Annotated in this window: 57 protein-coding genes (1 of these 57 only partly in view); 23 read left to right on the top strand and 34 right to left on the bottom strand. The window is 67.3% G+C overall.

Annotated elements, in window-relative coordinates:
- Positions 1–28, bottom strand: partial view of a hypothetical protein gene (locus tag Q0Q48_RS20805; protein ID WP_295141975.1) — the start only. 1,538 nt of this gene lie to the left of the window's left edge; the window shows 28 of its 1,566 coding nt (coding positions 1–28); its start codon is at positions 26–28; its stop codon lies beyond the left edge, outside the window.
- A gap of 158 nt (positions 29–186) precedes the next feature.
- On the opposite strand from Q0Q48_RS20805, the gene Q0Q48_RS20800 reads away from it, so the two are divergent.
- From Q0Q48_RS20800 to Q0Q48_RS20790, 3 genes are read left to right on the top strand one after another with little or no spacing between them, the layout of a single operon-like run.
- On the top strand, positions 187–2,340 hold the full coding sequence (locus tag Q0Q48_RS20800) for a TonB-dependent receptor (RefSeq protein ID WP_295141972.1): 2,154 nt from the start codon (positions 187–189) through the stop codon (positions 2,338–2,340).
- A 47-nt stretch (positions 2,341–2,387) separates the two neighbouring features.
- Positions 2,388–3,143 carry a tyrosine-protein phosphatase gene (locus tag Q0Q48_RS20795; RefSeq protein WP_295141969.1) on the top strand — a complete coding sequence of 252 codons (756 nt, stop codon included), beginning with the start codon at positions 2,388–2,390 and terminating at the stop codon, positions 3,141–3,143.
- A gap of 22 nt (positions 3,144–3,165) precedes the next feature.
- Positions 3,166–4,401, top strand: a complete 1,236-nt coding sequence (locus Q0Q48_RS20790; RefSeq protein ID WP_295141967.1) for an epoxide hydrolase family protein — start codon at positions 3,166–3,168, stop codon at positions 4,399–4,401.
- 8 nt (positions 4,402–4,409) lie between these two features.
- Here Q0Q48_RS20790 and Q0Q48_RS20785 read toward each other — a convergent pair whose 3' ends face one another.
- The 7 genes from Q0Q48_RS20785 to Q0Q48_RS20755 all read right to left on the bottom strand — a co-directional run bounded on the left by Q0Q48_RS20785 (position 4,410) and on the right by Q0Q48_RS20755 (position 12,322).
- Positions 4,410–5,294: an ABC transporter permease gene (locus tag Q0Q48_RS20785; RefSeq protein WP_295141964.1), complete on the bottom strand. Its 885-nt coding sequence runs from the start codon at positions 5,292–5,294 to the stop codon at positions 4,410–4,412.
- A gap of 10 nt (positions 5,295–5,304) precedes the next feature.
- Positions 5,305–6,273, bottom strand: coding sequence for an ABC transporter permease (locus Q0Q48_RS20780; protein WP_295141962.1), 969 nt, complete (start codon positions 6,271–6,273; stop codon positions 5,305–5,307).
- Between the two features lie 31 nt (positions 6,274–6,304).
- Positions 6,305–7,915 (bottom strand): ABC transporter substrate-binding protein, encoded by a 1,611-nt coding sequence (locus Q0Q48_RS20775; protein ID WP_295141958.1) that lies wholly within the window; start codon positions 7,913–7,915, stop codon positions 6,305–6,307.
- A gap of 57 nt (positions 7,916–7,972) precedes the next feature.
- The gene (locus Q0Q48_RS20770) at positions 7,973–8,968 is read right to left on the bottom strand and encodes an ABC transporter ATP-binding protein (protein WP_295141955.1); all 996 of its coding nucleotides are present in this window, start codon (positions 8,966–8,968) and stop codon (positions 7,973–7,975) included.
- Between the two features lie 11 nt (positions 8,969–8,979).
- Entirely contained in the window at positions 8,980–9,978 is a 999-nt protein-coding gene (locus Q0Q48_RS20765) for an ABC transporter ATP-binding protein (RefSeq protein WP_295141953.1), read from the bottom strand.
- A 226-nt stretch (positions 9,979–10,204) separates the two neighbouring features.
- On the bottom strand, positions 10,205–11,455 hold the full coding sequence (locus Q0Q48_RS20760) for an MFS transporter (RefSeq protein WP_295141950.1): 1,251 nt from the start codon (positions 11,453–11,455) through the stop codon (positions 10,205–10,207).
- Positions 11,456–11,461: 6 nt separating this feature from the next.
- A complete protein-coding gene (locus Q0Q48_RS20755) occupies positions 11,462–12,322 on the bottom strand; it encodes a MaoC family dehydratase N-terminal domain-containing protein (RefSeq protein ID WP_295141948.1) in 861 nt (286 codons plus the stop codon).
- Positions 12,323–12,367: 45 nt separating this feature from the next.
- Between Q0Q48_RS20755 and Q0Q48_RS20750 the strand changes: the two genes are divergently transcribed.
- Positions 12,368–12,874 carry a GNAT family N-acetyltransferase gene (locus Q0Q48_RS20750; protein ID WP_295141945.1) on the top strand — a complete coding sequence of 169 codons (507 nt, stop codon included), beginning with the start codon at positions 12,368–12,370 and terminating at the stop codon, positions 12,872–12,874.
- Positions 12,875–12,950: 76 nt separating this feature from the next.
- Here Q0Q48_RS20750 and Q0Q48_RS20745 read toward each other — a convergent pair whose 3' ends face one another.
- Both Q0Q48_RS20745 and Q0Q48_RS20740 read right to left on the bottom strand, forming a co-directional pair.
- A complete protein-coding gene (locus tag Q0Q48_RS20745; protein WP_295141943.1) occupies positions 12,951–13,208 on the bottom strand; it encodes a hypothetical protein in 258 nt (85 codons plus the stop codon).
- Between the two features lie 10 nt (positions 13,209–13,218).
- Positions 13,219–13,635, bottom strand: coding sequence for a hypothetical protein (locus Q0Q48_RS20740; RefSeq protein ID WP_295141941.1), 417 nt, complete (start codon positions 13,633–13,635; stop codon positions 13,219–13,221).
- On the opposite strand from Q0Q48_RS20740, the gene Q0Q48_RS20735 reads away from it, so the two are divergent.
- A complete protein-coding gene (locus Q0Q48_RS20735; protein WP_295141938.1) occupies positions 13,634–14,020 on the top strand; it encodes a hypothetical protein in 387 nt (128 codons plus the stop codon). The two genes, Q0Q48_RS20740 and Q0Q48_RS20735, sit on opposite strands and share 2 nt — an antisense overlap.
- A gap of 44 nt (positions 14,021–14,064) precedes the next feature.
- Here Q0Q48_RS20735 and Q0Q48_RS20730 read toward each other — a convergent pair whose 3' ends face one another.
- Positions 14,065–14,961: a TauD/TfdA family dioxygenase gene (locus Q0Q48_RS20730; protein WP_295141937.1), complete on the bottom strand. Its 897-nt coding sequence runs from the start codon at positions 14,959–14,961 to the stop codon at positions 14,065–14,067.
- 82 nt (positions 14,962–15,043) lie between these two features.
- Here Q0Q48_RS20730 and Q0Q48_RS20725 point away from each other — a divergent pair, with 82 nt between their 5' ends.
- Together Q0Q48_RS20725 and Q0Q48_RS20720 are read left to right on the top strand one after the other, a co-directional pair.
- Entirely contained in the window at positions 15,044–15,694 is a 651-nt protein-coding gene (locus Q0Q48_RS20725; RefSeq protein WP_295141935.1) for a TIGR02466 family protein, read from the top strand.
- Positions 15,691–16,977 (top strand): tetratricopeptide repeat protein, encoded by a 1,287-nt coding sequence (locus Q0Q48_RS20720; RefSeq protein ID WP_295141933.1) that lies wholly within the window; start codon positions 15,691–15,693, stop codon positions 16,975–16,977. Before Q0Q48_RS20725 ends, Q0Q48_RS20720 begins: the two co-directional genes overlap by 4 nt.
- Before the next feature lie 73 nt (positions 16,978–17,050).
- Here the strand turns inward: Q0Q48_RS20720 and Q0Q48_RS20715 are convergent, their stop codons facing one another.
- From Q0Q48_RS20715 to Q0Q48_RS20700, 4 genes are read right to left on the bottom strand one after another with little or no spacing between them, the layout of a single operon-like run.
- Entirely contained in the window at positions 17,051–18,067 is a 1,017-nt protein-coding gene (locus tag Q0Q48_RS20715; RefSeq protein WP_295141929.1) for an LLM class flavin-dependent oxidoreductase, read from the bottom strand.
- 5 nt (positions 18,068–18,072) lie between these two features.
- Entirely contained in the window at positions 18,073–19,026 is a 954-nt protein-coding gene (locus tag Q0Q48_RS20710; RefSeq protein WP_295141926.1) for an acetyl-CoA carboxylase carboxyltransferase subunit alpha, read from the bottom strand.
- A 33-nt stretch (positions 19,027–19,059) separates the two neighbouring features.
- Positions 19,060–20,001: a site-specific tyrosine recombinase XerD gene (locus tag Q0Q48_RS20705; RefSeq protein WP_295141924.1), complete on the bottom strand. Its 942-nt coding sequence runs from the start codon at positions 19,999–20,001 to the stop codon at positions 19,060–19,062.
- A 30-nt stretch (positions 20,002–20,031) separates the two neighbouring features.
- Positions 20,032–20,178 carry a hypothetical protein gene (locus tag Q0Q48_RS20700; protein WP_295141921.1) on the bottom strand — a complete coding sequence of 49 codons (147 nt, stop codon included), beginning with the start codon at positions 20,176–20,178 and terminating at the stop codon, positions 20,032–20,034.
- A 156-nt stretch (positions 20,179–20,334) separates the two neighbouring features.
- Between Q0Q48_RS20700 and Q0Q48_RS20695 the strand changes: the two genes are divergently transcribed.
- The 4 genes from Q0Q48_RS20695 to Q0Q48_RS20680 are packed head-to-tail and all read left to right on the top strand — an operon-like array spanning position 20,335 to position 24,017.
- Positions 20,335–20,898, top strand: coding sequence for a shikimate kinase (locus Q0Q48_RS20695; protein WP_295141918.1), 564 nt, complete (start codon positions 20,335–20,337; stop codon positions 20,896–20,898).
- The gene (gene aroB / locus Q0Q48_RS20690) at positions 20,895–22,022 is read left to right on the top strand and encodes a 3-dehydroquinate synthase (protein ID WP_295141916.1); all 1,128 of its coding nucleotides are present in this window, start codon (positions 20,895–20,897) and stop codon (positions 22,020–22,022) included. Before Q0Q48_RS20695 ends, aroB begins: the two co-directional genes overlap by 4 nt.
- 8 nt (positions 22,023–22,030) lie before the next feature.
- Positions 22,031–23,335, top strand: a complete 1,305-nt coding sequence (locus Q0Q48_RS20685; RefSeq protein WP_295141913.1) for an HlyC/CorC family transporter — start codon at positions 22,031–22,033, stop codon at positions 23,333–23,335.
- 28 nt (positions 23,336–23,363) lie between these two features.
- On the top strand, positions 23,364–24,017 hold the full coding sequence (locus tag Q0Q48_RS20680) for a DUF2889 domain-containing protein (protein WP_295141910.1): 654 nt from the start codon (positions 23,364–23,366) through the stop codon (positions 24,015–24,017).
- On the opposite strand, the gene Q0Q48_RS20675 is transcribed toward Q0Q48_RS20680, so the two are convergent.
- Positions 24,014–24,295, bottom strand: coding sequence for a BolA family protein (locus Q0Q48_RS20675; RefSeq protein ID WP_295142054.1), 282 nt, complete (start codon positions 24,293–24,295; stop codon positions 24,014–24,016). The two genes, Q0Q48_RS20680 and Q0Q48_RS20675, sit on opposite strands and share 4 nt — an antisense overlap.
- A gap of 52 nt (positions 24,296–24,347) precedes the next feature.
- On the opposite strand from Q0Q48_RS20675, the gene Q0Q48_RS20670 reads away from it, so the two are divergent.
- The 4 genes from Q0Q48_RS20670 to Q0Q48_RS20655 all read left to right on the top strand — a co-directional run bounded on the left by Q0Q48_RS20670 (position 24,348) and on the right by Q0Q48_RS20655 (position 28,988).
- A complete protein-coding gene (locus Q0Q48_RS20670; protein WP_295141907.1) occupies positions 24,348–24,929 on the top strand; it encodes a J domain-containing protein in 582 nt (193 codons plus the stop codon).
- Positions 24,930–25,040: 111 nt separating this feature from the next.
- Positions 25,041–26,045 carry a cobaltochelatase subunit CobS gene (cobS, locus tag Q0Q48_RS20665; protein ID WP_295141905.1) on the top strand — a complete coding sequence of 335 codons (1,005 nt, stop codon included), beginning with the start codon at positions 25,041–25,043 and terminating at the stop codon, positions 26,043–26,045.
- 13 nt (positions 26,046–26,058) lie between these two features.
- On the top strand, positions 26,059–27,975 hold the full coding sequence (gene cobT / locus Q0Q48_RS20660) for a cobaltochelatase subunit CobT (protein WP_295141902.1): 1,917 nt from the start codon (positions 26,059–26,061) through the stop codon (positions 27,973–27,975).
- A gap of 17 nt (positions 27,976–27,992) precedes the next feature.
- A complete protein-coding gene (locus Q0Q48_RS20655; protein WP_295141899.1) occupies positions 27,993–28,988 on the top strand; it encodes an esterase-like activity of phytase family protein in 996 nt (331 codons plus the stop codon).
- A gap of 343 nt (positions 28,989–29,331) precedes the next feature.
- On the opposite strand, the gene rpmB is transcribed toward Q0Q48_RS20655, so the two are convergent.
- The 5 genes from rpmB to Q0Q48_RS20630 all read right to left on the bottom strand — a co-directional run bounded on the left by rpmB (position 29,332) and on the right by Q0Q48_RS20630 (position 34,222).
- The gene (rpmB, locus tag Q0Q48_RS20650) at positions 29,332–29,637 is read right to left on the bottom strand and encodes a 50S ribosomal protein L28 (protein WP_295141896.1); all 306 of its coding nucleotides are present in this window, start codon (positions 29,635–29,637) and stop codon (positions 29,332–29,334) included.
- Between the two features lie 74 nt (positions 29,638–29,711).
- Positions 29,712–30,194: a YcgN family cysteine cluster protein gene (locus Q0Q48_RS20645; RefSeq protein ID WP_295141893.1), complete on the bottom strand. Its 483-nt coding sequence runs from the start codon at positions 30,192–30,194 to the stop codon at positions 29,712–29,714.
- Positions 30,184–31,182, bottom strand: a complete 999-nt coding sequence (gene meaB, locus Q0Q48_RS20640; protein ID WP_295141890.1) for a methylmalonyl Co-A mutase-associated GTPase MeaB — start codon at positions 31,180–31,182, stop codon at positions 30,184–30,186. The genes Q0Q48_RS20645 and meaB overlap by 11 nt, the downstream gene beginning before the upstream one ends.
- Before the next feature lie 15 nt (positions 31,183–31,197).
- On the bottom strand, positions 31,198–32,367 hold the full coding sequence (locus tag Q0Q48_RS20635; protein WP_295141886.1) for an MFS transporter: 1,170 nt from the start codon (positions 32,365–32,367) through the stop codon (positions 31,198–31,200).
- Positions 32,354–34,222, bottom strand: coding sequence for an ABC transporter ATP-binding protein/permease (locus Q0Q48_RS20630; protein ID WP_295141883.1), 1,869 nt, complete (start codon positions 34,220–34,222; stop codon positions 32,354–32,356). The genes Q0Q48_RS20635 and Q0Q48_RS20630 overlap by 14 nt, the downstream gene beginning before the upstream one ends.
- A gap of 145 nt (positions 34,223–34,367) precedes the next feature.
- On the opposite strand from Q0Q48_RS20630, the gene Q0Q48_RS20625 reads away from it, so the two are divergent.
- The gene (locus Q0Q48_RS20625) at positions 34,368–35,150 is read left to right on the top strand and encodes a DUF3108 domain-containing protein (protein ID WP_295141880.1); all 783 of its coding nucleotides are present in this window, start codon (positions 34,368–34,370) and stop codon (positions 35,148–35,150) included.
- Between the two features lie 51 nt (positions 35,151–35,201).
- Here Q0Q48_RS20625 and scpA read toward each other — a convergent pair whose 3' ends face one another.
- Both scpA and phaZ read right to left on the bottom strand, forming a co-directional pair.
- Positions 35,202–37,358, bottom strand: a complete 2,157-nt coding sequence (gene scpA, locus Q0Q48_RS20620; RefSeq protein WP_295141877.1) for a methylmalonyl-CoA mutase — start codon at positions 37,356–37,358, stop codon at positions 35,202–35,204.
- A gap of 42 nt (positions 37,359–37,400) precedes the next feature.
- Complete coding sequence (gene phaZ, locus Q0Q48_RS20615) at positions 37,401–38,612, bottom strand: polyhydroxyalkanoate depolymerase (RefSeq protein ID WP_295141874.1); 1,212 nt, start codon at positions 38,610–38,612, stop codon at positions 37,401–37,403.
- A 79-nt stretch (positions 38,613–38,691) separates the two neighbouring features.
- Here phaZ and Q0Q48_RS20610 point away from each other — a divergent pair, with 79 nt between their 5' ends.
- Positions 38,692–39,348 carry a glutathione S-transferase family protein gene (locus tag Q0Q48_RS20610; RefSeq protein WP_295141870.1) on the top strand — a complete coding sequence of 219 codons (657 nt, stop codon included), beginning with the start codon at positions 38,692–38,694 and terminating at the stop codon, positions 39,346–39,348.
- Positions 39,349–39,512: 164 nt separating this feature from the next.
- Here Q0Q48_RS20610 and Q0Q48_RS20605 read toward each other — a convergent pair whose 3' ends face one another.
- Complete coding sequence (locus Q0Q48_RS20605) at positions 39,513–40,049, bottom strand: DUF3833 family protein (RefSeq protein ID WP_295141868.1); 537 nt, start codon at positions 40,047–40,049, stop codon at positions 39,513–39,515.
- 94 nt (positions 40,050–40,143) lie between these two features.
- On the opposite strand from Q0Q48_RS20605, the gene Q0Q48_RS20600 reads away from it, so the two are divergent.
- Complete coding sequence (locus Q0Q48_RS20600; protein ID WP_295141865.1) at positions 40,144–41,103, top strand: alpha/beta hydrolase; 960 nt, start codon at positions 40,144–40,146, stop codon at positions 41,101–41,103.
- A 114-nt stretch (positions 41,104–41,217) separates the two neighbouring features.
- Here Q0Q48_RS20600 and Q0Q48_RS20595 read toward each other — a convergent pair whose 3' ends face one another.
- The 3 genes from Q0Q48_RS20595 to Q0Q48_RS20585 all read right to left on the bottom strand — a co-directional run bounded on the left by Q0Q48_RS20595 (position 41,218) and on the right by Q0Q48_RS20585 (position 44,261).
- On the bottom strand, positions 41,218–43,032 hold the full coding sequence (locus Q0Q48_RS20595; RefSeq protein ID WP_295141862.1) for an adenylate/guanylate cyclase domain-containing protein: 1,815 nt from the start codon (positions 43,030–43,032) through the stop codon (positions 41,218–41,220).
- Positions 43,033–43,412: 380 nt separating this feature from the next.
- Positions 43,413–43,679, bottom strand: coding sequence for a hypothetical protein (locus Q0Q48_RS20590; RefSeq protein ID WP_295141859.1), 267 nt, complete (start codon positions 43,677–43,679; stop codon positions 43,413–43,415).
- Between the two features lie 54 nt (positions 43,680–43,733).
- Positions 43,734–44,261, bottom strand: coding sequence for a hypothetical protein (locus Q0Q48_RS20585; protein WP_295141856.1), 528 nt, complete (start codon positions 44,259–44,261; stop codon positions 43,734–43,736).
- Between the two features lie 600 nt (positions 44,262–44,861).
- Between Q0Q48_RS20585 and Q0Q48_RS20580 the strand changes: the two genes are divergently transcribed.
- Positions 44,862–45,728: an amidohydrolase family protein gene (locus Q0Q48_RS20580; RefSeq protein WP_295141852.1), complete on the top strand. Its 867-nt coding sequence runs from the start codon at positions 44,862–44,864 to the stop codon at positions 45,726–45,728.
- On the opposite strand, the gene Q0Q48_RS20575 is transcribed toward Q0Q48_RS20580, so the two are convergent.
- Positions 45,716–46,513: a class II glutamine amidotransferase gene (locus tag Q0Q48_RS20575; protein WP_295141849.1), complete on the bottom strand. Its 798-nt coding sequence runs from the start codon at positions 46,511–46,513 to the stop codon at positions 45,716–45,718. The two genes, Q0Q48_RS20580 and Q0Q48_RS20575, sit on opposite strands and share 13 nt — an antisense overlap.
- An 86-nt stretch (positions 46,514–46,599) precedes the next feature.
- Here Q0Q48_RS20575 and Q0Q48_RS20570 point away from each other — a divergent pair, with 86 nt between their 5' ends.
- Positions 46,600–47,403, top strand: coding sequence for a hypothetical protein (locus Q0Q48_RS20570; RefSeq protein WP_295141847.1), 804 nt, complete (start codon positions 46,600–46,602; stop codon positions 47,401–47,403).
- A 64-nt stretch (positions 47,404–47,467) separates the two neighbouring features.
- On the opposite strand, the gene Q0Q48_RS20565 is transcribed toward Q0Q48_RS20570, so the two are convergent.
- A complete protein-coding gene (locus tag Q0Q48_RS20565; protein WP_295141845.1) occupies positions 47,468–48,454 on the bottom strand; it encodes a TIM44-like domain-containing protein in 987 nt (328 codons plus the stop codon).
- A 115-nt stretch (positions 48,455–48,569) separates the two neighbouring features.
- Between Q0Q48_RS20565 and Q0Q48_RS20560 the strand changes: the two genes are divergently transcribed.
- On the top strand, positions 48,570–48,983 hold the full coding sequence (locus Q0Q48_RS20560; RefSeq protein ID WP_295141842.1) for a hypothetical protein: 414 nt from the start codon (positions 48,570–48,572) through the stop codon (positions 48,981–48,983).
- Here the strand turns inward: Q0Q48_RS20560 and Q0Q48_RS20555 are convergent.
- Together Q0Q48_RS20555 and Q0Q48_RS20550 are read right to left on the bottom strand one after the other, a co-directional pair.
- Positions 48,876–49,514: a hypothetical protein gene (locus Q0Q48_RS20555; RefSeq protein WP_295141840.1), complete on the bottom strand. Its 639-nt coding sequence runs from the start codon at positions 49,512–49,514 to the stop codon at positions 48,876–48,878. The two genes, Q0Q48_RS20560 and Q0Q48_RS20555, sit on opposite strands and share 108 nt — an antisense overlap.
- Before the next feature lie 24 nt (positions 49,515–49,538).
- The gene (locus Q0Q48_RS20550) at positions 49,539–50,174 is read right to left on the bottom strand and encodes a hemolysin III family protein (RefSeq protein ID WP_295141837.1); all 636 of its coding nucleotides are present in this window, start codon (positions 50,172–50,174) and stop codon (positions 49,539–49,541) included.
- 84 nt (positions 50,175–50,258) lie between these two features.
- Here Q0Q48_RS20550 and Q0Q48_RS20545 point away from each other — a divergent pair, with 84 nt between their 5' ends.
- Together Q0Q48_RS20545 and Q0Q48_RS20540 are read left to right on the top strand one after the other, a co-directional pair.
- A complete protein-coding gene (locus tag Q0Q48_RS20545) occupies positions 50,259–50,696 on the top strand; it encodes a DUF5991 domain-containing protein (RefSeq protein ID WP_295141835.1) in 438 nt (145 codons plus the stop codon).
- A gap of 48 nt (positions 50,697–50,744) precedes the next feature.
- Positions 50,745–51,158: a RidA family protein gene (locus tag Q0Q48_RS20540; RefSeq protein ID WP_295141833.1), complete on the top strand. Its 414-nt coding sequence runs from the start codon at positions 50,745–50,747 to the stop codon at positions 51,156–51,158.
- A 19-nt stretch (positions 51,159–51,177) separates the two neighbouring features.
- On the opposite strand, the gene Q0Q48_RS20535 is transcribed toward Q0Q48_RS20540, so the two are convergent.
- From Q0Q48_RS20535 to Q0Q48_RS20525, 3 genes are read right to left on the bottom strand one after another with little or no spacing between them, the layout of a single operon-like run.
- Positions 51,178–51,642, bottom strand: coding sequence for a nuclear transport factor 2 family protein (locus tag Q0Q48_RS20535; RefSeq protein WP_295141831.1), 465 nt, complete (start codon positions 51,640–51,642; stop codon positions 51,178–51,180).
- 17 nt (positions 51,643–51,659) lie between these two features.
- The gene (locus tag Q0Q48_RS20530) at positions 51,660–52,877 is read right to left on the bottom strand and encodes a CaiB/BaiF CoA-transferase family protein (protein WP_295141829.1); all 1,218 of its coding nucleotides are present in this window, start codon (positions 52,875–52,877) and stop codon (positions 51,660–51,662) included.
- A 43-nt stretch (positions 52,878–52,920) separates the two neighbouring features.
- A complete protein-coding gene (locus tag Q0Q48_RS20525; protein WP_295141827.1) occupies positions 52,921–53,955 on the bottom strand; it encodes a fatty acid desaturase in 1,035 nt (344 codons plus the stop codon).
- Positions 53,956–54,156: the final 201 nt, after the last annotated feature.

Here is a 54,156-nt window from a genome sequence, read left to right as displayed (position 1 = left end):
CGACCAGCGCGCCACAAAGGACGAGCACGGATTGAGTGGACAGACCTCGCCGGCCGCTGCCCATGTCGGGACTCATGCAGCCTGAATACACCGCCTGCCCAGGGAAGCATATCGATTGACGCTTATTGATGTTATATTATAACAAGAAACAGTATAACATTTTCAGCGTAATCGAAGGAGTTCCGGATGCAGCGGATCGGCGTATCGGCATTGGCCCTCGCGGCAGGTCTTTCCGCGGCCCACCCGGTACTGGCGCAGACTCCGCCCGAGGCCCAGCCCTCGCAGGCACCCTCCGACGGGCTGGCGATCGAGGTGGTCGGCAAGCGTCTCGACCGCGAGCGCAGCGAGATCCAGCCGAGCCTGGGTGCCACGCGCTACGATTTCAGCAAGACGGCGATCAGCAACACGCCGCTGGGCGAGAACGCCACGCTCAACCAGGTCCTGCTGCGCGCCCCCGGCGTCGTGCAGGACGGTTTCGGCCAGATCCATGTGCGCGGCGACCATGGCAGTCTCCAGTATCGCCTGGACGGCGTGCAGTTGCCCGAAGGCCTGGCGCTGTTCAGCAGCATCCTTTCGCCGCGCTTCGCCGACCAGCTCTCGCTGATCACCGGCGCCCTGCCCGCCCAGTACGGGCTGCGCACCGCCGGCGTGGTCGACATCACGGTGAAGTCCGGCACGACCAATCCCGGCGGCGAGGCCTCGGCGATGGTGGGCTCCAACAACTGGGTCCAGCCGGCGCTGGAATATGGCGGGCGGTCCGGCAACTTCGACTATTTCGCGGTGGGCCAGTATATCAGCAACAATATCGGCATCGAGAATCCGACGGCCAGCACCGCCCCGCTGCACGACGCCACCGCGCAATGGTACGCGCTGACGAAGCTCAGCGCGGTGACCGACGAGAACACCCGCCTGAGCTTCATCGCGGGCGGCGCCAGTGCGCGCTACCAGATCCCCAACGTGCCGGGAGAGGTTCCGGGTTTCACGGTCAACGGGATCTCCAGCTGGAACAGCGCGGTGCTCGACCAGCGCCAGTGGGAGGACACATACTTCGGCATCGCCTCGGTGCAGAAGAGCTACCAGAACTTCAACATGCAGCTCTCGGGCTTCGGACGCTACTCGAAGCTCTCCTATCAGCCGGATGCGCTGGGCGACCTGCTCTACAACGGCATCGCCCCCTGGTCGCAGCGGTCGAGCGTGGCGTTCGGCGTGCAGGGCGATGCTAGCTGGAAGATCGCGTCCACCCACACGTTGCGCGGCGGCTTCCTCGTCCAGCGCGAACAGGTCTCGAGCTACAGCCAGAACAATGCGCTGGGCCTCGTCCCCGATCCGGCCGATCCGACGGCTCTCATTCCCGGCGACAGTCCGGTTGGATTCAGCGACGGCTCCACGCTCGTCGGCTGGACCTACAGCGTCTACCTGCAGGACGAATGGAAGGTCACTCCGACCGTCACGGTGAACTTCGGCGCCCGCTTCGACGCCATCTCAGGCCAGCTTGCGGAGAACCAGGTCAGCCCGCGCATCAACGTGGTCTGGGAACCGACGCCGGAGATCAGCCTACGGGCCGGCTACTCGCGCTATTTCGTACCGGCGCCGCTCAACCAGGTCGGCTTCGGCTCGCTCGCCGCCCGGATGGGCACGACGGCCGTGCCCGACAATTTCACCAACGATCCGGTGCGGGCGGAGCGGTCCGACTATTTCGACGTCGGCCTCACCGTGAAGCCGGTCGACGGCCTGACCATCGGCTTCGCCGGCTACTACAAGTTCGCGGAGAACTATCTCGACAAGGGCCAGTTCGGCGCCCCGATCCAGCTGGCGTCCTTCAACTATGCCAATGCCCAGGTGAAGGGCTTCGAACTCTACGCCAACTACGACCAGGGCCCGTGGTCGGTGTACGGCAACCTCGCCTGGTCCAAGGTCAGCGCCACGCGGATCAACTCGGCCCAGTACAATTTCTCGCCCGAGGACCTCGCCTATATCGGCAGCTACTGGATCGCCGCCGACCACGACCAGGGTTGGACCGGTTCGGCGGGCGCCGCCTATGTCTTCAACCAGGGCAGCGACCACGCGACCCGCGTGTCGGCGGACATGCTGTTCGGCAGCGGCCTGCGCACCAGCATCATCACGCCCAACGACACCTCGCTGCCGGCCTATGCCACGCTGAACCTCTCGGTGACGCAGAAGGTGCCGATCAATGGCAGCAAGGGAACGCAGATCCGCCTCGACGCGATCAACGTCACGGACGGTGTCTACCAACTGCGCACCGGCGAGGGCGTCGGTGTCGGCGCCCCGCAGTACGGAATGCGCCGGGCCTTCTTCGTGACGCTCGCGCAAAAATTCTGACGCGCAAACGACATGATGCGGGAAGGCCGGGCGTGGTAGAAAACATCATGCCCGACACCAGCCTCCCCTTCGTCCTGACCCTTCAGGGCGGCTCCAACTTCCGCGACCTCGGCGGCTACACGACCGAGGACGGCCGCACCGTGCGACGCAACGCGGTATTCCGTTCCGCCCATCTCGGCGGCCTGACCGACGAGGACCGCGGCGCCCTCGGGCGTCTCGGCGTCCGTACCATCGTCGACCTGCGCGGCGTGAGCGAAGCGGCCGAGACGCCGCACCTGATCGACGGCCTCGCCTGCCGCATCGTCGGCGCCCACATCGAACCCGGCGTCGGCGACAAGATCCGCGGCGCGGTGGCCGACGGCACGGCCAACCCGCACATCATGATGGGGTTCCTCACCGACCATTATCGCGACTATCCGCGCCGCTGCGCGCCGGGCTTCCGGACCTTGTTCTCTACCCTGAGCGACGGCGAACATCGCCCGCTGGTGTTCCACTGCACCGCCGGCAAGGACCGCACCGGCTTCGCCTCCGCCCTGTTGCTCACCCTGCTGGGCGTGCCGTGGGAGACGGTGCTGGAGGACTATCTCCGAACCAACGAACTCTGGACCGGCCATATCGGCCGCTATCCCGAGCTCGACATCGACACCCGTGCCGCCATCATCGAGGCCCGCACGCCCTATCTCGAAGCCGCCTTCGACGTCGTCCGCGGCGACTTCGGCTCGCCGGAAGACTTCGCCGAGAAGGCGCTCGGGATCGATGCCGCGGCACGCGAACGGCTGAAGGCGGATTTGCTGGAGGGGTGAGTTCCGCGCTACGCCTGTCGGCATGGCCGACGCGCGCTACGAAACTCCCGAGCCCTTCAAGGTCGACATTCCCGAGCGGGCGCTGATCGATCTCGACGAACGCCTGCGCCGCTGGCGGCCGCCGACCGCCATCGCCGACAACGGCTCCTGGGCCTCGGGCACCGATCCCGTTTTCCTGGCCGAGCTGGTCGACTACTGGCGCCACGGCTACGACTGGCAGCGCTGCCAGGAGGCCATCAACCAGTGGCCCAACTATCTCGTCGATATCGGCCCGCAGCGGATCCACTTCATCCGCGAACCCGGCACCGAGGTCGAGGACGCGCCGCGGCCATTGCCGCTCGTGCTGACGCATGGTTGGCCGGGATCGATCGTCGAGTTCCTGCACATCATCGACGTCCTCGCCCATCCCGAGGAGCATGGCGGCGATCCGCTCGACGCCTTCGACGTGATCGTGCCGTCACTGCCGGGCTATGGCTTCTCCGGCCCGCCGATCCGCGCGGACGGCACGCCCGGGCCGATCGGTCCGCGCGCCATTGCGGGCCTGTGGCACGAGCTCGTCACCGGGAAGCTCAACTATGGCCGCCCCTACGGCGTGCAGGGTGGCGACTGGGGCGCCGTCGTCTCGTCCTGGCTCGCCTTCGACCACCCGATGAAGGACGAGGCCGGCGTCCTCGGCGTCCATCTCAATATGATGGGGCTGCGGCCAGGCCTCGATCTCGCGACGGCCACCCTGAGCGCCGACGAACAGGCCTGGCTTGCGAAGATGGGCGGCGCGCTCGACGACAAGACCGCCTACCAGCGCATCCAGGCGACGCGGCCGCAGACGTTGGGCGTGGCGCTTGCCGATTCGCCGGTCGGGCTGGCCGCCTGGATCGTCGAGAAGTTCCAGGCGTGGAGCGATTGCGGCGGCGATCCGCTCAAGCGCTTCTCGATGGACACGCTGCTCGACAACGTCATGGTCTACTGGCTGACGGGCACGGCTGGCACCTCGACCTGGCTCTATCGCGGTGTCACCGAGCAGAAGCCGCGCGCGCTGCCCAAGGGAGCGAAGGTGGAGACGCCGACCGGCTTCGCCGCCTTCCCCGCCGACATCGCGCCTGCGCCGCCAAAGGAATGGATCGAGCGTGCGTTCAATCTCCGCCGCCACACGATCATGCCGAGCGGCGGCCACTTCGCGGCGCTCGAGGAGCCGGACCTGCTGGTCGAGGATATCAGGGACTTCTTCCGCCCTCTGCGCTACGGCGCCGCGAACGACTGAGGGAAGCCTCAGCGCTCCCGCAGCTTCGGATCGATGGCGTCGCGCAGCGCGTCGCCGAACAGGCTGAAGCCGAACACGGTGAGCGCGATCGCGAGCCCGGGAAAGATCGCGATCCAGGGCGCCGTGGAGGCATACTCCTCCGCTCCACCCTGCAGCATCAGCCCCCAGGCCGGCGTCGGTTCCTGCACGCCCAGGCCGAGATAGGACAGCGACGCCTCGGCCAGGATCGCCTGGCCCACGAAGGCCGTCAGCATGATCAGGAACGGCGCCACCACGTTCGGCATCATGTGACGCAGGATGATGCGGCTGTGACTGAATCCGCAGGTTCGTGCGGCATCGATGTACGGCACTTCACGGATCGAGAGCGCACTTGACCTGACCACGCGGGCGCAACGCGGTATCAGGGGCACGGTGATGGCGGCGATGACGTTCTGCACGCCGGTGCCGAAGATCGCGACCACGGCGAGCGCCATGATGATCAGCGGGAACGCCATCAGGATGTCCATCACGCGTTGCAGGATCAGGTCGATCTTGCCGCCGAAATAGGCGCTGCCGACGCCCAGCACCAGGCCCGCGAAGCCGCCGACGAAAGCCGAGATGAAGCCGATGATGAGCGCCGTGCGCGCCCCGTAGATGATTCGCGACAGCAAGTCCCGGCCGAACTGGTCGGTGCCCAGCCAGTGCGCCCAGCTCGGCGCCTCGGTCATGGCCTCGAAATCGTTGGCGGTCGGGTTGTAGGGCGCGATCCACTCCGCCGACAGGCCTGCGAAGGCGGTGACGATCACGATCGTCAGGCCGAAGGTGCCGAGCGGCTGGCGCCGGCAGAAGCCCAGCGCAGCCGTGCGCCACGAACGGTGGATCTCGTCAGGAGCCTCGGTGGTTATGACTGCCACAGATCTCTCCTCACGCGAAGCGGATGCGAGGGTCGAGCCACGCATAAAGAACATCGACGACAAGATTCGTGACCACGAAGATGGCGACCGTCAGCATCACCAGTGCCTGGGTGAGGGTATAGTCCTGGTTCTGGACGGCGAGCACGAACAGCCGGCCAATGCCGTTCAGGTTGAAGACCTGCTCCGTCACGACGAGGCCGCCGATCAGGAAGGCGAACTCGATGCCGACCAGGGTCACCACCGGCAGCATCGCGTTCTTGAGCGCATGGCGATTGACGATGAGCTGCTCCAGAAGACCCTTGGCGCGGGCGGTGCGTATATAGTCCTCACGCAGCACCTCGAGCATGGCCGAACGGGTCATGCGCATGGTTACCGCCGAATAGCGGTATCCGATGGTCAGCGCCGGCAGGATCACGATCGACAGGTTGTGCAGTGGATCCTCCCAGAACGGCACGAAGTTGATCGGCGGCATCCAGGGCGCACCGAACAGCAGGTGCGAAACGTCGAGCACGATCAGGATCGACATGATGCCGAGCCAGAACGACGGCGTGGCGATGCCGGCAATCGCCACGGTGCGCACGACATGGTCGAGCCAGCTGTTCTGATGAAGCGCTGAGATGGTGCCCAGCGGGATGGCGATCAGCACCGCCACCACGGTGGCCAGGATCGCGATCTCCAGCGACACGGGGATGCGTGTGGCGATCTCCTGCGAAACCGGCTTGCCAGACCACATCGACGTTCCGAAATCGCCGCTTGCGAATCCGACGATGAAGTCGACGAACTGCAGCAACAGCGAACGGTCGAGACCGAGCTGGGCATGGCAGTTGGCGACGGCGGCCGGGTTGATCGAACTGCCGGAGCCCAGGCGAACCACACAGATGTCGCCCGGGATCAGGCGCATCAGGATGAAGACCAGCGCGGCCGCCCCGATCAGCGTCGGGACGGCCAGCAACAGACGGTTCAGGATGTAGCGATACATCGGCGCGCCCGATTCCCCGATCCAGACCGTTCTACTTGTCGAGCCAGATGTTCGCGAGGTTAAGGTTCAGATAGTGGCTCGGGCTGATCTTCCAGCCCTTCATGTACGAACGATGCGCGATGATGCGATTCCACCACGGGGTCATGATGGTGACGACCTTGGTATCGAGCGCATAGGTCTCGAAATCGCGCATCTTGGCGCGCTGCTTCGCCGGATCCGTTTCCTTGAGCATCGAGTTATACAGCTCGACCAGCTTCGGATCCTCATAGCCGCCATAGTTCTCGGGATAGACCGAGCGCGGCAGGACCTTGGCGACATCGAGCAGCGGATTGACCATGTTCTGGCAGTTGAACTCGACGGTGACCTCGAAATTGCCGCTGCGCAGCGCTTCGTAGAACGGCCCGGTAGGCAGCACGCGCTGCGTCACCTTGAGGCCGATCTTGCTCCATTCGTCGATCGCCCAGGTGGCGACGAACTTGTACGGCTGGTCGACGTTGCGGTTCATGAGCTCGAACTTGAGCCCTTCGGCGCCGGCTTCCTTCAGGAGCTTCCGGGCCTCGGCGCGCGCCTTCTCGATGTCGGGGCCGAAGCCCGCGATCTTCTGCAGCTCCTCCTTGTTCGCCGCCAGCGGCGAGCCGGGGAAGACCAGCCCGCCCACGGTATGGACGGTGGCGATCCTGGACAGCGCCGGAGCGCCCTTCCACGGATCGATTGCCAGTGCCAGCGCGCGGCGCACCCGCACGTCGTCGAACGGCTTCTTCTTCTGGTTGGGTGTCAGCAGGTTGACGCAGTTCCAGTCGCTGGTCTGGACGGTGATCTTGTCGCCGAGCTCCTTCACCAGCTCGTCACGCGCCGACGGCGGCATGCCCCGGAACTCCGTCGCGGCGCGGTCGGCCCGGATGGCGTCGACTCGAACCGACTGCTTGGCGGCGAAGATGGCCGTGAAGCCGTCGAGATAGGGCTTGCCCTCGTGGTAATAGTCCGGGTTGCGCGCGCCCTTCATCGACTGGCCGGTCTCGTATCCGGCGAACTTGAAGGGTCCCGATCCCAGGACATTCTTCTCGTACCAGTGGGGCTCCTTCTCCAGGACGTCCTTCTTGTAGATGTAGGCGAAAGGATCGGCGAGCGCGGGCAGGAACGCCGAAGTGGCGAACTTCAACCTGAAGACCACGGTCTCGGGATCGGGGTTCTCGATCTTGTCGACCATCGACATATAGGCTTCCCGCGCGCTCGAAACGCCCTTGGGCGGGAACGCGATGTACTGCCAGCTCTTCGCAACGTCAGCGGCCGTGAGCGGCGTGCCGTCGTGGAACTTGACGCCCTTGCGGATCTTGAACGTGTAGGTCTTGCCGTCGTCGATCGCCTTCGGCATCTCCGTGCAGAGATCGCACACGAAATCCGTCGTCGACGAGGGATTGTCGGGATTGATCGCGATCAGGGTGCTGTAGAAGGGCGCCGTGGCGTGCAACGTCGCGAAGGTGTTTTCCTTGTGTCCATCGAGGCTCGGCGGCGCATCGGCCGGAATCATGTAGGTGAGCGTGCCGCCTTTCTTGATCGCCTGCGCCGCCACCGGAGTGGCAGCAAGTGCCGCCGTAACAGCAATTGAGAAGCTTACGCCAATCCACCCGGTCCGATTCATCATCGTCGCCTCCCTTGACTTTCTTCAGGTCGTTCTGGTTTTCCCCGATTGGTTAACGCTTCAACTCACTTCACTGCAGGCCACCCAGTGGCCGGGCCGCAACTCGCGCAGCTCGGGCCGCAATTGCTTGCAACTCCCCACGGCCTTCGGGCAACGCGGATGGAAGACACAGCCTCCAGGTGGATTGATCGGGCTCGGCACCTCGCCGCGCACCGGCTGGAAGCTCCGGCCGGCCTCGATGACCGGATCCGGCACCGGCACCGCCGCCAGCAGGGCGCGGGTGTAAGGATGGAGCGGGTTGTCGAACAGTTCGTCGCAATCGGCCAGCTCGACGATGCGGCCGAGATACATCACCGCCACGCGCTGGCAAAGATGGCGCACCACCGACAGGTCATGAGCGATGAATAGATAGGTGAGGCCGAAACGCTCGCGCAGGTCCTCGAGCAGGTTGATCACCTGGGCCTGGATGGACACGTCGAGCGCCGAGACCGCCTCGTCGCAGACGATGAACTCCGGTTCGAGTGCCAGCGCGCGGGCGATGCCGACACGCTGACGCTGACCACCCGACATTTCGTGCGGATAGCGATCGGCGAAGCTGGGGTTGAGGCCACAGACCTGCAGCAGTTCACGCACGCGCGCCCGGCGCCGCGCCGCATCCGGCGCAAGACCATGGACCTGAATCGGTTCGCCGACGATGTCGCCCACCTTCATCCGCGGATTGAGCGAGCTGTAGGGATCCTGGAAAATCACCTGGATGCGCCGGCGCAGCGCCAGCCTCTCGTTGCGCGACAGGGTGTTGATGTCGACGCCGTCGTACAGGATGGCACCCGAGGTCGGGCGCTCGAGCTGCAGGATACAGCGGCCCGTCGTCGTCTTGCCGCAGCCACTCTCGCCCACCAGGCCGAGCGTCTCGCCGCGACGCAGGCTGAAATCGATCCCGTCGACGGCCTTCACGTCGCCGACATGGCGCCGCATCAGGATTCCCTCGGAAATCGGGAAATGCATGTGCAATCCCCTGATCTCGAGCAGTGGCCTGTCGGCACCGACGTCCGTCATGGCCATGTCCGTCATGCGGCGACCTGTGCCGCGGGAAGTTCGTCCCGGCGGAAGCAGGCCGACAGATGGTCCACCGCCCCGCTCGGCTCCAGGGAGGGTCGCGACGCGCCGCACGCCGGGAGGGCGAACCGGCAGCGCGGACGGAAGGCACATCCACCGTCGAGGCGCGTCAGGTCGGGCGGCTGGCCGTCGACCGGATCGAGCCGTGCCTGGCGGGGCCGGTCGAGCCGCGGCACCGAGCGCAGAAGCGCCATCGTGTAGGGGTGACGCGGATCGTGATAGACCTCGGTCGCCGGGCCACTTTCGACCAGGCGGCCGGCGTACATGACGTTGACCCGCCTGGCGTAGCGCGCGACGACGCCGAGATTGTGCGTGATGATGATCAGCGCAACGTTCAGCCGGCGGGTCAACTCGGCCATGAGTTCGAGAATCTGCGCCTGGATCGTGACGTCGAGCGCCGTCGTCGGCTCGTCCGCGATGATCAGCCGGGGCTCGCAGGTGAGCGCAATGGCAATCATGATGCGCTGGCGCATGCCGCCCGAAAGCTGATGCGGATACTGACGCAGCCGGCGCTCGGGATCGGCGATGCCGACCAGCGTCAGCAGTTCGACGGCACGCCGGTCCGCCGTCGCCCGGTCGGCGCCGCGATGGTGCTGCAGCGTCTCGGTAATCTGGCGGCCGATCGTCAGTACCGGGTTGAGCGACGTCATCGGTTCCTGGAAAATCATGCCGATCTCGCTGCCGCGCACCTCCCGCATCTCCTCGACGGACAGGCTGAGCAGGTCGCGACCGGCAAACAGGATCTGACCCTGGGTAATTCGTCCCGGCGGATCGGGAATGAGGCGCAGGATCGACATCGCACCAACCGACTTGCCCGACCCGCTCTCGCCGACGATGGCCACGGTCTCCCCGGAGTCGACCGTGTACGAGACACCGTCGACGGCTCGCACCAATCCTGCACCGGTACGGAATTCGGTATGGAGCCCTCTGACCTCCAGCAATGGCGGCATGTGGCCTCGTTCGGTGAGTCCTGTTTCAACGACCACGCACGGCAATTCATCCGTGGTGGCGCGGCACTACAGGTCCCCCCAAGGGCCTGTGCATCTACATCGACGCTCGGTCTCTACGCGAAGTCTGTTTCGTCCCTGTCCGCTGCCGTCGATTCAACTCCGACGCGCGCAGCCTCTTACGGGCTTGCGCGAAGCGTACGGGAGTGAGCCGCATATCGCAAGCCGCTTAAGCCGGGTCGTGCGGACGTTGCGCCATCAGCGCGGCGAACACCGCGAGCGTCGCCAGCGTGCCGAACAGCAGCAGCGAGTCAGTGTAATTGCCGCTCCCGTCGCGCAGCATGCCAGAGGCCAGCGGCCCGGCGGCCTGCGCCGTCACCTGCAGCGACAGCGCCACGCCGCGGATCGCGCCATAGCTCTCGCGTCCGAAATAGTCGGCCCAGGCCACGGGCAGCAGCAGCATGATGCCGCCGATGCCGATGCCGAACAGGCCGGCCGCCACCATCGCAGTCTCCACCCCGGAGACGAAGATCAGCCCGTAGCTGCCGAGCGCCATGCAGGCCGCGCACAGGGCCATCTGATAGCGCACCGGCCAGCGGCGCGGCAGGAAGCCGATGCCGAAGCTCGACGCGCCGGAGAGCATGGCGACGAAGGCGATCACCGAGGCCGCCGCCACGGGCGACAGGCCGCGTTCGATCAGGTGCGGCGCATTGTGGAGACTCACGCCGGCCTGCACGGGAAACAGCAGGACGGTGTAGAGCGAGAGCAGCCAGAAGGCCGGCGTGCGCATCGCCTGGGCCCGGCTCCAGCGCGGCTCGACCAGCGGCGCGGCCTTGCCGTCGGCCAGCCGGTCGGGCTGCAGGCCGACATCCTCCGGCCGCCGCACCAGCAGCAGCCAGCACGGCACGAAGCCGACCAGCAGCACCGTGGCGCCGACCGCGATCCAGCCGGCGCGCCAGTCGGCACCGCTTATGGCGAACTGCGCGATCAGCGGCAGCCCGACCAACCCCGACATCTGTGCGAGCGTCGCAAACGAGGCGGCGATGCCGCGGCGTGCCACGAACCAGTTGTTGAGCGCGCCGTAGAGGCCGAGGTCGAACGGCCCCGCCCAGATCATGCGGGCGAAACAGAACAGCAGATAGAAGAGCAGCAGCGACTGGACGAGTGACAGCGCCATGCAGGCGACGCCCGTGCCCGCCACCGCGAGGCAGAGCACGAGCCGCGCGCCGCGGCGGTCGACGAACGGCCCGATCAACGGCGAGAGGATCGCCGCCAGCACGCCGCCCAGCGACACCGCGCCCGACATCTCCGTGCGCGACCAGCCGAACGCCTCGGTCATCGGCACGACGAAGATCGAGAGTACGGCAACGGCCGGCCCTTGCCGCGCGAAGCCCGCGAGGCAGATGCAGCCCAGCACCACCCATCCGTAGAAGAACGGCAGCCGCGGGATCAGGAACCGCGGCAGGGGCGGTGCTTGCATGCCCGCTTAGGCGAAGGTCGCCGTGGCCTGCGCCGCGATCGTGCCCTGGGGCGTCACCGTCCAGAGTTCCGCGCCTTTGCCGTCGGCGGTGGGGCGACCGATCGCATCGAACGGCGCGGTGTCGAACAGCGGCGCCCGGGCGCGGATGGCGAAGGTCTTGATCGACCGCCCGGGATTGGAATCGCGCAGCAGGTCGAACAGGCACTGCTGGGCGAAGGGCCCGTGCACGACGAGCCCGGGATAGCCCTCGGTCTCGATGCAGTAGGTGCGGTCGTAATGGATGCGGTGCGGGTTGAAGGTGATGGCGGAATAGCGGAACAGCATCACCGGATCGACTTTGATCGTCCGCCGCCACGGCACGTCGGTGGGGGCCGCCTCGCGCACCGGCACGCCGCTCTTCTCGCCCGCCTTGACCTCCTCGCGGAAGACCGTGTTCGCCACTTCGGTGACGGCGAGCCCGCGCGGCGTATAGATACGACGCGTCTGGCTGGTGACGATCAGGCTGCCGGTGCCGCCACCCCTGAGAGCCACGTCGGAGAACTCGGTCTCGCGGCGCAGCCTGTCGCCGACCCGGATGTCGCCGTCGAAGGTGAAGGTCGAGCCGGCATACATGCGGCGCGGCAGCGGGATCTTGGGCAGCACGCCGCCCTCGGTCGGCAGCCCGTCCTCGGCCAGCACGTTGCGGCGCGCGTAGGAATGCAGGAAGCAGAGATGCCAGCCCGGCGCGATCGCCTCGCCCTCTGCCGGTACCTTGTCGTCACGATCGAAGGTCGCGATCATCGCCTTCAGCGGCGCCTGCGTGACGACGTCCTCGTCCTCGATCCTGCGGCCGAGTTCCTTCTTGAGCGGTTCGATATCGATGGTCATGGGTGCTCCCTCCGGGCTTTCAACCAGCCTAACCAATCCCCTGCCATGATTCGCCGCCCACACCCGCACGAAATCAAGCTGCTGCCGCAGATCGAAAACGAGGCCGACCTGCGTTATCGCCGCGCGGGCCTCGGCCGCGTCGTCGACATGCCGCCCGCCAGTCTCGCCTCGCTCGAAGCAGGACGGCGCGAACATCGGCTATGGATTGCAGTCTCGCCCGTCAACCAACCGGTCGGCTTCGCCCTGATGAAGTTCCCGGGCGGCACGGCCTGGCTCGACCAGCTCTCGGTGCTGCAGCGGTGCCAGGGTCAGGGATACGGCGGCGCACTGATTGAGCGCGTCGCAGCGGCCGCCCGCGACCTCGGCCATCGCGCGCTCCATCTGTCGACCTATCGCAACGTCCCGTGGAACGCGCCCTACTACGCGCGCCGCGGCTTCGAGGAATTGCCGCGCGGAGACTGGCCGCATGTCTTCCGCATGCAGGCGATGGCAGAGAACCGCCACGGCCATCCGCCCTGGCGGCGGACGATCATGAGGCGATCACTCGATTGATGCGGCCTGCGCGGCCCCCTCACCCAGCCTCTGGGTGAGGGGGGTGACGCACTATTCTGCGGTCGCTGGTTGAGAATTACTCAGGGCTGGCGGACCGGTGCTTGAGAGTGGCATTCGCCGCGGCTACCCGGTCGAGCATGTTCGGCAGGTCCTTCATACCCCACAGAATCAGAGCCAGGTACGCGACGAAGACGATCCAGAACCCTTTGGGGTCAGTTCGTCGATCGAGGAGCGTCCGCGACCCGATCGAGATGCGACCCGTCCACGCCAAGACCCCGAAGAAGATCGTAAAGAGCACCAGAGCCAGGCCGATAAAAAGTGAATGCGAGGGCATGGCGTTCTGCCTATTTGCTCGCAAGAGGGAGTGGCGCGCTGATCGTCGCCGCCCCCAGGTTGATGGATTCAACCAGATACCCAGCCCGGATCGACTGCCATCCGGATACCTCGAAGGTGTATCCACCAACTCTCGTCCCGTCGGGCCTGAGTCCCACCGCCGGCACCGCTGATGCGTAATAGGTGTAAGAGCGACGATCCTTGTTGATCACCGCCACATACCCCTTGTTGGGCCCGGCGACGGCAGTGACGTCTGCCTCCGGGGCCGTCGAACGCAGAGCGCGGTAGAGAACGGCGTCAGCCTCCTCGGCGGTGATCGGGTACATGATCCGTCCAGCAGGACTTTTTGCGTCAAGGTTGGAGGCAGGCTTTTCGCAACCCGGTAGTACGAGTGCGATCAGCGTCGCCAGCGCTGCAATCGTCTTCATGTCGATCCTCAACTCCCGCGCACTGATTCCTGACGTTTCCTATAGGAGGAGGCGTGCGAACGAATGCAATCGCTTTCGCGAAAAGGTAGTGTTTCAGAAGACGCGCTCTTGTGGAGAGCATATGGCGGCTGAAGACCAAGGCAAATTCGTCCGACGCGTGGCACCTGGTACGGGCGCTCTGATGGCACTATCGAGTATCTGCCTCACCGTGACAGCTCTCGTCACGCCCTGGACAACCGTTTGCCTAGCCGTCGCCCTTCTGTTGGCAGCGTGGTCGTTTATTCGGGCAGCCTTCGCTTTGAGCTATGTCGGTATCGCGGCATCGATCCTTGCTGCCGCCGTCTACTGGACGGGAGCCGCGCTCTCGCCGCTCTTCCATTCGTAAGGGGTCGGCGGCCGAATTCTGGCCGCGGCCCCCCTTTACCCGGTCTACTCAGCCGCGACGGCGAGCCCCATCTGCTCGCAGGTCGGGGCGACGTCGGAGACGGTGGCGCGGCGCATGTCGCGCTTGTAGCGCTGGTCGTCGAACGCCATGCCGCGATGCATGGTGCAGCGATTGTCCCACATCACCAGGTCCTTCTCGCGCCAGCGATGGGCGTGGACGAACTGGCGCTGCGTCGCATGCGCGGTGAGCTCGTCGATCAGCTGGCGCGCCTCGTCGTCGGCCATGCCGCGGATCGCGCCGGCGTGGCTGGCGATATAGAGGCTCATGCGGCCGGAATCCTGCAGCCGGCGCACCAGCACCTGCGGCACCGGCGCGAAGGCCTGGCGCTCGTTCTCGTCGAAGTCCTTGAAGCCGAGCTTCGCGCGCGAGGTCATGATCGAGTGCTCGGCAACCAGCCCGGCGATACGCTGCTTCGTCGCCTCGGGCAGCGCGTCGTAGGCGGCGCGCATGTCGGCGAACTCCGTATGGCCGCCGATCGGTGGGATCGAGCGCGCATGCAGCATCGAGCAGTAGGCCGGCAGGCGCTTGAACGAGGAGTCGGTGTGCCACAGCCGGTTGCCGAGATTGTAGAGCCGCTGGCGGTTGTTGGTTTCCAGGATGCGGTTCTCGGCGTCGAGATTGCCGACATCGGCCATGTTCTGGTGCAGGCGCAGGTTATGGCCCTTGCGCGCCATGAAGACGGTCGTCTCGAGCGGGCCGAAATGACGCGCGAAGGCGAGCTGGCTCTCGTCGTCGAATTCCTGGTCGGGGAAGACCAGGACCGCATACTTGGTGAAAGCCTCGCGGATCGCGGCGAGGTCCTCGGGCGAGACGCTGTTCAGGGCGACATCGCCGACTTCGGCCACGAAATCGGGCGTCACGGCATGGATCGACACAGCCACCGGGCTTCCTCCTCGCTTTGCTTATGCGGCGGATTGGACCACCTAACGGACAATCGGGCAATCGCGGGATATACTTTCAGCCATGATCGAGAAGCAGGAAGTGCAGGAGATTTTCCCGACCCCGTTGTGGATCGTGGACCTCCAGCCAGCCGCGGCGGCGAGCCTCAATGCGAAACTCAAGGCCGAGATCGAACGGTTGATCTCGCCGCGTCCCAAGGTGCCCGCCGGCAGCAACTGGCAGACGCCGCAGGATCTGCACACGCGACCGGCCTTCGCCGAGTTCGTGAAACTGGTCGAGACGGCAGGCCGCGGCGTGGCCCGCTTCCTTCAGGTCGATCAGTATCCGATGGCGATCACCGGTTGCTGGGCGAACATCAATCCGCCTGGCGCCTACCATCCGATGCACCATCATCCGAACAACTACCTGAGCGGCGTCTACTATGTCTCGATCCCGGCCGGCGGTTCGCAGATTCTGTTCCAGGATCCGCGCGGCCAGGCCTCGATGATCATGCCCAGGCCGCGCCAGTACACGCGCCTCACCGCCAACGGCGCCAACGCACCGAGCAAGGAAGGCCGCATGGTGATCTTCCCCTCCTGGCTGAAGCATACGGTGCCGGCCAATGACGGCGAGAGCGAGCGCATCAGCATCTCGTTCAACATGATGTTCAAGAATTTCACCGAGACCATGGCCTCGCCGATGTGGGATCCCACGGCGGGCAAGGAGAAGTCATGAGCAGCCTGCAGGATCGCTACGGCAACCCGCTCGGCACCCAATCGGTCGCGGCGCGCGATGCCTACCTCGCAGGCGTCGACAGCCTGATGGCCGCGACGCCCGGCATGGACACGGCCTTCCAGAAGTCCGTCGAGGCCGACGAGGATTTTGCCCTCGGGCATATATCGCTCGCCCGCGCCAAGCAGCTGCTGGGCCGCGGCCACGAAGCCAAGGCGCCGCTCGTGCGCGCAAAGGAGCTGGCCGCCAGCGCATCTCCGCGCGAACAGAGCCAGATCGCGATCTTCGAGAAGATCCTGACCGGCCAGGGCGCTGCCGCCCTCGAGGCGATTCGCGAACACATGAAGGAATGGCCGCGCGACGCCATGGCGCTCGCGCCGGCGACCAGCGTGTTCGGCCTGATCGGTTTCTCCGGCAGGAGCGGCCGCGAGGTCGACCAGCTGGCGCTGCTCGAACCCTTCGAGACGCACTATGGCGACGACTGGTGGTACCGCACGCAGCTCGCCTTCGCGCAGATCGAGCTGCACAAGCTCGACGAGGGCCAGCGCAACATCGATGCCGCGCTCGAAGCCTTTCCGAGGAGCGCCCACGCCGCCCATATCCGCGGCCATCTCTGCTACGAGCTGGGCGAGCGCGAGACCGGCCTCGCCTTCCTGAAGGAATGGATGAAGGACTATTCGCGCGACGGCCTCATGCACGTCCACAACAGCTGGCATCTCGCGCTGTGGTCGATGGAGACCGGCCGCATGGAAGAGGCCTGGCGCATCTATGACGAGGCGCTGAGCCCCGCCGTCGCCTGGGGACCGCAGATCAACGTCGCGACCGACTGCGTGGCGTTCCTGGCGCGCGCCGAGATGGCGGGCGAACCGCGCCAGGCGCAGCGCTGGCGCGAGATTGCCGACTACAACACCAAGTGGTTCGGACGTCCGGGCCTCGGCTTCGTCGACATGCACACGGTGCTGGCCTACGCCATGGCCGGCGACGATGCGTCGCGCGCGAAGTTCGCGGAGAATCCGGCCGGCGCCACGGCCGACATGCTGCCGCCGCTGGCGCGCGGCTTCGCGGCCTATGCAGAGGGCGACTGGACGCGCGCCATCGGCGAGATCGAGCCCCTGCTCGCCACGCACGAACGCCTGGGCGGCAGCCGCGCCCAGCGCGACCTGCTCGAATACATCGTGACGTCCGCGATGGTGAAAGCCGGCCGCGCCAGCGAGGCTCGCGCCATGATCGAGAAGCGCCGGCCGCAGAACGGCAAAGGCAAGGGATTCCCGCTGGCGGGGCTTTGATCTTTGGAGCGCGCCACTCCAGTGGCGCAATCATGATCATGAGCGCCACTGGAGTGGCGCGCTCCGTTGAGGCCTACGCGCTCAGCCCGAACTCTTCCGCCAGCAACTCGTACGAGCGCTTCCGCTTCTCGAAGTCGTAGCAGATCGTCACCGCCATGATCTCGTCGACCTCGTAGGCCGCGGCATGGCGTTCGAGGCCGGCCCTCACCGTCTTGGGCGAGCCGACCACCGAGCGGCGGCGGAGCGCCGGCAGCCAGCGCTCGGCGCCGGGTTGCTTCGCCGCTTCCAGCGCTTCCTCGACCGACGGGACGGGGCCGGGGTTACCCAGCGTCCGCAGGCGCATCGCCCAGACTTCGCGGCTGCGCGAAAGAAGATCGGCCTCCTCGTCGGTCTCCGCGCACAGGACCGAGATCGCCATCATCGGCATCGGCTTGGGATGCAGCGACGATGGCTTGAAGTGGGCGCGATAGGCGCGCGTCACGCCATCGCCGCCGTCGGGATTGATGAAGTGGGCAAAGCAGAACGGCAGGCCGAAATGGGCGGCCAGCGCCGCGCTGTCGTCGCTCGATCCGAGCAGCCAGACGTCGGGCGCCGTCTCGCCGGTCGGCTGGGCCACGACGCCGGTGCCTTCGTGGTTCAGCGGCAGTGCGTCGTGCAGCCAGGCGACGAGGTCACGCACCTGGTAGGGATACTTCTCGGCGTTGCTCCAGTTGGGCTTGCCGTCGGCCAGGATGCGCATCGTATGCTGATCGCTACCGGGGGCACGACCGATTCCGACGTCGATACGGCCGGGGAACAGCGTCTCCAGCATGCGGAAGTTCTCCGCCACCTTATAGGCGCTGTAGTGCGGCAGCATCACGCCGCCCGAGCCGACACGAATGCGTTCGGTGAGACCGGCGACGCGCGTGATCAGCACCTCGGGCGTCGAGCCGGCCAGCGCCTCGCTGCTATGGTGCTCGGCCAGCCAGTAGCGCGTGTAGCCCAGCCGGTCGCAGAGCTGGGCCAGTTCCAGCGTGTCGCGCACGGCTTCGGCCGGCGTGCCACCCTTGCGGATCGGCGACTGGTCGAGAACGCTGAGGCGCAGCGACAAGGAAGTCAGAGGCCCTTCTTGCCCATCGCCAGGAACTTGTCCTGGCGGCGCTCGCGCAGCGTGTCGGCGTCGAGCTTCGAGAGGTCGGCGATCGCCTCGGCGACGACCTTGCCCACCACGTCGATTGTCTCCTCGCGCGCGCGATGGGCGCCGCCCATCGGCTCGGGGATCACGTCGTCGATCACTTCGAGCTTCTTGAGATCGGCGGCCGTGACCTTCATCGCCTCGGCGGCGTCCTGGGCATTGGCGTTGTTGCGCCACAGGATCGAGGCGCAGCCTTCCGGGGTGATCACCGAGTAGACCGAATTTTCCAGCATGTAGACGCGGTCCGACGAGGCGATGGCGAGCGCGCCGCCCGAGCCGCCCTCGCCGATCACCACGCTGACCAGCGGCACGCCGAGCCCGAGACAGGTCTCGATCGAGCTGGCGATCGCTTCCGCCTGGCCGCGCGCCTCGGCCTCGATGCCGGGATAGGCGCCGGGCGTGTCGACCAGGGTCAGCACCGGCAGCTTGAACCGGTCGGCGAGCCGCATCAGGCGCTGCGCCTTGCGATAGCCCTCGGGCCGCGCCATGCCAAAATTGTGCTTGATGCGCGAATCGGTGTCGTCGCCCTTCTGCTGGCCCAGCACGACGATGCTGCGGCCCTGCAGCCGGCCCATGCCGCCGACGATGGCGGCGTCCTCGCCGAACGCGCGGTCGCCGGCCAGCGGTGTATAGTCGGTGATCAGCCGGTCGATATAGGCCTGGGCGTGCGGCCGCTCGGCATGGCGGGCGACCTGCACCCGCTGCCACGGCGTCAGCTTGGCGTAGGTCGCGCGAATCTGCTTATGCGCCTTTTCCTGCAGGCGCATGACTTCCTCGGCGATGTCCACGTCGCCGGAATTGGGCAGATGCCGAAGCTCGGCGATCTTGCCTTCCAGGTCCGCGATCGGCTTCTCGAAGTCGAGGTAAATCGTCATTGCGGGCAGGTGTCGCCCGGTCGCGGAATCCTGTCAACCGGCCGGCCGGCGCTTTCGCCTTGCCAGCGGGTGATGCTCCTGCACCAGCGAGCGCAGCTTTTCGTCGAGCACGTGCGTGTAGATCTGGGTGGTGGCGATATCCGCATGCCCCAGCATCAATTGAACGGAGCGCAGATCGGCCCCGCCCGCGAGCAGATGGCTGGCGAAAGCGTGCCGCAGCACGTGCGGCGACACCCGCGCCGGATCGATGCCGGCGCCCAGGGCCGCTTCCTTCAGGAGCTGTGCAAAACGCTGCCGCGTCAGGTGGCCGGTCCGGCCGCGCGAGGGAAACAGGAACCGCGAGGTCTCGCCCTCGGCGAGCTGGCCGGCGCGCATGTGCAGCCACGCCAAGATCGCCGTTCGCGCCGGATCGGACAGCGGCACCAGCCGCTCCTTGTCGCCCTTGCCCCGCACCAGCAGCATCGAGGGATCGCGTTCGACGGCGGACAGGGGAAGGCTCACCAGCTCCGAGACGCGCAGGCCCGCAGCGTAGAGGATTTCGAGCAGGGTCGCCATGCGGCCGCCATCGACCGCATCCTTGGTCCGCGCCGCCTCGATCAGGCGGTCGACCTCCTCGCGCGACAGGACCTTGGGGAGGGGCCGGCCGAGCCGGGGCGAGTCGAGCGTACTCGCCGGATCGTCGTCGCGGCGCTGCTCGGCCAGCAGGAAGCGGAAGAACTGGCGCATGACCGACAGACGCCGCGCCACCGTGCGCGGCGTCATGCCGACATAGTCGAGCGACTTCAGATAGGCGCGCAATGCCGTCGCGTCGGCCGTCACCGGGCTCTGCTTGCGCCGTGCCAGGAAACCCTGGAGGTCGGCCAGGTCCGCGGCATAGGCGAGCAGCGTGTTCTTCGAGGCGCCGCGCTCCGCCTGCAGCATCTCGAGGAAGACCTCGGCCTCCCGCACGTGCCTGAAGGCAGGCTTGCGCTTCACGGGCCCCGAGCTGCCGCCAGAAGTCCGCCGCTAGCGAGCAAGACGCTCATTGGGGACGGGAATCTCGAAGTGCTTGAGTGGCGGGCGCGGTTCCACGACGGCAAGAGCCACCAGCCCGGCAATCACCAGGGCCAGGACGGCGACGATGATCACAGGCCCGAGACGCAGGGTGGGCATACTGAATCGGTTTCGGGAGCGGAACAGGGCCACGACCGCAGCAACCTACCTGCCCGCCGTCCGGGCGGCAATTGCCGAGAGCGCGTGCGGCCATGTTCGGGGCCGGTCGCTTGAAACCCGGGTCATTATGGGCGACATCCATGGCTGCAGCTCGACATGGACGCCTCTCCCCCCCTGTCCTTGCCGCGCACCGTGGCCCTGGTGGGGCTGATGGGCGCGGGCAAGAGCGCCATCGGCAAGCGACTGGCGGTAAGACTCGGCCTCCCGTTCGTCGATGCAGACGACGAGATCGAGCGCGCGGCCGGCTGCACGATCGCTGAATTCTTCGAGAGGTATGGCGAGCAGGAATTCCGCGCTGGCGAGCGCCGCGTGATCGGCCGCCTGCTGGAGGAGACACCTCACGTCCTGTCGACCGGGGGCGGCGCCTACATGGATCCCGAGACGCGGGCGCTGATGAAGAGCCGGGCGATCACGGTCTGGCTGCGTGCCGAACTCGACGTGCTGTTCGACCGGGTGAAGAAGCGGACGCACCGTCCCCTGCTCCGCCAGGGCGATCCCAAGGAAATTCTCGCGCGCCTCATGCAGCAGCGCTACCCGATCTACGCCGAAGCCGACATCGTGGTCGAGTCGACCGCCCAACCGGCCGAACGCACCACGGAGCAGGTACTCGACGCGATCCGCGCCTATCTGCAGGCCACGACACCAGGACAATCGACATGAGTTCGCCCCGCACCATCCGCGTCGACCTGGCCGGCCGCGCCTACGACATCGCCATCGGCCCCGGCCTGATCGATCGCGCCGGCGAACTTTCGCGCCCGCTGCTGGCCGCGCCCAGGGTCACGATCGTTAGCGACGACACCGTGGCGCCGCTCTACGGCGCACGCCTCGCCGCCTCGTTCGAGAAGGCCGGCGTCAGGGCGCAGACGGTGACGGTGCCTGCCGGCGAAAGCAGCAAGGACTTCGCGAGCTTCGGCCGGCTGATGAACGAGCTGCTCGACCTGCGCCCCGACCGCAAGACCACGCTGGTGGCGCTGGGTGGCGGCGTCGTGGGCGACCTCACTGGTTTCGCCGCCGCCGTGCTGTTGCGCGGCGTCGATTTCATCCAGGTGCCGACGACGCTCCTGGCCCAGGTCGATTCCTCGGTCGGCGGGAAGACGGGCATCAACACCCGCCACGGCAAGAACCTGGTCGGCGCCTTCTACCAGCCGCGCCTCGTGCTGGCCGACACCACGGTGCTCGACACGCTGCCGCGCCGCGAACTGCTCGCGGGTTACGCCGAGGTCGCGAAATACGGGCTGATCGACGATCCCGACTTCTTCGCCTGGTGCGAGAAGAACGGTGAGGCCGTGCTGGCGGGCGACGCCGCGGCGCGCACCTATGCGATCGAGCAGAGCTGCCTTTCCAAGGCCCGCATCGTGGCGGCCGACGAGCGCGAGACGACGGACCTGCGCGCCCTCCTCAATCTCGGCCACACATTCGGCCATGCGCTCGAGGCCGAGACCGGCTTTGGCGGGTCGCTGCTGCACGGCGAGGCCGTCGGCGCAGGCATGGCGATGGCGTTCGACCTGTCGGCGCGTCTCGGTCTCTGCCCCGCCGCCGATGCCGAGCGCGTGCGGCGCCATCTCGGTGCGGTCGGCCTGCCCGTCCGGCTGCGCACGATCGGCGGCGACAACAGCCGCACCTGGAATGCGGCCAGGCTGATCGAGCACATGCGCGGCGACAAGAAGGCCGAGGGCGGCAAGCTCACCTTCGTATTGGCGCGCGGCATCGGGAAATCCTTCGTCACCCGCGACGTCGACGAGGCGGGCCTGCGAGGCCTGCTCGACGACGCCATCGCGGCCTGAGCAACGGCATGGACGCCGAGCTGCATTTCGACATACCGCTTTCCTTCGCGGTGCCGCTCGTCGTGCTCTGCCTGTTCCTGGCGGCGTACCTGTCGGCCGCAGAGACGGCGATCACCGGCGCCTCGCGGCCGCGCATGCATCGCCTGGCCCTGCAGGGCAATACCAAGGCGGTCATCGTGAACGCGCTGCTCGACCGCAAGGACGAGACGGTGAGCGCCGTCCTGCTGGGCAACAACGTGGTCAACATCTTCTCGGCCTCGCTCTCGACGGCGGTGCTGACGGCCCTGTTCGGCGCAGCCGGCGTCGTCTACGCGACGGTGGTCATCGGCATCCTGATCGTGATCTTCGCCGAGGTCATGCCCAAGACCTGGGCGCTTCTGCGCGCCGACCGGGTGGCGCTGGCCCTGGCGCCGTCGATCATGGTCACGCTGACCATCCTCGGCCCGATGGCGCGCGGCGTCGCGGCGATCTCGCGCTTCTTCCTCAGGCTCCTGAACGTGCGTACCGACCGCACGCCCGACGCCGAGGAGCAGAGCGACACGCTGCGCGGCGCCATCGAACTGCATGGCGAGGGCCAGACCGGCGACAGCGCCCCCGCCGAAAAGGCGATGCTGCGCTCGGTGCTCGATCTGGGCGACCACACGGTCGGCGACGTCATGACCCATCGCGGCAACGTCGTGCTGATCGACGCCGACCAGCCGACCGAGGCCATCGTCACGCAAATGCTGGCGGCGCCCTATACGCGCATTCCCCTCTATCGCGGCGAGGCGGACAATGTGGTGGGCATCATGCACGCCAAGGACCTGTTCCGGGCGGTCGAGGCCGCGGGCGGTCCGAAGTCGGTGCAGATCGATCCGATCCTGACCCCTCCGTGGTTCATCCCGGAATCCACGATCCTGTTCGACCAACTCGAGGCCTTCCGCGCCCGGCACGAGCATTTCGCCCTCGTGGTCGACGAATACGGTGCGTTGCGCGGCATCGTGACGCTCGAGGACATCCTCGAGGAGATCGTCGGCGACATCGAGGACGAGCATGACGCGATCCGCCGCGGCGTGGTCCGGCGCGACGACGGCAGCGTGGTCTGCCGGGGCGACGTCCCGGTCCGCGACCTCAACCGCGAGTTCGGCTGGGGCCTGCCCGAAAGCGTCGCCACGACCATCGCGGGGCTGGTGCTGCACGAAGCGCGGCGCATCCCCGAAGTCGGCCAGGTCTATGCATTCTACGGATTCCGCTTCGAGATTCTGAAGCGCGAGGGCACGCGCGTCGCCGAGTTGCGGATCGTGCCGCCCGCCGCCATACAGGCGGGCAACTGACTTCCACCTGACACCACGAGGAACGACCATGCCGCTTTCGCCGCCGGTCGGGCGACAGCACCTTCATACGCGCCGCGTCGTCTGCCAGGGCTTCTTCCGCGACGACGGGCTGTGGGACATCGAGGGCCGCATCACCGACGAGAAGACCTACGAACACGCCAACGAATGGCGCGGGCCCTTGCAGCCGGGCGACTTCGTGCACGACATGTCGATCCGGCTGACGATCGACCACAAGTTCACGATCGTCGATGCCGAGGCCGTGACCGACAAGTCGCCCTACCGCATGTGCGGCGACATCGCGCCGGCCTTCAGGAAGCTGATCGGCCTGCGCATCGGCGGCGGCTTCCATCGCGCGGTGCGCGAGCGGCTGGGCGGCGTGCATGGCTGCACGCACATCGTCGAGCTGCTGGGACCAGTGGCCACGACCGCCTTCCAGACCGTGTCCTCGAAGAAGGCGCGCGATCTCAACAACGCGCATCGGGAGAAGACCGGCACGCTGCCGCCCAAGGATCCCAACGCCCCGCCCAGGCCGCGGCGCAAGCCCTACATGCTCGACACCTGCCACACCTGGGCGTCGGACAGCGAGGTCACGAAACGCTGGGTGCCGCACTTCTATACCGGCCCCGATGCCGAAGCCGTGCGCGCCGCCGTCGAAGGCAAGGACGTGGAGATGGAGGGCTAGCGCCTTCCGTCTTCCGCCGGCGTCAGGGTCTCCATCGCCAGCGCGTGCAGGCCGGCGTCGAGCTCCTCCTTGAGGGCTGCGTAGACGAGCCGCTGGCGGGCGACGCGGGTCTTGCCTTCGAAGGCCTGGGACACGATCTCCACCCGGAAATGCGTCTCGCCCCCCTCGCGCCAGCCGGCGTGCCCGTGATGCTTCGACGATTCGTCCTCGATGGCCAGGCGGACCGGCGCGAAGGCCGCCCGAAGCTTGCTGTCAATCGCCGTCGCCACCTTGCCCATGACCATCTTGCCTCATCTTGCCGGTTCAATTGGTTGAACACATATTAGCCCGATGGCCCGACGACGCGTGAATCCCCTGGCGGCAATGGATGCTCCGAAGCTGAACCAGCGCGTCTGCGAGGCGCCGGGCTGCCGGCTGCAGGGTGAATTCCGTGCGCCGCGCGCCCGCGACAAGCTCGACGAATATCGCTGGTTCTGCCTCGACCACGTCCGCGACTACAACAAGAAGTGGGACTATTTCGCCGGCCTGGATTCCGACCAGATCGAGGCCCATATCCGCGCCGATACGACCTGGCGCCGGCCGGTCTGGCCGCTGGGCGCCCGCCGCAACGGCAATCCCTACGCCCATATCAAGGATCCGCTGGGCCTGGCCGACGATGCCGGGCTCGGGGAAAAGCCGCCGCCCAAGTACGATGGCAGCGAACAATTGACCCCGGCGGAGCGCAACGCCCTCGATGTCCTCGAACTTTCATGGCCCCTTACCCGGAAAGTCGTGAAATCCCGGTACAAGGAGTTGGTGAAGCTGCACCACCCCGACGCCAACGGCGGGGCGCGCGAGGCCGAGGAGAAGCTGAAGGAAATCAACGCCGCGTATTCCACTCTGCGGGCTTCGGAGCACCTTCCGGCCGACTGATTAGCCCTGCTTGGGGCTGTCCGTGCATTTGGCCGCTTGCAGTGCACAATCCTGCCTGCGACTATCAATTGGCCCGCAATTGGCGGGCATTGTTTTGTAGGAATTCGTGTGATGGCCTCTACGACGACCGCGGCGCGTCAGAATGTTTCGGGCATGCCGGATATCAAGGTTTCTGCGCGTCAGGTTTTCGGCATCGACACCGACATGGAGGTGCCGGCTTTCAGCACGCCGACCGAGCACGTCCCCCAGGTCGACGATGCCTACCTGTTCGATCACGACACGACGATGGCGATTCTCGCCGGCTTCGCCCACAACCGCCGTGTGATGGTCCAGGGCTATCACGGCACCGGCAAGTCGACCCACATCGAGCAGGTCGCGTCGCGCCTCAACTGGCCCTGCCTGCGCGTCAACCTCGATAGCCACATCTCGCGTATCGACCTGATCGGCAAGGATGCGATCGTCCTGCGCGACGGCAAGCAGGTGACCGAGTTCCGTGAAGGCATCCTGCCCTGGGCGCTGCAGAACCCGACCGCCCTGGTGTTCGACGAATACGATGCCGGCCGCGCCGACGTGATGTTCGTGATCCAGCGCGTGCTCGAGGTCGACGGCAAGCTCACCCTGCTCGACCAGAACAAGGTGATCCATCCGCACCCGGCGTTCCGCCTGTTCGCGACCGCCAACACGGTCGGTCTCGGCGACACGACGGGCCTCTATCACGGCACGCAGCAGATCAATCAGGGTCAGATGGACCGCTGGTCGATCGTGACGACCCTGAACTACCTGCCGCACGAGCAGGAAGTGAACATCGTCGCCGCCAAGACGCCGTTCTACAACAGCGACGAAGGCCGCAAGACCATCGCCGCCATGGTGGCGCTGGCCGAGCTGACCCGTGCGGGCTTCATCGCCGGCGACATCTCGACCGTCATGTCGCCGCGTACGGTCATCACCTGGGCCGAGAACGCGCGCATCTTCGGAGGCGACGTGGGCTTTGCCTTCCGTCTCACCTTCCTGAACAAGTGCGACGAGGTCGAGCGCAGCACGCTCGCCGAGTACTATCAGCGCTGCTTCGGCAAGGAACTGCCGTCGTCGAGCGCCAAGGGCGGCAAGCTGCACTAACGGAGAGGGCCGCATGGCCAAGGACTCCACTCCCCTCGAGGAGTTTCGTCGCGTCACCGCCACCACAATGCGGGCGGTGTCGCGCAAGGAAGTGAACGTAGCCTTCGTCCCCGATGGCGGTTCGCTGCTGGGCCAGGAAGCCCGCATCACCGTGCCGGCGCGCGATCTGCCGGCCGAGGATGTGAGCCGCGTCCGCGGCGAGGCCGATTCGATGGCGCTGAAGCTGCGCCATCACGACCGCAAGACCCATCTGCGCCGCGTGCCCCGCGGCGAGGCGGCGCGCGCGATCTTCGAGGCGGTCGAGCAGGTCCGCGTCGAGGCGCTGGGGGCCCGCAAGATGGTCGGCGTCGCCGACAATCTCTCCGCCCTGTGGCGCCAGCGCTCCGACCAGCGCGGCCATGCCCGCATCAAGAACAAGGAAGACGCCCCGATCGCCGACGTGATCGGCCTGATCGCCCGCGAGCAGCTGCTCGGCGCCGAGCCGCCGGAGTCGGCCAAGGCGATGGTCGACATGTGGCGCGCCGACGTGGAAAGCGCGGCCGGCCGCGACTTCCAGAAGCTGCGCGATTCGCTCACCAACCAGGAAGCCTTCGCCCGCGCCGCCCGCCAGCTGATCCGCGACCTCAAGCTCGGCGACGAGACCGCCGAACTGCAGGACGACGACAACGAGGACTCGCAGGACCAGGAGAACGCCGACGGTCAGTCGAACGAGACCGGCGACGACCAGAGCGATTCGAGCGAGACCCAGGGCTACGGCGCCCAGGGCGAGGAGACCGAGGACGCCTCCGAGCAGGACGACGCCTCCGAGACCGTCGCCGACCAGGCCCAGACCGAGATGCAGATGGGCTCGGGCGACGAGGAGGAGCCGGGCCGCGCCGAGCGTCCGTGGCTGCCGCCGGGCGCGCTCAGCAACGAGCCTGCGGGCCAGCAGTATCACGCCTATTCCAACAAGTTCGACGAGATCGTCGAAGCGGATGCGCTGTGCGACGCCGAGGAGCTCGGCCGCCTGCGCAACCATCTCGACCAGCAGCTGGCGCACCTGCAGGGCGTGATCGGCAAGCTCGCCAACCGCCTGCAGCGCCGCCTGATGGCGCAGCAGAACCGCGCCTGGGAGTTCGACCTCGACGAGGGCATCCTCGACGCGGCGCGTCTTACCCGGGTCGTCACCAACCCGATGCACGCCCTGTCGTTCAAGACCGAGCGCGACACCAACTTCCGCGACACCGTCGTGTCGCTGCTGATCGACAATTCGGGCTCGATGCGCGGCCGTCCGATCACGGTGGCGGCGATGAGCGCCGACATCCTCGCCCGCACGCTGGAGCGCTGCGGCGTGAAGGTCGAGATCCTGGGCTTCACGACGCGCGCCTGGAAGGGCGGCCAGAGCCGCGAACAGTGGCTCGCCGCCGGCAAGCCGGCCAACCCGGGTCGCCTCAACGACCTGCGCCACATCATCTACAAGCCGGCCGATGCGCCGTGGCGTCGTGCCCGCAAGAACCTGGGCCTGATGCTGCGCGAGGGTATCCTCAAGGAGAACATCGACGGCGAGGCGCTCCTGTGGGCGCACAACCGCCTGCTGCCGCGGCCCGAGGAGCGCAAGATCCTCATGGTCATCTCCGACGGCGCGCCGGTCGACGACTCCACCCTGTCGGTCAATCCGGGCAACTATCTCGAGCGGCACCTGCGCGACGTCATCGACTGGATCGAGACGCGCTCGCCGGTCGAACTGGTCGCCATCGGCATCGGCCACGACGTCACGCGCTACTATCGCCGCGCCGTCACCATCGTCGACGCCGACCAGCTGGGCGGCACGATGATGGAGCAGCTCGCCTCGCTGTTCGACGACGACGAGAAGAAGGACACCCGCGCCGCCCGCGGCTCGGGCAAGGGCGGCGGCAAGGTCGGAACCAAGTCCGGCAAGCGCGCGGCCTAGTCCGGCGCTTGTCTCAGGTGGCTAACCGCTTCCTTCTCACGCTCTGCCTGCTCGTCGCGGCCTGCGCCGGCGTCTCGCCGCCGCCGGCCGTGGCGCAGGAACAGCCCGTCACGATCGAAAGTTCGGCGCTCACGCTCAAGATCGACGAGCCGAAGGCGACGAGGGTCGGCCGCCTGGTCTGGCGAGGCGGCCTCGAGATGCGCGGCAGCCTGCGCATTTTCGGCGGCCTGTCGGACCTCCACGTCACGCCGGACAACCGCACCCTCACCTCGATCTCGGACGAAGGCTCGTGGCTGGTCGCCACGCCCCGCTTCGACGCCAACGGCACTCTGGTGGGCCTGGGCGATGCGCGGATGGGCCAGCTGCGCGGCCTCGACGGCAAGCCGATCGAGAGCAAGGCGGAAGCCGATGCCGAGGCGTTCGCGCGCCTGCCCGACGGATCGTGGCTGGTGGCCTTCGAGCGCCGGCACCGACTGTGGCGCTACCCGTCGCTCACCGCGACGCCGCTTCCCATCGAAGGGCCGGCCGACATCGGCCGCCAGCCCGGCAATGGTGGGATCGAGTCGCTGACCGCACTCGCCGACGGCACGGTGATCGCGATCAGCGAGGAATACAGCCGCCAGCCGGAGACGGTGGTGGGCTGGATCGGCAAGCCCGAGGCGGGCGGACGCTATGCCTGGAGTTCGTTCAGCTACGCCACGATCCCCGACTACAAGCCGACCGCGCTGGCAGTGCTGCCCGACGGCTCCTTCGCCACCCTGGAGCGGGCCTTCGACATGGTGCGCGGGGTGCGGATCCGGGTGATGCGGTTCGACGCGGCCCAGCTCAAACCCGATGCGACCGTGAAGCCCGAGGAACTGGCGCGCCTCGCCTCACCCTATGCGGTCGACAATCTCGAAGGCCTGGCGGCAACGCGCGGCGCCAAGGGCGAGACGCTGCTCTGGCTGATCTCGGACGACAACTTCAATCCGCTTCAGCGCAATATTCTGATGCTGTTCGAATTGGCGCGTTAGCGTCTTTCTGACTTCACTCGAATCAGAACAGACTTTCCAACAACGGCCTCACCCTGAGGAGCGAACGCAGTGAGCGTCTCGAAGGGTGGGCACGAGCACCACGTCCTTTGCCCATCCTTAGAGACGCACGCCTGCGGCGTGCTCCTCAGGATGAGGTACGTGGGTGAACTGGAAACACTCTATGGCGTCGACCAGATGATCGTCATGCCTCTTCCCCAATTCAAATGGGGAAGTGCCCCGTCATACGGGGTGATCGGGTCATGAGACGGTCGTTCGTTCTTCGGCGCTCTCGGACATTGCAAAGCAATGTCCTGTCGCTCATGGGGCTGAGCTTCGCTCAGCCCTAGGCCGCCTTCTTCGCGTCCTTCTTGCCCTTGGCCGAGACGACGCGGCGCTTCAGCACCTTCATCTCGGGCGAGAGCTTGCTGTCGTTCGTGTCGAGCAGGTAGGCGTCGATGCCGCCATTGTGCTCGATCGTCTTGATGCCGCGGGGAGTCAGGCGCAGGCGCACCGCATGTCCCAGCGCATCCGACAGAACCGAGGCGACCTGGAGGTTCGACATGAACCGGCGCTTCGACTTGTTGTTGGCGTGGCTCACATTGTTGCCGTACTGGACGGCCTTGCCCGAGAGGGCGCAACGACGAGGCATGGCGATATCCGCTAAAAAAACGATCCCGCCGGAGGGCGGGAAGGCCGGCTTTTTACGGGCCCAGACGGTGCCCGTCAAGCGAACCAGTCCACCACTCTTTCGCTGATGTCCTCGACCTGGTCCTCCGGGATCACCCGCCCCCTGGCCGAGATTCCCGCCTCGTGCACGGTGTTTGGATCCCCCGAGATCAGGGGATGCCACCAATAGAGGTCCTGCTTGAAATGGACCAGCCGGTAGCCACAAGTTCTGGGGAGCCAATCCATCTTGGCCACCACCTTTGGCGTGAGCTGGATGCAGTCCGGCACGATTTTCTTGCGGTTCTTGTAGTCCTTGCAGAGCGCGGTCCTGGGGTCGAGCAGCCGGCAGCAGGTGTCGGTCTGGACCAGTTCCCCCGTGCCCTCGTATTCAAGCTTGTTGACGCAGCACATGCCGCAGCCGTCGCAGAGGGATTCCCACTCCTGCTTGTTCATCTCGGCCAGGGTCTTGCGCTTCCAGAAGGGCTCCTTCTGGGCTTCGGCGGCGCGGCGCGCCCGCTTCAGGAACGATTTAGCGGCCATGGAAGGCTTGTAGCATGGACCGGGCCGCCGCGGCGGGGGTCAGCCGGCCGGCCTCGACCTCTCGCTCCAGGCCGCCGACCAGCCGGCGCACCTCGGGGTGCATTTTCAGCTCCGCCAGCAGCGTCTCGCCGACCTCGTTCCACATCCAGGCGCGGGCCTGCTCGCCGCGGCGCCTCTGGATACCCTTTTCGCCCACCGCCTTGTTGAAGCGTTCGACGACACCCCAGATCTCGGCGACGCCTTCGCCCGCCTGCGCCGAGGCGGTCATGACCTCGGGCGTCCAGCCGGCGGTCGGCGAGCGCAGCATGCGCAGCGCATGCTGGTAATCGGCAGCGGAGCGCCGTGCGGTCGCCTTGAGGTCGCCGTCGGCCTTGTTGACCACGATCAGGTCGGCAAGCTCGATCACGCCGCGCTTGATGCCCTGCAGGTCGTCACCACCGGCCGGCAGCAGCAGCACGATGAACATGTCGACCATGTCGGAGACGGCCGTCTCTGACTGGCCGACGCCGACCGTCTCGACGATCACCGTGTCGAAGCCGGCGGCTTCCACCAGCAGCATCGTCTCGCGCGTGCGCCGGGCGACGCCGCCCAGGGTGATCCCGGCCGGCGAGGGCCGGATGAAGGCGGCGGGACGGCGCGACAGTTCTTCCATGCGCGTCTTGTCGCCCAGGATCGAGCCGCCGCCGCGCTTGGACGAAGGGTCGATCGCCAGCACGGCGAGCGACCGGCCGCGCTCCAGCAGGGACAGGCCGAAACGTTCGATCAGGGTGGACTTGCCGACGCCGGGCACGCCGGTGATGCCGAGCCGCACCGACTTGCCGGTATGCGGGAGAACTTTGGCGAGCAGCGCATCGGCGCGCGCGCGATGGTCGCTGCGCGTCGATTCGATCAGGGTGATGGCCTGCGCGAGCGCTCGCCGGTCTCCCTTCAGCAGGGGCTCGAGAAGCGGATCGGCCGGCACGCCGGAAATCGCAGCGGACGCACTCATGGGCGGCCAGACTTATCAGCCGCTGCGGCGCATTGCCAGCAACGCACCGACCGTCGCGACCGCGTAGAAGAAGCCCAGCGTCCAGCCGAGCCCGGGTTCCCCGACCGCATCCATCGCCGCCCCCGTGAGCGGCCGGCCGACCAGCCCGCCCACGACGTAGACCAGGCTGAAGGCGGTATTGGCGCGGGCAATGTCGCCGCCGTTGAAGCGCTGGCCGAGCAGCGCCAGGCCCACTGGATAGATCGCGAACGAAATGCCGCCCCACAGCATGATGACGCCCACGATCGAGAGCGACTGCGCCGGCACGAAGGTGAGGCCGACCACCAGCGCCGCACTGACGATGGCGAGGCCCGCCAGCACGCCCCGCCGGTCGAAATGGTCGGCCAGCCAGCCGATCGGCCATTGCAGGGCCACGTTGCCGACCACGAAGGCCGACAGCCACAGCGCGCCGGTCTCCGGCACCACCCCGGCGCTCACCGCATAGACCGGCAGGAAGCTGAACGCGACCTGCTCGCCCAGGCCGCCGGCAAAGGCCGCGAGCATGGCGAGCGGTGCCGCGAGGAAGACCGCGCCGTAACCGCCGTCGGCATGATGCCGGATCGCCGGCGCCCGGTAGCGGTAGGGCAGCAGCGGCAAGGCGACCAGCAGCGCGAGCCCGGCGCAGGTCAGGAACGGCCGCGGCCCGTAGACGCCGACGACCTGCAGCACGAAGGGGCCCAGCGCCATGCCGCCCGCGAACATCGCGGCATAGATCGCCATGGCCCGCCCGCGCCGCTTCTCCTCGACGACGAGGTTCATCCAGATCTCGCTCACCACCCAGGGCACGCCGCCGACCGCGCCGTGCACGAAGGTGAGCGCAAACCACGCCGCCGGATTCGTGACGAGGGTGTAGCCGACCGTGCACAGGGAGCCCGCCACGAGGGCGGCCAGGATGAGCGGCACGGCGCCGAAGCGGGCGGCCAGCCGCGGTATGTACGGCCCGGTCGTGAGCATGCCGATCGCCCAGGCCGCCGCGATGATCCCGATGGTGAGCTTGTCCGCGCCCTGTCGCTCCAGGGCGAGCGGCACGAGCGGCATCGCCGCGCCCGACTGCAGGCCGATGGCGGCGCAGGCGATGAAGACCGGTACGAGCGGACGCCAGGAGCCGGTGGCCCCCATGGCGACCTTCGCCCTAGTCGGCGACACGCAGATGCCCCTCTCCCCGCAAGGACGCCGGCTCGCCGATGCGGCGCTCGGCCTCCGCGGCGGCCTCCTGCTGGCGGCGCCACATATCGGCGTAGAGGCCGTTGCGGGCCAGCAGCTCGCCGTGGCGACCGCGCTCGGCGACGCGGCCGCGGTCGAGGACCACGATCTCGTCGGCGTTGACGATGGTCGACAGGCGATGGGCGATCATCACCGTGGTGCGGCCGCGGCTCACCTCTTCCAGCGAGCGCTGGATCTCCTGCTCGGTGCGCGTGTCGAGGGCGCTGGTCGCCTCGTCGAACAACAGGATGCGCGGGTTCTTCAGGATGGTGCGGGCGATCGCCACGCGCTGCTTCTCGCCACCCGAGAGCTTCAAGCCGCGCTCACCCACCGTGGTGTCGTAGCCCAGCGGCAAGGCCATGATGAAATCGTGGATGCGGGCCAGGCGGGCCGCCTCCTCGACCTGCTCGCGCGTGCAGTCCGGCCGGCCGTAGCAGATGTTGTAGTAGATCGTGTCGTTGAACAGCACCGTATCCTGCGGCACGACGCCGATGGCGGCCCGCAGGCTCGCCTGCCGGACGTCGCGGATATCCTGCCCGTCGATGCGCACATGGCCCGCCGACACGTCGTAGAAGCGGAACAGGATGCGCGAGATCGTCGACTTGCCGGCGCCGCTGGAGCCGACGATGGCCACCGTATGACCGGGCGCCACGCGGAAGCTGACATCGTGCAGGATCGGACGGGACGGCTCGTAGCAGAAGTCGACATGGTCGAAGGCGATCTCGCCGCCGCCGACGGCGAGCGGCGGGGCGCCCGGCTTGTCGGCGATCTCGGCCGGCACGTCGAGCAGGCCGAACATCTTCTCCATGTTGACCAGCGCGTTGCGGATTTCGCGATAGGCGAAGCCCAGCATGTTGAGCGGCATGTAGAGCTGGATCAGGAAGGCGTTCACCGCGACGAAGTCGCCGATCGTCATCGTGCCGGCGATCACGCCCTGGCCCGCCATGGCCATGACCGCGACGAGGCCGACCGAGATGATGGTGCCCTGTCCGATATTCAGAAGCGAGAGCGTGCGGCTCGAGCGGATGGCCGCGTCCTCGTAGCGCCGGCGGCCGACATCGTAGCGCCGCGCCTCGTGCGCCTCGTTGCCGAAATATTTCACCGTCTCGAAGTTCAGCAGGCTGTCGATCGCCTTGGCATTCGCCTCGGTGTCGGCCTCGTTCATCGAGCGCACGAACTTGATGCGCCATTCCGAGAAGACGATCGAGAAGACGATGTAGACGCCGACCACGACCAGCGTCACGACGGAGAAGCGCCAGTCGTAGAGGCTCCACAGGATGGCCCCGACCAGGACGATCTCGAACAGCGTCGGCAGGATGTTGAAGGTCGTGAAGCGGATCAGGAAGTCCATGCCCTGCGTGCCGCGCTCGATGACGCGGCTGATGCCGCCCGTCTGCCGCTCCAGATGGAATCGCAGAGACAGTGCATGGAGATGCCCGAACACTTCGAGCGCCAGGTTGCGGATCGCGCGCTGGGCCACCGGGGCGAAGATGGCGTCCCGGATCTCGCCGAAGGCCTGCGCCGCGACGCGGGCGACGCCGTAGGCGACGATCAGGGCGATCGGCACGGCAACCGCCTGGGCAGCGGGCGTTCCCAGCGCATCCACCGCGCCCTTGTAGAGGATCGGGACGTAGACGTTCGTGACCTTGGCGACCACCAGCAGCACCATGGCAATCGCCACCCGCGTGCGCAGCGCCATTTCATTCTTCGGCCACAAATGGCGTCCGAGAATCTTGATGACACCCCAGGCGCGGGGGCCATCGACCTTGGGGATACCGTCGGGGCCGGGTTTCGACATGAACGAAAAATGCCTTATTGGGCCACCATGTTGGGTGGCGAAGGGAGCGTCCGGCTTCTATCGTGCCCGGGGAGCCGAGGTAAGCCCTTCCGGGAAAGGGAGTCTCATGAGATTTCGTAGGGCGTTGGTCGCGATAGCCTTGATCGTGGGGGCCCCCGTCGCCGCGTCCGCCCAGGACGCGCGGCAGGTCGATATCGCCTATGAGATCACCTTCGCGGGCCTGTCGGGCTTCCGCATCGACGTCACCGCCAAGTTCAACGGCGCAAACTACGATGTCGAGAGCCGGACCTTCAAGGAGGGCCTCCTGCGCGCGGTCACCATGCATTATGACGGCCGCAATCGCGCCTGGGGCGGTTTCTCGACGCAGGGCGCACGCCCGGCCGCCGGTTCGCTATCGATCGTCGTCGGCGACAAGCCGCGCACCTGGATCGCGCAATATGGCGGCGGCACGATGCAGGAGCAGCACAATCCGGCCTACAAGCCGTCGCCGCAGAACACCATCTCCGACGAGCAGCGTCGCGGTTCGCTGGACCCGCTCTCGGCCGCCCTCAGCGTCGGCATGGCCGGCGACGCGGCCTGCGACCGCACGGTGCAGACCAACGACGGCAAGCGCCGCATCGACGTCATCATCAGGAAGGTCGGCACAGAGCCTGCCGCGAAAGCGGGCGTTCCCGGCGCGCAGGGCGACCTGCTGATCTGCGAGATCTCCACCAAACGTATCGCCGGCGAGTTCGACGAGGCGCCCAAGGAAGCCGAGGCCGAGCGCGACCGCCCGATGCGCGTCTGGTTCGCCCGGCTGGACCAGACCCAGATGCGCTATCCCGCCAAACTGGAAGCCCATACCGGCTTCGGCACGATCCGCGGCCGCATCCTCTCCTTCCGCGAACGCCCGCTGACGCCGGACGAAAGCCAGGCGATGCGGAAGTAGCCCTCATGTTCCTCTCCCCCTATCGGGGGAGAGGAGTTTGAATGAGAAGGCTCAGGCCGCGCGCTTCTGGTCGCGCTGGCGCAGGATCGACAGGATTTCCGCGGCGGCGGCCGGGATGTTGGTGCCCGGGCCGTAGATCGCCGCGACCCCCGCCTTCCGCAGGAAGTCGTAGTCCTGGGCGGGAATGACGCCGCCGACCACGACCATGATCTCCGACGCATTCTGCTTGGCCAGCTCCTCGATGAGCTGCGGCACCAGCGTCTTGTGGCCGGCCGCCTGGCTCGAGATGCCGATCACGTGCACGTCGTTCTCGATGGCGGCGCGCGCGGCTTCCTCCGGCGTCTGGAACAGCGGGCCGATGTCGACGTCGAAGCCGAGATCGGCGAAGGCCGTGGCGATCACCTTGGCGCCGCGATCGTGCCCGTCCTGGCCCATCTTCACGACCATGAGACGCGGCCGGCGGCCCTCCTCCTCGGCGAAGGCGGCGATGTCGGTGCGGATGCGCTCGAGGCCGGCATCACCCTCCCATTCGCCGGCATAGACGCCGGAGATCGAGCGGATGGTCGCCTGGTAGCGGCCATAGACGCCCTCCAGCGCCGACGAGATCTCGCCCACCGTGGCGCGGGCGCGCGTGGCCTCGATCGAGAGGCCGAGAAGATTGCCGGAGCCGTTGCGCGCGGCCTCGCCCAGCGCCTTCAGCGCGGCGACGCACTTCGCCTCGTCGCGGGTCGCGCGGATCTTGTTGAGGCGGTTCACCTGGGCCTCGCGCACGACCACGTTGTCGACGTCGAGAATGTCGATCGGCGGCTCTTCCTTGAGCTGGAACTTGTTCACGCCGACCACGATCTCCTCGCCGCGGTCGATGCGGGCCTGGCGGCGGGCCGAGGCCTCCTCGATGCGCATCTTGGGCATGCCGGCCTCGACGGCCTTGGTCATGCCGCCCAGCGCCTCGACCTCCTGGATGAGCTTGCGCGCCTCGGCTACGAGGCTCGCGGTCAGCGATTCGACGTAGTAGCTGCCGGCCAGCGGATCGACGACCTTGGTGACGCCGGTCTCGTGCTGGAGGATCAGCTGGGTGTTGCGCGCGATGCGGGCCGAGGTCGGCGTGGGCAGGGCGATCGCCTCGTCGAACGAATTGGTGTGCAGCGACTGCGTGCCGCCCAGCACCGCCGCCATCGCCTCGTAGGCGGTGCGGATCACGTTGTTGTACGGGTCCTTCTCGGTCAGCGACACGCCCGAGGTCTGGCAGTGGGTGCGCAGCGACAGCGAATCGGCCTTCTTGGGCTCGAACGGCTTGATCAGCTCGGCCCACAGGAAGCGCGCGGCGCGCAGCTTGGCCGCTTCCATGAAGAAGTTCATGCCGATGCAGAAGAAGAACGACAGGCGCGGCGCGAAGGCGTCGATGTCGAGGCCCTTGGCCTTGGCGGCCCGCACATATTCGAGGCCGTCGGCCAGCGTGAACGCCAGCTCCTGGACCAGCGTCGAGCCCGCCTCCTGCATGTGATAGCCGGAGATCGAGATCGAGTTGAACTTGGGCATGTAGAGCGCCGTGTGCTCGATGATGTCGGCCACGATGCGCATGGAGGGTCCGGGCGGATAGATATAGGTGTTCCGGACCATGAACTCCTTGAGGATGTCGTTCTGGATCGTGCCCGACAGCTTGTCCTGCGGCACGCCCTGCTCCTCGGCGGCAACGATGTAGCCCGCGAGCACCGGCAGCACGGCGCCGTTCATGGTCATCGACACGCTCATCTTGTCGAGCGGGATGCCGTCGAACAGGATCTTCATGTCCTCGACGGAATCGATCGCGACACCGGCCTTGCCGACGTCGCCGACCACGCGCGGATGATCGGAATCGTAGCCGCGATGGGTGGCGAGGTCGAACGCCACCGACAGGCCCATCTGGCCGGCCGCGAGATTGGCGCGATAGAACTTGTTGCTCTCTTCCGCGGTCGAGAAGCCGGCATACTGGCGGACCGTCCAGGGACGCCCGGCGTACATCGTGGCCTTGGGCCCGCGCGTGAAGGGCGGGAAGCCCGGCAGCGAGCCCACCGTCTCGATCTGCTCGAGGTCGGCGGCCGTGTAGAGCGGCTTCACCGGAATCCCCTCGGGGGTCATCCAGGTGAGGTCATCCAGCGGGCGGTCGCGCAGCTCCTTCGCTGCGAGTTTTTCCCAGTCGGCGAGGGTCTTTTTCGGAAAATCGGCCATGCCCGCAATGTACTGCGGATTCCCGGCCCCCAAAAGACCCGCTTATTCGTTGGCCAAAATCGTGTTTCGCACCAGGGGGTAGATCTGGCCGGCCCAGCGGCGGCCGCTGAACACGCCGTAATGGCCGACGCCGGCCTGCATATAGTGCTTCTTGCGGTAGGGCCGCAGGCTGGAACAGAGGTCGTGCGCGGCCACGGTCTGGCCCAGCGCGCAGATATCGTCGCGCTCGCCCTCGATGGTGAACAAAGCGGTGCGGCGGATCGCCTTGGGGTTCACCCGCCGGCCCTTGTAGTCGAGCTCGCCCTTGGCCAGGCGGTGCTCCTGGAACACCCACTGGACGGTTTCGAGATAGAACTCGGCGGCCATGTCGAGCACCGCGAAATACTCGTCGTAGAAGGCCTTGATCGTGTCGGCCTGCTCGGTCTCGCCCTTGGACAGGTGCCTGTACAGGTCGACCTGCGCCTTGATGTGACGCTCGGCATTCATGCTCATGAAGGCGGTGAGCTGGATGAAGCCGGGATAGACGCGCCGCGTGGCGCCGGCATAGCGCATCGGCACGCGATGGATCAGGTTCTGCTCGAACCAGCCGATCGGCTTGCCCATCGCCAGCTCGTTGACCTTGGTCGGGCTGATCCGCGTGTCGATCGGGCCGGCCATCAGGGTCATGCTGAGCGGCTGCGCCGGATGGTCATCCTCGGCCATGATCGCCACCGCCGCCAGCGCCTGGACGCAGGGCTGGCAGACGGCAATGACATGGGCGCCGGGGCCCATCACCTCGAGGAACTTGATCAGGTGCTCGACATATTCGTCGAAGCCGAAACGGCCGTTCCAGATGCCGACGTCGCGGGCATTGGCCCAGTCGGTGATGTGGACGTCGTGGTCCGGCAGCAGAACGCGCACGGTATCGCGCAGAAGTGTCGCGAAATGCCCTGAAAGAGGCGCGACCAGCAGCACCTTGGGCTGCGGCGGGACACCCACCTTGGCGAAGCGCAGCAGGGTGCCGAACGGCGTGGAGAAGACCTCCTCCTCGCGCACCGCCACGGTCTGGCTGCCGTAGGGCACCTCGGAAATGCCGAAGGCGGGACGGCGGTGGCTGAGCGTCGCCCGCGTCGTCATCTCGCACAGCGCGCTGGCCGCCCGCCAGCTGTCGGGGGCCGGAGCCGGTCCGGCGGAAAGCGTCTGCCCCGCCGCCGTGGCCCAGAGACGGACCGGGAGCATCATGTCGGCGGCGGTCTGATACATCGCATAAAGCATGGGGGGCGACCGGCTCGGAATTTGCATCTGCGAGGTCACCTAAGATACAGACAACCACCAACCGGGAGGGGTGGAGTCCATGGCCGAGGCCTCGCTCACCATCAGTAGCAAGAACTATTCCTCTTGGTCACTGAGAGGTTTCCTCCTGTGCCGAATGGCCGGGCTGGATTTCGACGAGCGGGTCGCGCCGTGGGACGATCCCTCCACCCGCGCCGAGCTGCTGCTGCTCTCGCCCTCCTTCCTCGTGCCCTCGCTGGAGCACGGCAAGGTCAAGGTCTGGGACACGCTGGCCATCGCCGAGTATCTGCACGAGATCAAGCCGGATGCCGGCCTGCTGCCCAAGGATCCGGTGGCGCGCGCCCATTGCCGCGCGGTCTGCGGCGAAATGCATTCGGGCTTCGCCAACCTGCGCTCGGCCCTGCCGATGAACCTCAAGGTCCGTCACGAAAGTTTCAAGGTCTGGGGCGGCGCCCAGGCCGACATCGAGCGGGTGACCACGATCTGGCGCGACTGCCTGCAGAAATACGGCGGTCCCTACCTGTTCGGAAAGACGCCGACCATGGCCGACGCCATGTACGCCCCGGTCTGCACGCGCTTCGCGACCTACAACGTGAAGCTCGACCCGGCCTCGGCCGCCTATCGCGACCTCATGCTTGCCTTCCCGGCGATGAAGGAATGGACCGCGGCCGCCAAGGCCGAGCCCGAGGAAGTCGAGGAACTGGACGTCGAGTTTTAGACTTCTACCGCATAACTGCCACTACACCCACAACCTCATCCTGAGGAGGCCCGAAGGGCCGTCTCGAAGGATGGGCCACACACACCCCGCCCGTTGCCCATCCTTCGAGACGGTCGCTGCGCGACCTCCTCAGGATGAGGTTGGGAGTGCATTCAAAGCTGGCTCTAACTCCCCGGCGCCCGGCGCAGTTCCAGTTCGACCCGGCCGACGCGGATGCCCCATTTGCCGACGGTGGCCTTGTTGATCAGGGAGCCGTCGGGGTTCAGCGCCAGCACGTCGGAGAAGTCGACGGTCCAGCCGCCCAGGCTCACCGCATATTCCAGCCGCACCACCTTGCCCTCGGTCCAGGCCCGCGCCTGGCCCACGACGTCCTCGCGCGCGCCGGTGTAGGTGCCGGGCGCGGTGCGCTCCAGGCGCCAGGTCTTGCGGTCCTTCTCGCCGTCGGCATAGGCGAAATCCTCGACCAGGGTCAGCGTCTTGCCGTCCCAGGTGCCGTCGATCACCACGTCGAAGCGGCGCTGCGAGCCGGTCCAGCTGTTGGTGAACACGCCCTGCCCGACCGTGCGGCCGGGGAAGAACTGTTCCAGCACCAGCGGCGGCGCCGAGGCGGCGACGGTCGCGTCCGGCGGCGAGGCACAGGCGCCCAGCAGCGCGAGCAGGCCGAGCAGGGAGAAACGGGACGGCGGGATGGTCGAGGACATGCCGGTTGTACGCCGGGGAGACACGAGCCGGATCACCTCTTGTCGCACCCCGCCCGGCCGCGCACTCTCCGCCCCGACAAACCGGAGGAAACCGATGCTCGACGCCGAAGCCCGTATCCTGCTCGACCTGATGGACGAGGCCACCAAGGCCGGCCGGCCGAAGCTCGAGACCCTGCCGCATGCGGTCGGCCGCGCGGCGGTCGATAAGATGTCGGAGGACAGCGAGGCCGATCCGCCCTCGGTCGGCGACACGGTCGACGGCGTCTTCGCCGGACCGGGCGGCCCGATCAAATACCGGCGCTACCTGCCGCTCGGCGTCACCCTGGCGCTGACGCAGGGCAGCCTGCCGACGCTGATCTACTATCACGGCGGCGGCTTCGTGATCGGCACCATAGAGACGCACGATTCGACCTGCCGGCGGCTGGCCAACAAGAGCCGCTGCCAGGTGATCTCGATCGACTACCGCCTGTCGCCCGAGCATCCCTTCCCCGCCCCGATCGACGACGGCATCGCCGCCTTCCGTCACATCCGCGACCATGCCGACACGTTCCGCGCCGACGCCGCACGCCTCGCGGTCGGCGGCGATTCGGCGGGCGGCGCGGTGGCCGCCGTCGTCTGCCAGGCGCTGCGCGACGCGAAGGAACCGGGCCCCGCCTTCCAGATGCTGATCTATCCCGCGACCGACTCCAGCAAGGAGAGCGCCTCGCGCCAGCAGTTCGCCGAGGGATACTTTTTGACGAAGGGCCTGATGGACTGGTTCTGGAAGGCCTATGTGCCGGCCGGCACCGACCTTTCCGACCTGCGCCTGTCGCCGCTGCTCGCGAAGGACTTCGCCGGACTGCCGCCGGCCTTCGTGCTGACCGCCGGCCACGACCCGCTGCGCGACGAGGGCCGCGCCTACGCCAACCGGCTGATCGACGCCGGCGTGAAGACGACCTACGTCAACTATCCCGGCACCATCCACGGCTTCTTCTCCCTCACGCGCTTCCTGAAGCAGGGCCTGAAGGCGAACGACGAGGCGGCGGCAGTGATGGGGGCGTTCTTCGGGACGTGAGGCCTCAAACCACCACCACCCTCATCCTGAGGAGCGGCCCCAGGCCGCGTCTCGAAGGATGGGCAACGGACGGGGTGCGCGTGCCCACCCTTCGAGACGGCGCTTCGCGCCTCCTCAGGGTGAGGTGGTTGTCTGTAGGGGCCCGGAGTTGGAAGGGCCGAGACGCACGAACCCCACGGGCTTGTCGAAGCCCTTGAGCGCCACCTCTTCCTCGCGCTTCGGGACGTCGGCGATGACGGTCTGGACGGCGGGATCGTCGGCCACCGCACGACTCAAGACGATGTCGCCCCCCGCACTCTGCCCCTGCAGCCGCGCGGCCATGTTCACGGTCGAGCCGAAATAGTCGAGCCGGTCGTTCAGGGTCACCACCACGCTGGGGCCCATGTGCACGCCGAGCTTCAACGTCAGATCCTGGTCGGCGATGCGGGCCTGCATGGCGAGCGCCGCGCGCACCGCCTGGGCGGGATCGCCGAAGGAGGCCATGACCGCGTCGCCGATGGTCTTCACCACCGCGCCGTCATGGTCGCGCACGATGGCGGCCAGCAGCGCGAAATGCTCGCGCACCACGTTGTAGGCGGCGCCGTCGCCCAGCCGTTCGTAGAGCGCGGTCGAGCCGCGCAGGTCGGAGAAGAGCAGCGCCACCTGGCTCACCCCCGCCTCGTCGCCCGGCCGCAGGGTGGCGGCGGCGAAGAGATCGCGGAAGGCCTGCAGCGAGATCACCTCCGGCACGGTCAGCGCGTCGAGGGTCCAGGTCCGGTCCTCGATCAGCGCCGCCAGCTCGAAGCCCGCCTCGTTCACGAACGCGATGGTTCCCGCCTCGCCCGAGCCCGGCGGCAAAGCCTCGACGCCCGACGTCGTGATGCGCAGACCGGGGAACGGCCCGCCTTCGTAATCGACGTCCACCACCGCGCCGGGATGCAGGGTGCGCAGCCGGTAGCGGCCCGGCGGCAGATCGACCGTCACCGTCCGCCGCTCGCCCGGCGCCAAAAGCTGCTGCACCAACACATGCGGCGTCGCCATCGGGCCGCTCAAACAGAACCCGCCTTCCATCAGCGGCCGCACCGAGGGCGCGGGCGCGAAGGTGAGCTCGACGTTCTTCTCGAAGTCGCGGTCGTAATCGATGTTGCAGGAGGGACAGTGCGCGCCGCGCGGCAGTTCCGACAAAGCCGAGGCCGAGAGCTTGGGCCCGCGGCAGTTGGTGCAGAGCAGGTCCCAACTCATGGTCAGCAGCCCCGCCCGCACCGCGGCAAGACAGCCCTCGATGGCGGCGCGCGGCGCCACGCCGATCTGGCGCGCCAGCCGCTTGGGCTTGAGATGCGCGAGGTCGCCCGCCATGCCGCCCAGCACCGTACCCGTCAGCACCCGGCCGAGCCCGTTGCCGTAGGGGCTGCGGTCGATCTCCACCGCCATCGCCGCCGCGCGCTCGAACGCGCCGTCGGGCAGCGCCGGTTTCGGCAGCTCGAACGGCGTCTCGCGCTCACCCTTGAGGAAGGACACGGCCTCCAGGATGCGCGCAGCAACGGCGGCGCCCGCCTGCCCGGCCAGCCGCGCACCGAACAGGCGGCCTATCAGGGTGAGCGGCTCCCATTCGAGCGCGTAGCGCACCACCGAGCCGCCCTTGCCGTCGGGCTCGAGATCGAACACCGGCCCGAAGCGGCGGAACGGCCCCCTGGAGAAGACCCGCGAGACGTTGAAATGCCGGCCCAGCACCCACTCGTAGGGCTTCTCCTCCCATTCGAGCGTGAACCCCGCCGCCTTGCCCCGGCCGCGGCGCAGCACCGTGCCGTTGGGCTGCGGCGTCTCCTCCAGCACATAGGGCGGCAGGCCCATCGCCTCGTTGAAGCGGTTGGTGTCGGCCAGCACCGGCCACAGCACGGACGGCGGCAGATCGAAGGTCCAGCTCCAGGTGCGGCGCGAGAGAGGCGGCATGGGGCTGGTACTGTAGCACGCGGGCGGATGGATCAGGGGGTGGGGGATCACGGGTGGGTGAACCGCAAGAAGCGCCAGCTGTAACTGCCTCCTTGGGATCATCACAAGTACGACTGAAGCTCACTTCGCGACGTTGGGACTCCGTTGCTTCCGACGTCGCAGCTCTACCTGAACATGCCCCCCGGCATCCTCCGGATACGTCTTCGCGACATTCACGCGTTCAGCAAAGGCACAAACCAGACTCGTAGTCTGGAGTACATAACCAATCGTATGGTGAAATGATCGCACCTTTCCCCGATTACTAAGGAACGGCCGATTGCAGATCACTGCGAATTGGTCATCACAAACCAAGTGATGGAATTGACGTTTTCGCCCAACCGTCAATTCCAGACGCGGATAAAGGACTCTGCGCGCTTCCGGACGACCTCAGACCAGGCAATCGCCTTACGATCCAAGATAAATGCTCGGCAAGCAGAACTAATCTTCGGATCGTCCAACCGACCAATACGCACAATTACGAGCCGATCCTTCTGAAGGGACAGAGATACTTCAAAGACCCACTCTACGGCCCAAAGCCGCAGCCGACTATTTACACCTTCTGCTGCCAAAAGACGAATACCAACGTCAATCTCATTGAGCTCAGTCATCCCCGCGAACTCATTGCGGCAAATGCGATCGACGGCAATTTGGGGGCCCCATTCTCAAGGCAACGTCACCTTCACCAGGCGCCCGCCCCGCACGTCCACCCGCTTCATCATCGAGCCGCCCTCGGCGCGGTCGCCGGGGCCGTCCCACTTCACGGCGGTCGTGACGTACCAGACGCCGTCGGGGACGCGCGGGAAGGAGAAGCTGCCGGAGGCGTCGCAGGTGGTGCGGCGCAGGGTCGAGACGTAGAGCGGGTCGTCGCGGTCGAACTTCACCGGGCCGAGGCTCGAGGCGCGGGTGCCGCGCGTGTCGTTGCCGAAGATCGCCCGCATGCGGGCGCGGGCATAGGCGCTGTCGGGCACGAGGTTGGCGCCCTGGCCGGCGCAGGAGTGGGTCGTGTCGCCCGCCTTCATGGTCGCGATGCCGCTCACCGTGTTGGCGCCGCTCCTGCGCGACCACTCGACCTCCGAGGCCGCGATCGGCTGCGACAGCGCGCTGGGCGGCGGCGGGGCCATCGCCTGCTCGAACTGGGTGCAGCCGGCGAGCGCCAGGGCAAGACCGAGGATGGGGGCGAGAGGCTTCATGGGAGGGGCTGACTCCGGGCTCTTGGGGACGGATCGAGGGGCAGAAAGGCTAGTCGACAACGCGGGTTGCGGGCCTGTGTTCCTTTGGTGGTTTCGCGGGCGGGTCGGGGTTCGACGCGGTCGCGTCGCTGGCGTATGATGCGGTGGTGCAGGCTTGCGGCTGCCCTGGCGGGCGCGTAAACGAAATAATCGCAATAAACGAAACATTCGAAGGCAGAGTCGCACCCTTCGCGCCGGATGGGACACCACATGTTGTGTGGGGTATCGGTTGCCGACTACCTGTTGTGCCGACGCCCTGGGTCGAACCGCGAATCACGCGGCTTACCCGACCGATAACCTCACCCTGAGGAGCGGTCCGCAGGACCGCGTCTCGAAGGGTGGGAACGCGCACCTTGCCTGTGGCCCATCCTTCGAGACGCGCCGCTTCGCGGCGCTCCTCAGGATGAGGTGGGAAGCTTGAATTGATTCAGTGCATATCGGGTCGGGTGCTCAGGTAAGTGCTCGATTCGATTCAGTTCATTTCCGGCCCGCCTCGCAGGGTGAGGTCGGATTGGCGGGACCGCTTGATTAATTCCTGTCCGGAAAGACAGAGTGGTCCGCATGACCCAGGAACGTTTCCCCCTCCCCGCCGGCAGTGCCGACTGCCACGTCCATGTCTACGGTCCCTACGACCGCTTCCCCGCCGTCTCCGGCGGCAAGTTCTCGCCGCTGCAGGCGACGCCGGTCGAGGCGCTGCTGGCGCTGTGGGACGGGATGGGCATCGCGCGCGGGGTGATCGTCCATGCGCTGGCGGCCGGCGGCGACAACGAGGTGACGCTCGACGCGCTCAGGCGGCATCGCGACCGGCTGCGCGGCGTGGCGATCCTGAAGCCCGAGGTGAGCGAGCGCCGGCTCGACGAGCTGAGCGAGGCGGGCTTCAAGGGCGTGCGCATCAACCTGCTGCGCCAGGACGGCAAGCCGGTCTCCTCCGGCGGCATGAGCCTCGACGACCTGATGGCGCTGGCGCCGCGCCTCGGTTCGCGCGGCTGGCACGTGCAGCTCTGGGTCGAGACCGGCGACCTGATGGAGCTGGCGCCGACGCTGGAGAAGATGCCGTTCGATTTCGTGATCGACCATATGGGCCGCACCATGGCCGACAAGGGCGTCGACTATGCGGGCTTCCGCTGGTTCTGCGAGCGGCTGAAGACCGGCCGCTACTGGTGCAAGCTCTCGGGCGCCGACCGCAACACCCGCCAGGGCGCCGGGCCGGGCGCCGCCTATGACGACACCGCGCCGTTCCTGCAGGCGCTGGTCGCCGCCAATCCCGACCGGCTGGTCTGGGGCAGCGACTGGCCGCATGTCGGCCACGCGGCCGGCGCGATCCCGCAGGAGGCGGACCTGCTGCGGCACTTCTTCCGCTGCGTGCCCGACGCGGCGGTGCGCCAGAAGATCCTCGTCGACAATCCGAAGGTTCTTTACGGGTTTTGAAGCTCACCGCCTGCGAGGACGACGATCTCGCCCTCGGCCAACGGGCGCCAATGGCCGGCGGTGACGGGGACGCTGGCGAGCAGCGACAGGTCCTGCGCGCCGTCGGCGGGATGCAGCGCCACACCGGCTTCCGGTTGGGACGTGCCGTGCTCCGCACGATGGCGATGGCGGAACCACAGGCCCGGCCCCGTCGTGCCATCGGCCTGGCGGCGGCGATGGGCGTGGCCGAACACGAATTCGCCGTCGCTGTAGAGGAAGTTGAAGGTGCCGAGCGGGCGCATCGCGGCGGCGAAGGCGGCGATCGTTTCGAGCCGCGGGCCGAGTGGCGGGACGCCGCCCCGCCAGAGGGGCGCCAGGCGCTCCAGCAACAGGCAGAAGGCGCTTTCCGAATCGGTCTGGCCGACGGGATGGAAGCGGTGCGCCGGATCGGCGGCGCGGGCCGTGACCTCCTTCAGGTCGCCATTGTGGGCGAAGAGATGCGTGCGCCCGCCCAGCTCGCGCACGAAGGGCTGGGTGTTGGACAGGCTGTTGGCGCCCTGCGTCGCGTGGCGGATGTGCGAGACCAGCTGCCGCGTCGGCAGCGTGTGGCGCTCGATGAAGTCGAGCCACTGGCTGTTGCCGGCCGGCTCGGGCTCCTTGTAGAGCCGGACCTCGTGGCCTTCATGGAACGCGACGCCCCAGCCGTCGACGTTGCCGGTGGCCGGCGCGCCATGGCCCGCGAACTTGCGCAACGAGAAGCTGGCGCGCATCGGCTTGCGGGCGGACAGGCAGAAGAGTTCGCACATGAGGCGGACGGTAGCACAGCGGGGAATGGTTGCAGGTCTCCATCGCGCCCGGCACTCTCGCCGCCGTTGATCATGAAAGGCGTCACGTGACTCACCACGACAATTGGGGCTGGCGGGCCCGCATCGGGCTGTTCATCGTCGGCAGCGAGGCGGTGCCGGAGGCCGAATGGTGGGCGATGGCGCCGCCCGGCGTGTCGGTGCATGCGGCGCGGGTGACGGCGCCGACGCCCTGGGCGAAGTGGCGCGCCGACCGGAGCGGCGTCGATCTCGCCGACGATCTGGCGCGCGGGGCGAAGCAGTTCTCGGCGATGAAGCTGCAGGCCGTCGTGTTCGCCCATACGTCGAGCAGCGTCGTGGGCGGCAAGGGCTGGGACGAGGCGACCGTCGAGGCGCTGTCGAAGGTCGTGTCGAGCGGCATCGCGGGCACGGAGGCGAAGGTCACGACCAACGGGCTCGATACACTGGCGGCGCTTCGTCATTCGGGCGTGAAGCGGCCGTTCCTGGTCGTGCCGCCGTGGTTTCCCGACGACACGGTGGGCGCGGCGCTGCGTTACTACGGCGATCACGGGCTGGCGCCGGTCGGTCACCTGCGGCTCGATCCCGGCCGCAAGTGGCGGGACGTGCCGCCGCAGGATCTCTATCCGCAGGGCATGGGCTTCGAGCAGGAGATCGAGCCGCTCTACGCGCAGATCCGCAAGGCCTGCCCGCCCGAGGCCGACGGCGTGCTGATCGGCGGCACGGGCTTCCGCTGCGTCGGCCTAATCGAAACACTCGAAACGGATATCGGACGTCCCGTGATCACCGCCAACCAGGCGAGCCTGTGGCACTGCCTGCGGATGACGGGCATCCGGACGCCGGTCGCAGGGTACGGGGCGTTGTTGCGGTCCTGACGCCGGGGCAAACGAAAACGGCCGGCATGAGGCCGGCCGTTCCGTAATTCCCGATGGAGACGAATCAGGTCTGCTGGATGGCCGAGAGGATCCAGTTGCCGCCGCGGCCGCGCAGGAAGGTCCAGACTTCCGTGGCCTCGGTGCGGACGTTGGCATTGCCCTCGACGATGCGGCCGTCGGCGACGTTGCGCATCACGTCGATCATGCTGAAGCGCATGGCGACGGTGGCATAGTCGACCGCGCCCTCGCTCCAGGCCTCGGACAGGTCGCCCTGCTCGAGCTTCACGGCATCGATCTTGTTCTCGACGCCGCGGCTCGCATTGGCCGACAGCTCCTGCGTGAAGTAGCCCAGCATCTCGGGCGTCACGAGGCTGCGCAGCTTGGCGAGGTCGCCGGCGCTGTAGGCCGCCTGCACGTTGGTCAGCAGCGCCTCGAAGGCGTTGTAGTCGTCCTCGAGGATGGCCAGCGAGGGGGCCGCGCTGGCGCCGCCTCCCAGCATCGGCGCGGCGCTGGAGCGCGCCATGGGCGTGGCCTCCGGCAGCGCCTGGCGCGGCGACAGCGGATTGCCGCCGCCGGCACCGGCGCCGGCAAAGGCCGCCTGCGGGGCGCCGTTGCGCGACTTCCACCAGCGCACCGCGAGATAGGCGATGCCGCCGACCAGCGCGAGCTGCAGGAGCAGGCCCAGCATCCCGGCCATGCTGCCGAGGCCGGCACCGAAGCCGCCGCCGAACAACATGCCGAACAGGCCGGCGCCCAGCATGCCGCCCATCAGGCCCGTCAGGAACGGATTGCGCTGCATGAAGCCGGGCTTGGCGCCGGCGGCGGCCGTGGCCGGATTGGCCGACGGGCTCTGCTGCTGCGGCGTGGTGCTGCGCTCGACCGGCTTGGAGGTCGGCGCGGTCTGGGTCGGGGCCGGCGCCTGGCCGGACTTGCTGCCGCGGCTGCCCGCGCCGCTGCCCCCGCCCGCCCGCGCATCGGCCGGCGACGGGGCCAGCGACGGCACCGCGATGATCAGAGCCGCGAGGATCGCGAGCCAACGAAACTTCGTCATGTGAACATCCCTGTGGGACCGGGTTCATCCCGGCCTGTTTTGCAGCTTGTATGTTAGGGGTCTTCGGCTGCAGTTCAAGGGCAACCCGGCCGCCGAAAGCGCCGTTCCACAGGGTATGAACATCCGTCTCATCGCCGCCGCCCTCGCCCTTTGGCCGGGCGTTGCCACCGCCGAGGGCTGCCTCGACCAGGTGCAGGCGCTGGCCAAGGCCCAGAACATCTCGACCGACCCGCCGACCGCCTCGCCCGACAAGGCGCCCGGCGTCACCTCGCGCGAGCTTGGGCGTTCGGGCGGCGTCATCGAGCCGCCGGCGACGTCGGACCGCTCGGTCGTCACCCCGCCCCCGTCCGCGGACAGCCGCATGCCGACCCTGCCCGATGTCACGGAAAAACCGGGGGCGGCGCCGCCGCAAGGAGCGGCGCTACAGGCGCTGCTGGTCGCGGCGCGCGCCGAAGCCGAGCGTGGCCAAGAGGCCAATTGCGTCGACACGCTGAAAAAGGCCCGGGAACTCCTCGAGCGCGCGAAATAGCGAGGCGATCCAGCTCACATCCTCGAGGTCGAGCGGTCCCAGCAGGAAGAACAGGCTGATGGAGGCAATGACGACGGTCGCCGCGGCGACGGCACGCCTGGCGACCGGCGGGCGCCGCACGGGCTGCACGCGATAGAGCGTGCGTCCCCCGCGCAGCTCGACCCGCTGCGCGATCCTCGGGCGGCGCCGCAGCCCGGGTTCGCGCGGCAGGGCGATCTGCCGGACGGAGAGCGCATCGGGCGAAACCTTCCGCAGCCTCTCATCCACGTCTGTCTTCGGCGCCGCCGCCAGCGCCGTCAGCGGATCGCGGGCCTGTTCTTCACCGCGCCACGCCTCGGGCAACACGCGCACCAGCCGAACGAGCGTGAAGGCGAGCCAGGCGGTCGCGAGCGGCAGGCCCAGGCGGAAGGCGACGTGCGTCTCCGCCGTGTTCCACGCCCACACGCTCATCGAGGCGCCGGCCACGGCCATGATGAAACCCGCGCCGAGGACGGCGACGGCGGTCAGGCGGAACAGCAGACGCGATGACATGAGGTCACGTAAACCGGTGTCGGTTCACGGCGTCAACAGCGACAGGATCGCCGCATAGTGGATAGAAGCCGCCACCAGCACCGAGGCGTGCCACAGCGCCTGCTGGTACGGCAGCCGGCTCGACAGATGGAAGATCGTGCCGAGCGAATAGACCACGCCGCCTGCGAGAAGCAGGATCAGGGTCTCGCGCTGCACCGAAGCCAGCAGCTCGTCGATCGCGAACAGGCCGATCCAGCCCATCAGCAGATAGAGCACCACCGAAATCTGTTCGATGCGTCGCGGCTGCAGGAACTTCGCGGCGATGCCGAGCGCCGCCGCCGCCCACATCACCGCCGTGAGGCCGCTCGACCACGGCTCGCGCAACTTCAGCAGGGTGAGCGGCGTGTAGGTCCCGGCGATCATGACGAAGATCGCCGCATGGTCGAGCCGTCGCAGCCAGTCGCGCCGCGGACTGGCCAGGCGCAGGTTGTAGGCCGCCGAGCAGGAGAGCATCGCCAGCAGCCCCGCGACATAGACGAGGATGGGCACGACCTGGCCCGGCTGCGACGAGCCCGCAGCGACGATCAGGATCGCGGCCGCGCCGACGCCGCCGAGCACAAGGCCGAGCACATGAATCGCCGCATCGGCGCGCAGGTAACGGTCGAATGTGGGATGTGCCATGCGGTCACGATGAGGTCACCCGCCGCCTGTCGCAACCCGTTCCATGATTGCCTCGTTGTCCCCGGCCCGGAGAAGGAGAGCCCCATGAAGCCTGTATTCGCCGCCCTCGCCATGGGCCTCGGACTTGCCGCCGGCTCGATCGCGCACGCGGCCCAACCCTGGGACGGCACCTATGTCTACGAGCAGGCGCTGGGGCCCGGGGCCGGCGGTACACAGAACTTCGTGACCCACACGCTCACCGTCAGCGGCCCGGAAGGCTGCCGCGTGGTCGCACAGGGCTTCCAGACCGACGAGACCATCCGGTGCAAGGCGATGCCCGATGGCAATCGGCTGCTCGTCACCTTCGTGAGCTTCGACAATGGCAAGGTCGAGAACAAGTACGGCGTGAAGCTCTACAGTCCCGGCCAGCCGCTGTTCGTGATCTCCCAGGCGCCCAACGGTCTCGTCACCACGTGGCAGGGCTATTCCAAGGCCGCAGGCGACGGCGCATCGAGCGCCGCCTTCAAGAAGGTGGGACGCTAGAAACTCAACGGATAGAGTGACTCCAACCGAACCCGGAGGAGACACGACATGTCCGACATCGCCTATACGCCGATCCTGCCCGAAGGCTGGCCGCGCCCGCGCGGCTTCTCCCATGCCGTGGTCGCCACCGGCACGAGAAGCGTGCGCATCGCCGGCCAGATCGGGCGCGAGCCCGCGCAGGCGCACATTCCCGCCGAGGCCGATGCCGGCACGCAATGGCGCATCGCGCTGTCGAACCTGGTGACCGTGCTGAAGGCCGCCGGCGGCCAGCCGCAGCACCTCGTCGCCCTGCGCGCCTACGTCACCGATATCGCCGAGTTCAACGCCGCGGGCGCGGCGGTCGGCGCCGCGTGGGGCGCCACGCTCGGCCGCCACTTCCCGGCGATGACCCTCGTGCAGGTGTCGGCCCTGATCGATCCGAATGCCAAGGTCGAGATCGAGGGCGAGGCGATCCTTCCCTGAGGCCCGCCTACCGGATCGATCAGAAGCCGAAAGCGCTCAGTCCGGGATGGTCGTCGGGCCGGCGGCCCAGCGGCCAATGGAACTTGCGATCGGCTTCGGCGATGGGATGCTCATTGATGCTGGCGAGGCGTCGCTTCATCAGCCCATCGGTGTCGAATTCCCAGTTTTCGTTGCCATAGGCACGGAACCACGTGCCGCTGTCGTCGTGGAATTCATAGGCGAAGCGTACGGCGATGCGATTGCCCGCGAAGGTCCATAGTTCCTTGATCAGGCGATAGTCGAGTTCGCGCGCCCATTTGCGCTTCAGGAAAGCTTCGATGGCCTCGCGGCCATTGATGAACTCCGTACGGTTGCGCCATTCGCTATCCTGCGTATAGGCGAGCGCGACCCTGGCGGGATCGCGGCTGTTCCAGCCATCCTCTGCGAGGCGGGCCTTCTGCGTCGCGGTTTGCTCGGTGAATGGCGGCAAGGGTGGGCGGGACATCGTCGTTCTCCTCGCTGTCAGATGATCTTGCGGGCGCGCAGGTCGGCCAGCTCCGCCGCCCCGTAGCCCAGTTCCCCCAGCACCGCGTCGTTATGCTCGCCCAGTTCCGGCGCAATGCCGGGCTTGGCCGGCGTCTTCGAGAACTTCCACGGTGTGCCATGTACCTTCAACTTCTTGCCGAGCTTCGGGTACTCGACCTCCGTGACGTATCCGTTGGCCACGACGTCGGGATCGTTCGAGGCTTCGAGCAGCGTGTTGATGGGTGCCGAGACGATGTCGGCGGCCCGCAGCCTGGCAACCCAGTCCTCACGCGTCCCGGTCGCGAACAGGGAGTCGAGAGTGGCGAGAAGCTCGATGCGCTTGGGGTCGTTGTCGATGATTACGCCGAGATCGGCGAAGCCCGCTTTCACCAGATGTTCGTAGAAGCCGAGCGACGTCATGGCATCCTTCCAGTCCTCCGGGCCGGTGATCTGGAAGACCAGCGGCTTGCCGTCGCGATCGTCGAAGCTGGCGCTGATACCCGGCCGCTCGCGCGTGCCAGTGACGCGCGCCTGCCCGGTGACCGGATTGCGGTCGCGCCACATCGCCGTCTGAAGGGTCCAGCCCATCAGCCGTATCTGGCCGCCGAGCAGCGAGAGATCGATCTTCTGACCGACACCCGTCGTGCGCGCGTGCGTGAGCGCTGCCAGGGCGCCGCCGAAGGCCAGGATCGCGCAGGTTTCGTCCGCCACCGAAACGACGCCGGTCTTCATCTTCTGGCCTGCCGTGGAATAGGCCTCGGCAATGCCGCCCAGCGCCTGCGCCATCGAATCGGTGCCCGGGAGGTGGGCGTGCGGACCGTCGGGTCCGTAGCCCGAGATCGAGACATAGACGAGCTTTGGATTGATCTTGCGCAGCTCCTCCCAGCCAAAGCCATTCTTTTCGGCCGCACCCGGGCGGAAGTTCTGGCCGAAGATGTCAGCTCTCGCGACCAGTTTGCGCAGGATCTCGCGCCCCTCCTCGCTCTTGAGGTTCAGGGTGACGCTCTTAACGCCGCGATTGTTGGCCTCGAAGAAGGTGCTCCCCATACCCGGCAGGACAGTCATGCGCCGCGACGGGTCGCCGCCCTGAGGCGATTCGATCTTGATCACGGCGGCGCCGAGATCGGCCATCAGCATCCAGGGCACGGTGCCCGCCTGCGCAGTGGAGCAGGAGACGACCTTGACACCCTGAAGCGGGCCGTGGGGAACGGACATTTGACCGGGGCTCCTTTTTGAAGAGCCCCAAGCTAGAGGAAGATCAGCCGGGCGTCTGCACCCGCGCCACGTCGCAGAAGCGAATGAGGCGGTTCGACGTTTCGTCCCACAATGTGAGCCGCGGCGCGGCGAGCCCGGCGCGCAATCCCAGCGGCAGAACGGCGCGCACGCTCTGGGCCGCCTCGTGCGCTGCCGGGAGCCGGTAGTTTGGAATGCGCTGGTTGAGATGGTGGACGTGATGGAAGCCGATATTGCCGGTGAGCCAGCGCAGGACGATCGGCAGATCGAACCAGGACGATCCATCCATCGCCGCATCGACATAGCGCCATGCGCCGCGACCGCTCCACTGCGCGCCCGAGAAGCGATGCTGCAAGGTGAACAGCCACACGCCGAGGATCGACGCCACGACCATGATCGACAAATGCACCAGCAGCACGTCGCGCCAGCCCAGCAGCAGAACGAGGGTCGCGAACAAGGCCACGAGGCTCACATTGCTGAGCAGGACCGAGCGGCGTTCACGCACCCATGCGCGCGGCGTGTCGAATGGCAAGCGGTAGAGCAGCACGAACACCAGAGGCGGCAGCAGGAAGTTGGCGATCAACGGATGACGGACGAGGCGGTGAATGAACCTCCGCCAAGGCGACAAAGCGAGATAGGCGCGCACGGTGAGGCACGATGAATAGATATCGCTGCCGCGATCGGTGCGATCGAGATTGTTCCATTCGGCATGATGCTGCGCATGCTGGCGGCGCCAGCTCGCGAAGGGAGTGAAGGTGCACAGGCTGCACAGCCGGCCGACGATCGTGTTGGCAAGGTGCGAGGCGAAGAACGAACCATGCCCGCAATCGTGCTGGACGATGAACACGCGCACCATGAACGCGCCAGTCGGTATGGCGAGGGCAAGGACGAGCCACGGGGAGATGCCGCAGGCGACGTACATGGCTGCGCAGCCCGCAAGGAAGGGACCGAATGACGTGGCGAGCTGCAGGACGCTCTGCCGTGCGGACGGGCGCGCAAAGGACGCCGCGGCCGCGCGCAATTCGGCATCGACGGTATGAGGGGTAGGATGAGGCTCCATGAGCACCTCCGCCCGTCGCCACAAAGCGACGAGCAACGACATTTGGACCTTGATAGTGTCCGAACAAGGGACCATATGGAGCTGGTCGATACACGGACATCTGATTTGGTCCGCGCCCGCCGGCATTGCTCAGCGGCCCCGCTCCACGACACTTGATCCTGAAAGCCAGTGCAAATTCGACGGGTTCCAGCGCTCTTCCGC

The organism is uncultured Reyranella sp. (genome assembly GCF_945957355.1).
Classification (GTDB): domain Bacteria; phylum Pseudomonadota; class Alphaproteobacteria; order Reyranellales; family Reyranellaceae; genus Reyranella.
The sequence above is the reverse complement of the archived record's forward strand: the minus strand, read 5'-3'. Positions and strand labels throughout refer to the sequence as shown.

Bases quoted from the DNA above. Each gene is read 5' to 3' on its own strand.
- Q0Q48_RS20630 (WP_295141883.1), bottom strand. From the start codon at position 34,222: ATGTCGAAACCCGGCCCCGACGGTATCCCCAAGGTCGATGGCCCCCGC.
- Q0Q48_RS20795 (WP_295141969.1), top strand. From the start codon at position 2,388: ATGCCCGACACCAGCCTCCCCTTCGTCCTGACCCTTCAGGGCGGCTCC.
- Q0Q48_RS20710 (WP_295141926.1), bottom strand. From the start codon at position 19,026: ATGACGATTTACCTCGACTTCGAGAAGCCGATCGCGGACCTGGAAGGC.
- Q0Q48_RS20560 (WP_295141842.1), top strand. From the start codon at position 48,570: ATGAACATCCGTCTCATCGCCGCCGCCCTCGCCCTTTGGCCGGGCGTT.
- Q0Q48_RS20685 (WP_295141913.1), top strand. From the start codon at position 22,031: ATGGACGCCGAGCTGCATTTCGACATACCGCTTTCCTTCGCGGTGCCG.
- Q0Q48_RS20575 (WP_295141849.1), bottom strand. From the start codon at position 46,513: ATGTGCGAACTCTTCTGCCTGTCCGCCCGCAAGCCGATGCGCGCCAGC.
- Q0Q48_RS20585 (WP_295141856.1), bottom strand. From the start codon at position 44,261: ATGAAGCCTCTCGCCCCCATCCTCGGTCTTGCCCTGGCGCTCGCCGGC.
- Q0Q48_RS20670 (WP_295141907.1), top strand. From the start codon at position 24,348: ATGGCCCGACGACGCGTGAATCCCCTGGCGGCAATGGATGCTCCGAAG.
- Q0Q48_RS20745 (WP_295141943.1), bottom strand. From the start codon at position 13,208: ATGCCCTCGCATTCACTTTTTATCGGCCTGGCTCTGGTGCTCTTTACG.
- Q0Q48_RS20695 (WP_295141918.1), top strand. From the start codon at position 20,335: ATGGACGCCTCTCCCCCCCTGTCCTTGCCGCGCACCGTGGCCCTGGTG.
- Q0Q48_RS20760 (WP_295141950.1), bottom strand. From the start codon at position 11,455: ATGCAAGCACCGCCCCTGCCGCGGTTCCTGATCCCGCGGCTGCCGTTC.
- Q0Q48_RS20535 (WP_295141831.1), bottom strand. From the start codon at position 51,642: ATGTCCCGCCCACCCTTGCCGCCATTCACCGAGCAAACCGCGACGCAG.
- cobT (WP_295141902.1), top strand. From the start codon at position 26,059: ATGGCCAAGGACTCCACTCCCCTCGAGGAGTTTCGTCGCGTCACCGCC.
- Q0Q48_RS20780 (WP_295141962.1), bottom strand. From the start codon at position 6,273: ATGTATCGCTACATCCTGAACCGTCTGTTGCTGGCCGTCCCGACGCTG.
- Q0Q48_RS20755 (WP_295141948.1), bottom strand. From the start codon at position 12,322: ATGACCATCGATATCGAACCGCTCAAGAAGGAACTCGGCCGCAGGATC.
- Q0Q48_RS20680 (WP_295141910.1), top strand. From the start codon at position 23,364: ATGCCGCTTTCGCCGCCGGTCGGGCGACAGCACCTTCATACGCGCCGC.
- Q0Q48_RS20610 (WP_295141870.1), top strand. From the start codon at position 38,692: ATGGCCGAGGCCTCGCTCACCATCAGTAGCAAGAACTATTCCTCTTGG.
- aroB (WP_295141916.1), top strand. From the start codon at position 20,895: ATGAGTTCGCCCCGCACCATCCGCGTCGACCTGGCCGGCCGCGCCTAC.
- Q0Q48_RS20555 (WP_295141840.1), bottom strand. From the start codon at position 49,514: ATGTCATCGCGTCTGCTGTTCCGCCTGACCGCCGTCGCCGTCCTCGGC.
- Q0Q48_RS20735 (WP_295141938.1), top strand. From the start codon at position 13,634: ATGTCGATCCTCAACTCCCGCGCACTGATTCCTGACGTTTCCTATAGG.
- Q0Q48_RS20765 (WP_295141953.1), bottom strand. From the start codon at position 9,978: ATGCCGCCATTGCTGGAGGTCAGAGGGCTCCATACCGAATTCCGTACC.
- cobS (WP_295141905.1), top strand. From the start codon at position 25,041: ATGGCCTCTACGACGACCGCGGCGCGTCAGAATGTTTCGGGCATGCCG.
- Q0Q48_RS20595 (WP_295141862.1), bottom strand. From the start codon at position 43,032: ATGCCGCCTCTCTCGCGCCGCACCTGGAGCTGGACCTTCGATCTGCCG.
- meaB (WP_295141890.1), bottom strand. From the start codon at position 31,182: ATGAGTGCGTCCGCTGCGATTTCCGGCGTGCCGGCCGATCCGCTTCTC.
- Q0Q48_RS20675 (WP_295142054.1), bottom strand. From the start codon at position 24,295: ATGGGCAAGGTGGCGACGGCGATTGACAGCAAGCTTCGGGCGGCCTTC.
- Q0Q48_RS20540 (WP_295141833.1), top strand. From the start codon at position 50,745: ATGTCCGACATCGCCTATACGCCGATCCTGCCCGAAGGCTGGCCGCGC.
- Q0Q48_RS20605 (WP_295141868.1), bottom strand. From the start codon at position 40,049: ATGTCCTCGACCATCCCGCCGTCCCGTTTCTCCCTGCTCGGCCTGCTC.
- scpA (WP_295141877.1), bottom strand. From the start codon at position 37,358: ATGGCCGATTTTCCGAAAAAGACCCTCGCCGACTGGGAAAAACTCGCA.
- Q0Q48_RS20545 (WP_295141835.1), top strand. From the start codon at position 50,259: ATGAAGCCTGTATTCGCCGCCCTCGCCATGGGCCTCGGACTTGCCGCC.
- Q0Q48_RS20790 (WP_295141967.1), top strand. From the start codon at position 3,166: ATGGCCGACGCGCGCTACGAAACTCCCGAGCCCTTCAAGGTCGACATT.
- Q0Q48_RS20600 (WP_295141865.1), top strand. From the start codon at position 40,144: ATGCTCGACGCCGAAGCCCGTATCCTGCTCGACCTGATGGACGAGGCC.
- Q0Q48_RS20580 (WP_295141852.1), top strand. From the start codon at position 44,862: ATGACCCAGGAACGTTTCCCCCTCCCCGCCGGCAGTGCCGACTGCCAC.
- Q0Q48_RS20725 (WP_295141935.1), top strand. From the start codon at position 15,044: ATGATCGAGAAGCAGGAAGTGCAGGAGATTTTCCCGACCCCGTTGTGG.
- Q0Q48_RS20700 (WP_295141921.1), bottom strand. From the start codon at position 20,178: ATGCCCACCCTGCGTCTCGGGCCTGTGATCATCGTCGCCGTCCTGGCC.
- phaZ (WP_295141874.1), bottom strand. From the start codon at position 38,612: ATGCTTTATGCGATGTATCAGACCGCCGCCGACATGATGCTCCCGGTC.
- Q0Q48_RS20550 (WP_295141837.1), bottom strand. From the start codon at position 50,174: ATGGCACATCCCACATTCGACCGTTACCTGCGCGCCGATGCGGCGATT.
- rpmB (WP_295141896.1), bottom strand. From the start codon at position 29,637: ATGCCTCGTCGTTGCGCCCTCTCGGGCAAGGCCGTCCAGTACGGCAAC.
- Q0Q48_RS20775 (WP_295141958.1), bottom strand. From the start codon at position 7,915: ATGATGAATCGGACCGGGTGGATTGGCGTAAGCTTCTCAATTGCTGTT.
- Q0Q48_RS20800 (WP_295141972.1), top strand. From the start codon at position 187: ATGCAGCGGATCGGCGTATCGGCATTGGCCCTCGCGGCAGGTCTTTCC.
- Q0Q48_RS20720 (WP_295141933.1), top strand. From the start codon at position 15,691: ATGAGCAGCCTGCAGGATCGCTACGGCAACCCGCTCGGCACCCAATCG.
- Q0Q48_RS20565 (WP_295141845.1), bottom strand. From the start codon at position 48,454: ATGACGAAGTTTCGTTGGCTCGCGATCCTCGCGGCTCTGATCATCGCG.
- Q0Q48_RS20770 (WP_295141955.1), bottom strand. From the start codon at position 8,968: ATGACGGACGTCGGTGCCGACAGGCCACTGCTCGAGATCAGGGGATTG.
- Q0Q48_RS20740 (WP_295141941.1), bottom strand. From the start codon at position 13,635: ATGAAGACGATTGCAGCGCTGGCGACGCTGATCGCACTCGTACTACCG.
- Q0Q48_RS20530 (WP_295141829.1), bottom strand. From the start codon at position 52,877: ATGTCCGTTCCCCACGGCCCGCTTCAGGGTGTCAAGGTCGTCTCCTGC.
- Q0Q48_RS20525 (WP_295141827.1), bottom strand. From the start codon at position 53,955: ATGGAGCCTCATCCTACCCCTCATACCGTCGATGCCGAATTGCGCGCG.
- Q0Q48_RS20645 (WP_295141893.1), bottom strand. From the start codon at position 30,194: ATGGCCGCTAAATCGTTCCTGAAGCGGGCGCGCCGCGCCGCCGAAGCC.
- Q0Q48_RS20750 (WP_295141945.1), top strand. From the start codon at position 12,368: ATGATTCGCCGCCCACACCCGCACGAAATCAAGCTGCTGCCGCAGATC.
- Q0Q48_RS20590 (WP_295141859.1), bottom strand. From the start codon at position 43,679: ATGACTGAGCTCAATGAGATTGACGTTGGTATTCGTCTTTTGGCAGCA.